This window comes from uncultured Tateyamaria sp. (genome assembly GCF_947488715.1).
Taxonomy (GTDB): Bacteria; Pseudomonadota; Alphaproteobacteria; order Rhodobacterales; family Rhodobacteraceae; genus Tateyamaria.
In genome coordinates this window covers 53,410-110,726 of record NZ_CANLAG010000010.1, presented here as the reverse complement: position 1 = coordinate 110,726, position 57,317 = coordinate 53,410, and the positions used below count along the sequence as shown (strand labels likewise).

The following is a 57,317-nucleotide window of genomic DNA, read 5'->3' as shown; positions in this document are numbered from 1 at the left end:
ACGGCGGCACAGGCAAGGGGGACGCCCCGCTTGGTCTCTTGCTGACACCTGGCATGGGCGGCGCACAGGGCGTGGAAAGCCGCTGGCATCTTGCCCCCGACCACCAAGGGACCCCCGGCGCCTGGACGCTGACCCGACTGCGTGCCCGGACGGCACCGCAACACGCCTGGCACGTGACCCGCGCGCCCCATCAGCCGTTGCCGCGCATCTCCGGATCCATCAAGGCTGCGTGATCGGTTACATGATTTTCAGGCGTGGTGTGTTACCGTCTCACACAACCGATCCAAGGACACGCTCATGTATCGTCGCGACTTTCTCGGGCTCAGCCTCGCCGCTCTGGCGACGCCCACCTTTGCAGCACCCCGCCCCTATACCCTCAGCGGAGCCGGTGCGACCATCACATACACTTTCCAACTGAACGGCGCGCCGGTCAAAGGCACAGTGCCCATCGACACCGCCAACCTCACAATCGACAGCGCAAACCTTGCCGCATCGACGGCCGACGTAACGGCTGACGTGCGCCGCGCACGCACCGGGCTGATCTTTGCCACCGAGGCGCTCAAATCCTCCAGCGTTCTCAATGCCGCCGCCTTTCCACTGGCACGGTTCCAATCAACCCGCATCAAACTGGGACCGGGCGGCCGCCTCTCGGAGGGAGCAGTTGTCGATGGCAAACTTACCCTGCGCGGCGCCACCCGACCCGTGCGCTTCAACGCCTCCCTGTTTCGCCCGCGTGGCACCAAACCCGGCGACTTCAGCACACTGAACGTAAAACTCTCCGGACAGGTCAACCGCCGCGACTTTGGCGCAACCGGCTACGCCGATCTGGTCGACAACACCGTCGCAATCGCCATCACAGCAGAAATCGCCACCACCGCCTGAAAACGACGCACACCCGTCGAATAACTGCTTGGGCTCGGCACACGCATGACGCACAAGGGGTGTGTCATGCGTATGATCATCTCCTTTGCCGCACTGTTCCTCTCGGTTGTCCTGCTGCAGCTCAGCTCCGGCTCGCTTGGCCCTCTGGATGCCCTGTCTGGACTGGCGCTGGACTTTACCCGGCAAGAAATCGGCATGCTTGGCTCTGCGCATTTTCTGGGCTTTTTCATCGGCTGCTGGTGGGCGCCGCGCCTTATGGGCAGTGTCGGACATTCGCGCGCCTTTGCCGCGTTCACGGCCGCAGGCGCCATCGGCCTGATCGCCCACATGATGATCGTTGACGCAGTCGCGTGGGCCGTCATGCGCGTTGCATCCGGCATGTGTGTTGCGGGCTGCTACACCGTGATCGAGGCCTGGTTGCAAGCCAAGGTCACCAACGAAACCCGTGGGCGCACCATGGGCGTGTACCGCGTCATCGACATGGGCGCATCGCTGGCCGCGCAACTGGTGATCGGCGTGTTGGAGCCGGCCAGCTACATCAGCTACAACATCCTCGCTATCGTCTGCTGTGCCGCACTGCTGCCACTGACGCTGACAACGGTCAAACAACCCGACACGCCCAGCTCGCCGCGCTTGCGCCCACGCCTCGCTTTCCAACGCTCGCCCCTTGCCGCCGCTGGCGTACTGGTTGCAGCCCTGTCCAGCGCATCATTCCGAATGGTCGGGCCCATTTATGGTCAAGAAGTCGGCCTGTCCGCACAGCAGATCGCCTGGTTCATGGCCGCTTTCGTCTTTGGAGGCGCAATTGCACAGTACCCCGCAGGCTGGTTGGCGGACAAATTCGACCGCCGCTGGATCCTGATTTGGCTGTCAGTGGCTGCAATGGCGAGTTGCGGCGTCACCGCGATGTCAGGCGGCCTTGGTCCCGCAGGGATCATGCTCACTGCTGGTCTTTTTGGCCTGACGACATTCCCTATCTATTCCGTCGCGGCCGCGCACGCCCATGACTTTGCAGATGAATCAGAGCGGGTCGAACTGTCGGCGGCCCTCATGTTCTATTTTGCCCTCGGCGCCATTGCGGCACCTTTTACGGCATCGGCCCTCATCGACGCCTATGGCCCCCCCGCCCTTTTTGCGATGATTGCCGTTGGCCATGGCATACTGATCGTGTTCGGTATGGCCCGTATGCGCGCGCGCAAATCGCCCGAGCAACGCACGCGCTATATATACACGCCCCGGACATCTTTCCTGATTGGTCGTCTCACAGGGCGCAGCCGGGACAGACGCAACTGACCCATACCAGACGAGGCCTTTTCCCCACCGCGCCGCGCTGTTAAACGAAGCGCAACATGCCAAAGGGCCACCCATGCAGCGTCATCTGATCACATCCGCCATTCCCTATATCAACGGGATCAAGCACCTTGGAAACCTGGTGGGCAGCCAATTGCCTGCCGACCTTTATGCCCGCTACCAAAGGGCGCGCGGCAACGAGGTTCTGTTCCTGTGCGCAACCGACGAACACGGCACCCCGGCCGAGCTCGCCGCCGCAAAGGCCGGAAAACCTGTGGCCGAATACTGCGCCGAGATGCACGCCGTTCAGGCCGAGATTGCCCGTGGGTTCCGCTTGTCTTTCGACCACTTTGGCCGGTCTTCATCGCCACAGAACCATACCCTCACACAGCATTTCGCAGGGCGGCTTGCCGATGCCGGCCTGATCCGCGAAGTGTCGGAACAACAGGTCTATTCCAACGCCGATGGCCGATATCTGCCCGACCGCTACATCGAGGGCATCTGTCCCAACTGTGCCTATGACAAGGCCCGCGGCGATCAATGCGAAAACTGCACGAAACAACTTGATCCAACCGATCTGATCGACCCACGCTCTGCCATTTCTGGATCAACCGACCTCGAAGTCCGCGAGACCAAGCACCTGTATTTGCGCCAATCCGCGCTCAAGGACGACCTTGATGCATGGATCGACAGCAAGAAAGACTGGCCCGTATTGACCACGTCGATTGCCAAAAAGTGGCTACACGATGGAGACGGATTGCAGGACCGAGGCATCACGCGCGATCTCGACTGGGGCATTCCCGTCCGGCGCGGCGCGGCCGAGTGGCCCGGCATGGAAGGCAAGGTCTTTTATGTCTGGTTTGACGCGCCCATCGAGTACATCGCTTGTGCCGGGGAATGGTCCGAGGCCAACGATGGCGCGGATTGGGAACGCTGGTGGCGCACTGACAAAGGTGCGGATGATGTCCGATACACGCAGTTTATGGGCAAGGACAATGTGCCGTTTCACACCTTGAGTTTCCCGGCCACAATTCTTGGCTCGGGCGAGCCTTGGAAAATGGTGGATCACCTCAAGTCGTTCAACTACCTCAACTACGACGGTGGCCAGTTTTCAACGAGCCAGGGCCGCGGGGTCTTTATGGATCAAGCTTTGGAGATTTTGCCCGCTGACTATTGGCGTTGGTGGCTGCTGTCGAACTGCCCGGAGACGTCGGATTCTGAATTTACGTGGGAGTTGTTCCAACAAGGCGTGAACAAAGACCTCGCGGACGTTCTCGGCAACTTCGTAAGCCGGGTGACCAAGTTCTGCCGCTCCAAATTTGGTGAGACCGTGCCGGGTGGCGATGCTTACGGTCCCCGAGAAGAGACCTTGATAGCCGAGCTCGACAGCCGCATTGCGCGGTACGCAGAGTTGATGGAAACCATGGAAGTGCGCAAGTCGGCACAGGAGCTGCGTGCTATTTGGGTCGCCGGGAACGAATACCTTCAAGATGCCGCGCCTTGGGCCACAATCAAAGAGAACGAAGCGCAAGCGGCCATGCAGATCCGTATGGGTTTGAACCTGATCAGGCTCTACGGTATTTTGTCGGCCCCATTCATTCCGGATGCCTCTGAAAAAATACGTCAGGCACTGAACGTGCAATCCGCCAATTGGCCGTCTGACACGGATAGTGCGCTGTCTTCGCTACCTGAGGGGCATATGTTTTCTGTGCCCAACAACCTATTCGCCAAAATCAGCGACGAAGATCGTGAAGAGTGGCAGAAAAGGTTTGCAGGTGTTCGGACCTGATAGTCTTGAAAAGTTGGGATGTAGACGACGCTGGCCAAATGTTTTGGCTGCACGAGCAATTTTCCAGTATTTATCGAGATCAGGAAAGTTTGCGAGCTAATGCACCGTGACTATTTTAAACACACATTAGCATTTCAGAAGCCTGACCTATTGCTGGCGCACTCCAGCTCGACCACATTCGTTTTCAGTCGACGGTTTTTTGTTAGATTGCTGAGTGTAAGGGCTGTTCGTCCAAGCAAGCTGATGACCTCAACTAAGTCTATGTAAATGCACTCCGGCTCTTGGCGTTTCGCAAGGCCTTAAAACTCTTCCCAACCGGCATGCGCATCAGCAGGCTCCAGTTCCTCAGCCAATGCCAAATTACCGGCGGCCACCCTCGTCGCCATCTCCGGCGCTTGCAGCGATTTTTCAGGCATCACCGATACGGTCGCACACCCTAACTTAAATTTGGACACTGCTGCCGCCAAGCCATCCGCTTCTAATGTCAGTGCATGGCTTGCAGCCGTTGTCTCTTCGAACATAGCGGCATTCTGTTGGGTGACGTGATCGAGTTCGTTGACCGCAACATTGATCTCGTTCAGCCCAGCGGCTTGCTGCCGTGCCGAACCGGCGATTTCGGATACGCGCGTGGAAATATCCGCAACAGAATGTACAATTGCGGCCAATGCAGCACCTGTGCGGTCGACCAATTCCACCCCATGTTGCACTTGCTCTGCACTGGTGGATATCAGTGTCTTAATCTCGCGCGCAGCGTCGGAAGATCGCTGTGCAAGTGCGCGCACTTCAGTTGCGACAACCGCAAAGCCACGGCCTGCTTCGCCGGCGCGGGCGGCTTCGACACCTGCGTTCAGAGCCAACAAATTTGTCTGAAAAGCGATGTCATCAATCACAGTCGTGATCTTTGAGATCTCCTCAGAGGATGTTTTGATGCTACTCATCGCCTCGACGGCTTGGCCAGCAATCTCACCGCCCTGCTCCGCGTTTGACTGCGCTTCGGCTGACATTTTACTTGCCGCATCTGCGCCCTCAGCCGCCGAGCCAACTGAAGAGGTCAGTTCGTCCAGTGCCGCGGCCGTTTCCTCCAAAGTTGCGGCCTGTCGTTCCGTTCGACGCGACAGATCGTCAGCCGCAGTCGTAATCTCGGAAGTCTCATTCCGAATGGATTCCGCATTGTGTGAAACTGCACTCATAGCGGTACAAAGAGAGGCGATGGCCATATTGAAATTGCCACGCAGTTCTTCGTATTCCGCCGGAAAACTGTCCTCCAGAGACGTTTCGAGGTCCCCCTCTGCAAGACGCTGCAACGCTCCCGCAAGTTGAGTGACAACTGCTGCCTGCTCCTGCCCGACTCGTTCCTGCGCGTTAACTGTTTCACGCAAATCTCGCTCCGCTTTCGTCACGTCGGAACCAACAAGGACAACTTGCTCCAAGCTTCCATCGTCGTCGAACACAGAGACAAATCCTCCGTCCAGAACAAGCGCCTCTTCTCCGGGCGTTGCCAGATCCAGTTTTCCGTGAATTTGTGCGCCGCCGAGGACTTGGGCAAGAAGATCTTCAGGTAAACTGCGATCGTGTTGTTGCGGCCGCAAGAGCTTGCTCAGTTCAGGCACAGATCCAGAACCGCTGCTGCCGGCAATCGTTTCGATGGCGATGTCGTTCGCAGAGACGCAAACACCTGTAGGATCAAAATCAAGGCGTAGTTGAGTGCGATCGATGCCAGCAATCACTGCAGCGTTACGCTGTGACACTGTGCGGTCGCTCCATTCTACCACCGCGCCGATCGACTGATTGTTCCCATCGAAAACTGAGTTCAGTTGAATGCGAATGTGCCGAGAACCGACACGGAGATTTACCGTGGTTTTCTCCGCGCGCTCAGACCTCCAACGCTCGTTCAATCCCGACAAGCCGGTGAAATCAGAACCAACCCAAGCGCCCACCGTAGCATTGGGCCAAATCTCCGCAAGATCAGGCATCAAGTTGTTCAGCAACGCACTGCATGCCGGATTGGCAAAAGTGACTTTGCCCTTTTCATCGACCAACATCATGGCAGCTGTGCTGCCCTCGAAGGCGGCGCCCTTGAACGCGCTGTCGCGCTGAATTTCAGCGGCTTGCGAGAGGGTCACACGAAATCCATCAAGCCGTTGTGCAATGCGGCCGATCTCATCCTGCCTGTCGATGTGTGGAACTGTGATTTCATATTGGTGTTCGGCAATACGCGACATGGCATCGCCCAACCGGTCCAGTGGTTTTGCCATTGCCAAGCGCAAAAACACGGCAATGCCGATTATGGCGATAATGAAGACCGAGGCACCCAGTGCCAGCGCTTTCATCTCGCTGCGCGCCAAGGCCGCAATGACGTGTTCAGACGTCCAACGTGTCGCCACTACGCCCGCGACGGCGCCGTCGTTTCCAAAAATGACGGGTGTCACAATAGTCAACATATCCGCCGAGACGGCACGTTGGCTGTTTGCTATGGCCTGCTCGATCAAACCTTGCACCAGATCCGATTGCATCTGCACGTCCGCCGTTTCGTACAACACTGTGCCATTTGCAGACGCGACCAGCGTCCCTTCCATGTCGGGTTGGGCAGACTCCATGATAGATTGAGTGATCTGTTGGACCGCAACCTCATTGCCGAACTTGATGGAGGCACCCATTTGGATAGCCAGCAGTTCGGTGACATCGACGGCGCGTGACGAAAGCGCTTCTGCAATCAATGTACGCTTTTCCTGGCGATCAAACAGGGTTTTGGCAGCAACCACAGACAGTGTCATCAACCCGGCAATCAACACCGATTGAACGAGGAGACTGTTGAAGCGAGGCTTGCCTAAAGAAGCCAGATTAAACGCCCGCATTTCCGATACCCTTTGTTTTTCGCAACGGGCCAACCGCCGCGCCACTTTCGTATTCGGAACAGGAGCTACAGCATCTCTGTTACTGCGGGCTTAACTCAAGCGAAGGACTGGAAGCGCTCGCCCGACTGTATGATGACCACCGGTCGCGCTCACGCTCTGTAAGCTGGAAGCGGCGATCGGTCCTGGAGGGAGATCATACTGCGCAACATGACTTCAGAAAGGTGTTGCCGCGTGCTTTGGGCTGCGGGTTGATCATAGAGGTTCTCAACCTCACCGGGGTCGGCCTTCAAATCGTATAGCTCGTTCCAGTCTTCACCTTCCCGCAGAGACATCCGGTATTGATCCGTGATGATCGTGCGCACGCGCTGCGGTCTGTCAAACCCCGTCATGACGCGTTGGCTATCTTCTTCCACGATCACCGCCTCAGGAGGCGGGCTGGAGAGCAAGTCGCGACCTTGAATGCCGTTGTAAGGCTGAATGCCGGCTCGGGCGAGGATGGTCGTCGCAATGTCGATAGAGGACCCAAGGCCAGTATCAACTTTGTTTTGTGCCGGTGCCTTTGGATCGTGCCAAATGAAAGGCACACGGACTATACCCTGGTAGTGCAGCAGGAGTTTCAACATCAGGCCGTGATCGCCCATGTAGTCGCCATGATCAGAGGTAAAGATCACCACGGTGTCTTCGGCCAGGCCAAGCGTTTCCAACTGTTTCAGCACGCGTCCAATGGCGTCGTCGATCATGGTTATCATGCCATATGTCAGTGCAATGATGGCGCGGGCCTCGTCCTCGGTGACGGCAAACGGGTTTTGGTTGTCGCGTGGGTCGGTGCCTTTCTCCATAGCTTCGCGCATGGCTTTGATCGGCGGCAGGTCGCCTTTGCCAAAGGTTGCGGGCAAGGCGATGTCCAATGGGTCATACATGTCCCAATATTTGCCCGGCGGCGTAAACGGGTGATGCGGGTCTGGAAATGACATTTGCAGGAAAAACGGAGCGTCGGTTTTGGCTTGGTCTGCCAGCCAGTCCTCAGAGCGATCCGCGATCCAATTGGTTGAATACAGCGCCTCGGGGACAGCGGTGCGCCAAGCCTGGGGCGCGTCGATGCGATTGTCGGGCAGCGCATTTTCCGGCCCAACCAGATCGTCAAAATCCGCCCTCTGTTCCCGCGCCCAGAGCAAGTAGTCGCCAGACGCCCGGTCTGCGTGATCGGCGGCAATCTCGACATGTTCAAAGCCGTAGAAATCATCATCTATACGTTCAGCAAGGGGGCGGCCCCAGCGGGTGATGTCTTCGAGATCATAGTCCGGCGTGTGCCGGTTGTTCTTTAGGGCGTCGCGCAAGTGTGGGCTTGGGACTGTAAGGCCGTCCGCGGGTTGGAACGTGTTGGATGCAGGCAGGCCGGTAAAGCTTTGCAGGTGTGACTTGCCGATCAATCCGGTGCTGTACCCTGCATCGCGCAGCAGTTCGACAAAGGTGGTATGGTCTTTGGACAACGGGATGCCGTTGTGCCGCGCCCCATGGGCAGAGCACATGCGCCCGGTCATGATTGAGGCGCGGTTTGGCATGCAAATAGGGTTGGCCACATAGAAGCGGTCCCAGCGGGTCCCGTTTGCGGCGATGCCATCGATGTTGGGGGTCTGCACAACCGCGTTGCCATAGCACCCAAGGTGGTCGGCGCGGTGCTGGTCGGTGATGATGAACAGGAAGTTGGGGCGCTTGGTCATGATACAGCTTCCGTGGATGGTTTCAGTCGTTTCGCAGCGCGGATGTCCCACGCGATCAAGGCGATGCCGGTGGCAAGGGCTGGAAGGTGGAACGTCGGGCTTGTCGCGAGCAGGGTGAAGGCTGCAACAAAGCGGAGGGCGACCTCAGGGACGGTCAACTTGCGACGGTCGTAGGCCGACAGCGCAGAAGAGAACAGCCAGATGCAAAAGCATGTTCTGGCCACGATCCAGAGAAACGGTAGCATGCTGAATTCTTCGATAATCAGGATCGTCGGGTAGAAGGCGAACACAAACGGGATGATGAATTTCGCCATACCCAGGCGGAACGACATAAAGGCCGTGATCAGCGGATTGGCCCCTGCAATTGGCGCCGCTGCATAGGCCGCAATCGCCACGGGAGGCGTCAGCGAAGAGGCGACACCGTAGTAAAAGACGAACATATGCGCAGTCAGCATCGACACACCGAGCGCTTGGATCGCCGGTCCCATGACCAAGATGATGATCAGGTACGCGGGCAAGGTCGGCATTCCCATCCCAAGGATGAGTGCGCCCGCCATTGCGACCAGCAGTGCCGAGAACAGGCTTTCGCCCCGTACTGTTGCGATGACATTGGCCAGCTTCAGCCCGAGCCCGGTTGAATCCAGCGACCCCACCAAAATGCCGATGGCTGCGATGGCGATCAGCAAGGTGGCACCAGACTGGGAACCTTTCAAAAACGAGCGCCAGATCCGCATTGGATCCGCTCTGACGGCCGGATTGATGACGGACAATGCCAACAGGACGATGACGGCATAGAACCCGGCCGCCGAGGTCGAAAACCCTGCGACGAGTGATCCGATGATCGTGGCGATAGGACCGATAAAGAGGATCGAATTGATCATGTCCAAGCGGGTGATCTTGTCATCCACCGACAAAGGTTGAACCTCAATCCCCTGACGTCTTGCCTCGACGGTCACGGCAGAGAACAGGCTGAAATAGTAAAAGAGAGCAGGGAACAACGCCGCAACGATGATGTTGAGGTAACCCACACCCGTCAGATCAGCCATTACCAGCGCCGCCGCGCCCATGATCGGCGGCATGATCTGGCCGCCCGAAGATGCTGTTGCCTCTATCCCGGCCGCAAAGGTGGGGGAGAAGCCGCGTTTTTTGATCATCGGGATCGTAAATGTGCCGGTGCCTACGATATTGGCGACCGTCGATCCTGACATGGTCCCAAACATCGAAGAGGCCAGAATGGCCGCATGTGCTGGCCCGCCCCGCGTGCGACGGGTCGCGAGAAAGGCGAACTTTAGCAAGGTGTCGCCCGCGCCAGTGCCTTCGAGCAAGACGCCGAAGACGATAAAGATAAAGACCGTGGACAGCACGATGTTGGTGATCGAACCGAACACACCTTTGTTGGTGTTGTACCAAAGTGCCTCGGCCACTTCTTTCAGTGAAAATCCGGTATGGGCCATGATGCCCGGCAGATCCTGTCCATAGAGCAGGTACAAAACGCCAAAGGCGCCAACCCCGAACAGCCCCCAACCCCAAAGTCTGCGGCAGAGCTCCAGAAACACGACCAGTCCAGCCAATGCGGGCCATGCATCTGCGACGCGCACGTCATAGAGTGCCGTTTCCATCTGCGTCTGAACGAAATGAAACGACCAGATCGCCCAAAGGCCTGCCGCAATCATTGCGACATCCAAAACCAAATGCAGGCTGCCCTGAGCACCGGTCAAAGGACCGCCTGCTTCGCGCTTTGCGCGCGCGGCAGAAACCCCTGCAATCAACGCCAATGCAAACCCGGCCGCCCTGTGCAGCTTTGGATCGATCAAACCCAAGCCAGAGCTGTAAAGGGCAATCGCGCCAAGCAGAAAACAGGCCAGAGCAGATAGAAGCGCAAATAGCCGTGTCGTTCCGCCAGAGGATTTGGTCTCTGCGGTCATTGGTTCAGCACCTTGAGGTCAGTGAAAGGTGGGAAGAGGGCCACAGTTGCAGCCCTCTCATCACGTTGTGCAATTAGGGGCGCAGCGCGTCCGGGATGGCGATGCCAGCCTCGTCGTAGTATTTCGCGGCACCGGGATGCAGTGGTACGTTGACGGAGGTAAAGGCGCTTTCCGCCGTGACTTCTTTCAGGAAGAACGCCGTCGCGTGCACCTCATCCAGGTTCTCCCAGAACGCTTTGGTCGCATTGTAGACCACCTCATCGGAAACGCCGCTGTGCGTCCCCACAAACTGGGTAAAGCCCAGCGCGGTGATTTCGCCACTCGTCAGCTGGCCTTTGTAAACGCCACCGTCGAATTGCAGCATCCCGCGGCCGGGACGACCAAACAGTGCTTGCATGGCCTCGGAACCTACAACCTCCTCCGGGATCGACAGCACACGGAATTCGCCGGACAGGCCGAACTGCTCGATCTTGGAAGAGCCGATTTCGGCAGGGCGCACCATCATGTCGATTTTGTTGTCTGCCAAAGCCGCATAGCCTTCGCCCCAGCTCAAGCGGACAGCATTGTAGTCGGTGCCTGCCTCATAGCCGGTGATGATCTTGATCAGCGCCTCGGAGGTCGCGGATGCGGACCCGGCTGGTGGGCCGGTAAAGATCGTTTTGCCTTTCAGGTCTTCCCAGCTTTCGATGCCGGATCCCGCCAGCGTGACGGGGTGATATGCGCCCGCCTTGAAGCCAAGGATGGAGCGCAGCTCGCCCGCTGCGGCTGGCGCATCTTCGACTTTTTCATACATGCGCTTCTGGCCCTTCATCAGGTTCACCAGCGACGGCACGGTCGAGAAAAAGTCGATCTCTTGGCGTCCACCTTTCAGCATAGATTTGGTCAGGGTCTGGCCCGCGTTGACCTGAATTTCGACGCCCGCTTTGCTGGCCTGATTGGCAAAGGTCACAAACATTGTATGGACTGGGTCCCCGACACCGGCGGTTTCACCCTTGTGTATCTGCGCCGTTGCAACGGCTGGAGCGATGGTGGCGAGCACGACCGCCGCCGCGATTTTTCTGAAGTTGAACATAGAATCCTCCCGTAATTCGCGGCCAGCCTAGCAGAGCAGTTGCATTTGCATTAATTAAACAATTGCCTCATTACATAAAGGATTGCTATGAAACTCGATCCGAAACATCTGGCACAACTCTCGGTCATCGTTGAGGCAGGGTCTTTTCAGACAGCCGCAGATCGTTTGGGCCTGACGCAGCCTGCGCTAAGCCGGAACATGAAGACATTGGAGCAACGGCTTGGGACTGTTCTCTTTAACCGCGATGGACGTAAATCTGTGCCGAATGCACTGGGCCTGCGGTTGTCGCGCAATGGGCAGGCCATTCGGCTGGCCGAAGAACAAGCCAGCGTCTTGGCCGATCAGTCCGCCCAAGGTGCCGTGGGAGAGCTCCGTATCGGCGCACCACCCATCGTTGCGGGCCGGTTTCTCAGCAGTGCCATGGCCAAATTCATTCGGGAAAATCCGAATTGCGTGGTCGAGATGCGCACAGGTTTGGTCCACGAACTGCGCACGATGCTGGAACGTGGTCAGGTGGATTTTGTCCTTGGACCGCAGAGTTTGGCCGAGCCTGCGTCCGGGTTAGAATTCCGGCACCTCATAGATGATCGCGTGGGGATTTTGTGCCGTGCAGAGCACCCCCTTGCCGCAAGAAAAAGGGTAATGGCGCCCGACCTTGAGGCGCAGGTCTGGCTTGCCCATTCGCGTGGTAGCCTGCTTCGTCAGCAAACCGAAGCGGCGATGATGGCATCGGGCATTCGGTCCATGCATATCGTGTGCGAGGCAGACTCGATCCGGTCCGTGCTGGAGATCATCGCCGAAACTGATCTGATTACCACAATGCCCAGAGCCACAACCGCCTCTTACCTCGAAGATAGGTTGGTGTTTCTCGATTTCGACCATCCGCAGTTTCTTAGACCGCTCGGTTCTATCCGGCGCACCGGGTCGCAAATCAATCCAATCGAAGACAAGTTCCTATCGGCCTTTGCGTGAGACCAAAGCGGTCACCTTGCGCGATGACGCTGCTGACTGCATGGCGAGATTGCTCCCGGCGTTGCTTTTCCGCCAAGGTGCGTGTGGTTGATTGCCGCCTCAAGTTGCACACGATGAGTATTTTGCGCTCGCGTGCAACGTGTTGCTTCGTAGACGCTAACGCCGCGCACGCAAATGCGCCAACTCCATCGCGTCTGAGGGACGGCCTTTTTCAAGCGGCACTTTCCAGTGTTTGCAAAGTGCCCAAGACTTGGTCATTTTAAGCGCCATGGAATTTCTGACCGTCAATCACAGCAATTTCTTGATCGCGATGTCCTGCGTTGTCGCTCTTGTTGCGGGGTTCACGGGGCTGTCGTTGACACGGGATCTGTCTGAGAAGCCGGTGTTCCAAAAGAAGGCATCCATAGCGTTGGCTGCGATCGCGTTGGGTGGCGGCATCTGGGCCATGCATTTTGTGGCAATGCTGGGGCTGAAACTGCCAATCCTCTTTTATTACGATGCGGCAATCACGCTTGTGTCTGCGCTGTCTGCTATCCTGCTTGTTGGGGCGGCGCTGATTTTGCTTCACTTCGCAGACCGTACGCCAAAGATCATTTTGACCGCTGGCGGTATTGTCGGGGTTGGTATTCTTGTCATGCACTACATCGGCATGGCTGGACTGGAATTTTGCCGTGCTATCTACACGCCCTTGGGTGTTGTCTTGTCGTCCGCTGTGGCGATTGGGCTGTGCATGCTGGCATTCTGGATTGCCTATGGGCAGCGCACCAATCGCAACATCCTGCTTGGGACGGTTTGCTTTGCAGTCGCGGTCTGCTCTGTGCATTTTCTGGCCATGGCAGGAACAAATTTTATCGCAGAACCGAACACTTCTGACTTTGGCCCGTCCATGAGCAATGAGACGCTGGCGCTCGGCGTTATCTTTTTCAGCTTTGTGATCTTTGGTGCCTGCCTGTGGGTCAGTGTAACCTATCTCGTCGTTCCGGGTGCGCCCCAAAATGCAGACGTCAGCACAGCACCCCAGACACCAGAGAGCTTGCAGATTCCCTGCGAGCGGGACGGCGGAAAGGTGTTCATACGTGCCGAAGACGTCTCCTTTTTGCGTGCGGATGGGCACTACACGCAGGTCTATACCGCTGATGAGCGACTGTTCTGCGTTTGGCCCGTGACAGAGGCTTCGAAGCGCCTTGTGCCATACGGCTTCTTGCAGACACACAGAAGCTATCTCGTGAACCCCAGTCACGTCTCAAAGTTCGAACGGTCCAAAGAGAAGGGTCGGTGCCTCTTTGATGGTGAGAATTTGCCACCCGCACCTGTGAGCCGTTCCAAGTTGAAAGCCATCCAGGATGCTCTGGCGTCGCAGGCCGGTGCAGTTCGTGCATGAGCCGGTGCATTTCGTGCAAAAGACCAGTATTTCATTGATATTCTAGTGCCGCCGCATACAGGCGTATGCAGTCGTTCTCCCCAGCCAGAGTAATCGCTTTTAGGGAGGAGCGCCGATGATTCCAGCGGCATTTGAATATTATCGCCCCAAGGACATGGCCGGTGTCCTTTCCATTCTTGAAGAACACGGAGATGACGCGCGGGTCATGGCGGGTGGGCACAGCCTGATCCCTATGATGAAGCTGCGGATGGCCGATGTGCCCCACTTGATCGACCTGCAAGACGTGGGCGGCATGTCCGACATTGAAATCAGCAGTGACAGTATCCGGATCGGTGCGCTCGTCACGCAGGCAGAGATCATTGATCACGCGGACCTCGCCAAAGTCGCGCCCATTTTGAGAGAGGCCGCACTTCAGATTGCCGATCCTCAGGTGCGTTACATGGGCACCGTGGGTGGCAACGTCGCCAATGGAGATCCCGGAAACGACATGCCTGGCCTGATGCAGTGTCTCGATGCAGTGTTCACTGTCGTTGGTGCCGACGGCGAGCGGGATATCCCTGCAAGGGACTTTTACGAAGCCGCCTACATGACCGCCCGCGAGGACGAAGAAGTGCTGACGGCCGTGACGATACCATTGCCCAATGGCGGGTACGCCTACGAAAAACAAAAGCGCAAAATCGGCGACTACGCGACCGCTGCCGCTGCGGTTCAGATCGTGAAGGACGGGGAGACCTGTTCGTCGGTCGCGATCGCAATGACGAACTTGAGCGATACGCCGATCTATTCCGAAGCGGCTGGCGCGGCTCTTATCGGCACGGCTGTGGATGCTGTGGCCTTGGATGCCGCCGTTGCTGCGATGCTGGGCGACATCGACCCATCCGAGGACAACCGCGGCCCCGTCGCATTCAAGAACCACGTTGCTGGCGTCATTTTGCGCCGCGCCATCGAACGCGCTTGGTCGCGGGCATAGGGAGGCCAACCATGTCAAAGAAACAACACTACGCCATCACTGTGAACGGGAAGGAAGAGGAATTCCTCGCCGAACCCCGCGAACTGCTGATCTACACACTGCGCGAGCGGCTGAACATCACGGGGCCGCACATCGGATGCGAAACGTCCCATTGCGGCGCCTGCACCGTCACCATTGACGGCAAGTCTGTCAAAGCCTGCACGATGTTTGTCGCGCAAGCGAACGGCAAGGACATAACAACCATCGAAGGCATTGGTGGGCCGGACGATCTGCACCCTCTGCAAGAGGCGTTCAAGGAACATCACGGGCTTCAGTGCGGATACTGCACACCTGGCATGATCACCCGTGCGACCAAACTGCTCGAGGAAAACCCCAACCCGACCGAAGAAGACATCCGGTTTGGCATGGCGGGCAATATCTGCCGCTGCACGGGCTACCAGAACATCGTGAAATCCATTCAGGCCGCGGCCGCTGAAATGAATGCAGCCAAGGAGGCCGCGGAATGAAAGACGAAGTCACACGCGAAGAACGGGTTGATAACCTCAAGGGCATGGGCTGCTCGCGCAAGCGCGTTGAAGACGCCCGGTTTACCCAAGGCAAAGGCAACTATGTCGACGACGTAAAGCTCGATGGCATGCTGTTCGGCGATTTTGTCCGCTCACCTTACGCCCATGCGCGGATCAAGAGCATTGATACCGCCGCGGCCCTTGAGGTCCCCGGTGTTCTGGCTGTCCTGACTGCCGCTGATCTTGAACCGTTGGGCCTGCATTGGATGCCGACACTTGCGGGCGACAAACAGATGGTTCTGGCCGATGGCAAAGTGCTGTTCCAAGGGCAAGAGGTCGCCTTTGTCGTCGCCGAAGACCGCTATGCCGCTGCGGATGGCATCGAGCTGGTCGAAGTCGAATACGAAGAGCTGCCTGTGCTGGTCGACCCGTTTGAGGCGCTGAAATCCGATGTCGTCCTGCGTGAGGACACCGTAGACGAAAACGGCAAGGCCACGGACGGCGCCCATGGGCCGCGCAAGCACCCCAATCACATCTTTACCTGGGACGCCGGTGACAAGGAGCCGACAGAGGAGGTGATCGCCAATGCCGACGTCGTGGCCGAAGAATCCATGTACTATCACCGCACGCACCCGTGTCCGCTTGAGACATGTGGTTGCGTGGCATCCATGGACAAGGTGAACGGCAAGCTGACGCTTTGGGGCACGTTCCAGGCACCACACGCCATTCGGACCATCGTTTCGCTTATCTCAGGTTTGGAAGAGCACAATATCCGCGTGATTTCCCCGGACATCGGCGGCGGGTTTGGCAACAAGGTTGGGGCCTATCCCGGCTATGTCTGCTCGGTCGTGGCCTCTATCGTGACGGGCAAGCCGGTCAAATGGATTGAGGACCGGATGGACAATCTGATGACCACCGCCTTTGCCCGCGACTACTGGATGAAGGGCAAAATCAGTGCCACGCCCGAAGGCAAGATCACTGGCCTGCATTGCCATGTGACAGCGGACCACGGCGGCTTTGACGCCTGTGCGGACCCCACCAAATTCCCAGCCGGGTTCATGAACATCTGCACTGGTTCCTATGACATCCCGACCGCGTACCTAGAGGTCGACGGCGTCTATACCAACAAAGCGCCGGGCGGCGTCAGTTACCGTTGTTCGTTCCGGGTGACCGAAGCGGTGTATTTCATCGAACGCATGATCGAGGTTCTGGCGATCAAGTTGGACATGGACGCGGCCGAGCTGCGCCGCATCAACTTCATCAAAAAGGAGCAATTCCCCTACACAGCCGCCCTTGGTTGGGAATACGACTCTGGTGACTACCACACGGCTTGGGACAAGGCGCTCAAGGCCGTCGACTATGACGGGTTGCGCGCCGAACAGGCCCAACGTGTCGAGGACTTCAAGGCCGGCAAGACCCGGAAGTTGATGGGGATTGGTCTGTCGTTCTTTACAGAGATCGTGGGCGCTGGACCGGTCAAGAACTGCGATATCCTCGGCCTCGGGATGTTCGACAGCTGCGAAATCCGCATACACCCGACCGGGTCCGCGATTGCACGGCTTGGCACGATCTCCCAAGGGCAAGGGCACGCGACGACTTTTGCACAAATCCTCGCCTCCGAGATTGGCCTGCCCGCAGACAGCATCACCATCGAAGAAGGGGATACCGACACGGCGCCGTATGGTCTGGGCACCTATGGCTCACGCTCCACGCCCGTGGCCGGGGCGGCGACCGCCATGGCGGGACGCAAGATCCGTGCCAAGGCGCAGATGATCGCGGCCTACCTGCTTGAGGTCCACGACGATGACGTCGAGTTCGACGTCGACCGCTTTGTGGTCAAGGGCGCACCTGAGAAGTTCAAGACGATGAAGGAAATCGCCTTTGCCGCCTACAATCAGGCCATTCCGGGGATTGAACCGGGCTTGGAAGCCGTCAGCTACTACGATCCGCCGAACATGACTTACCCCTTTGGGGCCTATGTTTGCGTGATGGACATTGACGTTGACACTGGTGTCCCGGACATCCGCCGTTTCTATGCGTTGGACGATTGCGGCACACGCATCAACCCGATGATCATCGAAGGTCAGGTGCATGGTGGTTTGACAGAGGCGCTCGCCGTCGCATTAGGGCAAGAGATTGCTTACGACGACATGGGCAACTGCAAGACCGGTACGTTGATGGACTTCTTCCTGCCAACCGCGTGGGAAGTGCCGAACTACGAAACCGACTTCACCGTGACCCCCAGCCCGCATCACCCCATCGGGGCCAAAGGTGTCGGCGAAAGCCCGCATGTTGGCGGTGTGCCTTGCTTCTCGAACGCGGTGCAGGATGCGTTCCGCCCGTTTGGCAACATGCACACCAACATGCCCCATGACCATTGGCGGATCTGGAAAACCGCCAATGATCTGGGCCTGCACGGCTAACGCAATGGTAGGGCGGGGATCATCCCCGCCCGACGGAGCACATGATGACTTGGACTGATCTGAAAACCACGCTCGCGGGCGAAGGCTATGTCGCCTCTGACGATCTGGCAGTTGCCTTGCACCTTGCCCTGTCGCTGGGCCGCCCCTTGTTGTTGGAAGGGGCCGCGGGTGTCGGCAAGACGGAAGTTGCGCGCGCTTTGGCGCATGCGCGCGACACCCGCTTGATCCGCCTGCAGTGCTACGAGGGGTTGGATGCGGCGCAGGCCATCTATGAATGGAACTACCAGCGCCAGCTTTTGACCATCCGCGCCGCCGCCGAACATGGCGAGACAGGCAAAGCCGTAGAGGACCGGATATTTTCCCGTGACTTCCTGCTGGAACGCCCGTTGCTGGCCGCGATTTCCCAAGCGACACCACCGGTTCTGCTGATCGACGAAATTGATCGCGCCGACGAAGAGTTCGAAGCGTACCTGCTTGAAATCCTGTCTGACTTTCAGGTGTCCATCCCCGAACTTGGCACCATCACCGCCACCACACGGCCCATCGTAATCCTGACATCGAACGGCACCCGCGACCTGTCTGACGCGCTGCGCCGTCGCTGTTTATACACCTACGTCGATTATCCCGACCGGGCGACAGAACTGGCCATCCTCAAGGCGCGCAGCCCGGAAGTAGAAGCCCGCCTTGCCGATCAAATCGTGGGCTTTGTCCAAAAGCTGCGCGAAGAGGATTTGGAAAAAGTCCCCGGCATCGCCGAGATGCTGGACTTCGCGGCAGCCCTTATGGGGTTGAGCATCGCGGATCTGACTGCCGACCCGGCGGTGTTGCAATCCACGCTGACGACATTGCTGAAAACCAAAAGCGATCAGGCACAGATCACACCGGAAATTGCCGGACGCATCGCCGGGCGCGCCGCATGAGCCGTGTGACCAAATTCGCAGGCCGCGATCCCGGCCCGTCAGCACGGGTGGCCGGGTTCATCGCGCATCTGCGCGACAACGGATTGCGCCTTGGCGTGGCCGAAGCGGACGTGGCCATGTCTGCATTGGCCGCACTCAACGCTATCCACCCCGATGACAGCCGCCGCGCGTTGCGGGCGGTCTGCACGGGTTGCAAGGAAGAGGCGGCGCGGTTCGACGACCTGTTTGACAGCTATTGGATGGATATGGGCCGCGTGCGCCAAAAGGTGGTGCCGACGCTCAAATCGCCAGCAAGCGATGATGTACATTCCTCGCGCGATGCAAAGGGGCAGGACGCCGGGGCCTCGGGGTCTGTGACGGCGCCGGATGCCGGGGATGGCGATGCAGACAGTGACGGCACGGGCAAGTTGATTGCAACACAGCAGCGCAACCTGAACCGCCGCGATCTGCGTGATCTTGTCCGCCCCGAAGAGATCGCGGCCGCCGAAGAGGTCGCGCGTCGTATCGGAGCAGCCCTGCGCGACACAGGCTCGCGCCGCCGGATCGCGGCGCGCAAGGGCGATCAGCTACATTTCCGCAAGACCATCCGCCACAGCCTTGCCACCGGGGGCGAGCCGCTGCGGCTGGTGCGCAAGAAACGCCCCGACCGGACCCGCAAAATTGTGGCGCTGTGCGATGTGTCGGGGTCGATGAGCGTCTATGCGCAGGTGTTTCTGGCTTTTCTCGCCGGGTTGATGCGCGCGGACACCGCCGCGGATGCCTACCTGTTTCACACCCGCCTTGTGCGCATCACCGAAGCCCTGCGGGACAAGGACGCGATGCGTGCAATCGGGCGCATGTCGCTGATGGCGGACGGGTTTGGGGGCGGATCAAGGATCGGACCGTCCCTGATGCGCTTTGCCGACACTTATGCCAAACGGTTTGTCGATGGGCGCAGCGTGGTGATGATCCTGTCGGATGGGTACGACACCGCTGACCCGTTGATCATCGCTCAGGCGCTGAGCAAGCTGCGCAAACGCGGCTGCAAAGTCATCTGGCTCAACCCGCTGAAAGGCTGGACCGACTATGCGCCGGTTGCCGCCGGGATGGCCGCCGCCCTGCCCCACCTTGATGCGTTCAAGGCGGCAAACACGCTCGCGGATCTGGCGGCACTGGAACAGGAGCTGGCACCGCTATGACCCCGACCGAAGTCTTGTCCACCGATCTGGCCGAAGCCGCGCAGGAATTGCGCGCGCGCGACGAACCCTTTGCCTTTGCCACCATCGTGCGCACAGCAGGCGCCACGGCCGCCAAACCGGGGGCCAAGGCGTTGCTCAGCGCCGATGGCACCATCCTGCAAGGGTGGCTGGGTGGCAGATGCACACGCGGTGCAGTCAAACGTGCCGCCCTTGAGGCGCTGAAGAACGGTGTGCCGCAACTGGTGTCGGTCGCGCCTGAAGACCTGCTGGCAGTAAAGGGCGTGATGCCCGGCGACGAGGTGGATGGCACGCGCTTTGCCCGGAACGGCTGCCCGTCTCGCGGCACAGTGGATATCTTTATCGAACCCTGTATTCCGACGCCTCAACTGGTGGTCATGGGGGCCTCGCCCGTGGCGCAGGCGCTGAGCGCGTTGGCACCACAGTTTCATTGGTCAGTCACAGAGGGGATTGCCGAAGCAAAGCCGCATCCGCAGCAATTTGTGGTCATTGCCACGCAAGGACAGGGCGACCTTGATGCCTTAAAGACCGCACTGGCGACCAATCCCGGTTATGTGGCGTTTGTGGGTAGCCGCAAGAAGTACGCGGCCCTCGCGGACAAGCTGATTGCGGCAGGCGTGGCGCAAACCAAAGTGGATCAGGTGCAGGCCCCGGCAGGACTGGACCTCGGGGCCGTCACACCCGAAGAAATCGCGCTTTCCATACTCGCGCAACTTGTCCAAGAGCGCCGCGCTGCGGTGAAGCAAACCAATGCCTGACGTGGCCGCGATCATTTTGGCCGCCGGGCTGTCGCGCCGCATGGGCAAGCGCAACAAGTTGCTGTTGCCCGTAGGCGGCGTGCCGATGATCCGGCACGTGGTATCCACCTACCTAGCGGTCGTGGACGGGCCTGTCGTCGTGGTCACCGGGCATAAGGCCGATCTGGTCGAGGCGTCACTGGATGGCTGCGACGTTGAAATCGCGCACAACGCCACTTTTGCGGATGGCCAGCAAACCTCCGTCGCCTGCGGGCTGCGTGCTGTGCCGCAGGCTGGTCGGATCCTTATCGGGCTGGGCGATCAACCCACCCTCACAAAACGCGACCTGCAAGACCTGCTCGACGCACAAAAGGCTGCTGAGACGTCGCGCATTTCGATACCTTTACTGAACGAACAGCGCGGCAATCCGATCCTAGTCCCCGGCACGCTGCGCGACCGTTTACTGGCCGACCCGAGATCGCCGGGCTGCAAGACCTTTACCCGTGTGCACCCGGAACATGTTCAGTTCCACGCTTTGCCATCGCCGGGCTTCTACGCGGACATAGACACACCCGACGCCTATCGCGCGCTGACGGCTGACCCATCGGAGGAAGCAGAATGAAGGCGCTCAGGCGATGGACAAAACGTGTGTGCCGCAAGTTGGCACTGACACCCGAACAAGCTGAAAACATCAGATTCCCCTGTTGCTAATCAAAGGACCTACCATGGAACTCTCGGACGAAATCATCATCAACGCACCCAAAGATCGGGTCTACGCAGCTCTCAACGATCCCGAAGTCTTGCAACAGTGCATTCCGGGTTGCGAAGAGCTGATCAAACACTCTGACACCGAACTCGAGGCCAAGGTTGTGCTGAAAGTCGGCCCGGTAAAGGCAAGGTTCAGTGGCGATGTACAACTTGATACGGCAGGTGCGCCTAATGCGTTTTCTCTGACGGGGCAAGGGAATGGCGGAGCGGCAGGGCACGCCAAAGGTGGCGCAGACGTGACGCTGACTGCAGACGGACCGGACACAACAATTCTGCGCTATGAGGCCAAAGCCAATATCGGCGGAAAGCTCGCGCAACTTGGCAGCCGTTTGATCCAGAGCACGGCCAAGAAACTTGCTGGGAAATTCTTCAAGTCCTTTGCGGACGTCGTTAACGAAGATGTTGCCGCCTGATGACCTGACATACGCAGAGCGTGCGGCAGAAATTCTCACAAGGGCGGCGGAGCTTGCACACTGAGGCAGGCTTCTATGCTTGTCGGACGTTGCCGTTAAAGTTAAGATGCTCTGCCAGCAACAGGCCTGCGCTATCTTCCAAAGCGTTTGAGAACACACCACGTCACCGGCTCGTACTTGCGGGGCGTGGTGCCACTATTCGGTCGATGGCCGTCTCGTTGCATCTGCACCAGTTTGTGCCGATGCAGCGCCTGAGGGTAAGTTCTCGCATTTGAAATCTGGGCACCAAACCACCAGAACAAGTCAGTGACGAATAGCAATCATCTGTCTAAATTCCGAATATTCTGGTGCAAGTGAGAGGGGAAACCTCGAACCGAAACCGGCTTCAAGTAGCGCTCGGCGCGGTAGGCCAGATCGGAATGGTGCGGCCGAGACGCACCTCACACTAAAGACATGCGTTGACATACCCAGACACTAACGCACTAATCTAAAACAGAAATCCCCGACGTTTGGGACATAGCGGGACATGTCAGGACAGGACATCCCGCCATCCATTGGGGGATAAATTGGGGGATAGAGTGTCAAATCGGACAGAAAACAAACTCACGCAGGTCGCTATCAAAAACGCCGAACCCGGCAAAATGTTCGATGGCGGGGGGCTCACACTGGTCAAAGAAGAGGGTGGTGGACGGTGGGTGTACCGCTTTTCACACCTCGGGAAGAGGCGAGAAATGGGCCTGGGCTCATGGCCGTCTGTATCGCTGGCCGAGGCGCGAAAGGCGCGGAACCGGTGGCGGGATGTGCTGTCTTCTGGCCGGGATCCAATCGACGTTCGGAAACAAGATAATGCCGACCAGACCGCAGAGCGGGACCGGTTGGATCCGACATTCGAGGATTGGACGTTGAGGGTGTTTGAAGCCCGCAAGGCAACGCTGCGAGGTCAAGGTCGGCGCGGTCGTTGGCTGTCCCCTTTCGAGACCCATCTTTTCCCACAGATGGGCCAACGCCGCTTGTCCGAGCTGAACCCGGATATTCTACACGATGCATTCAAGCCGATCTGGCACACGAAATGGCCAACGGCGGAGAAGGCATATCAGCGAACAAAGATCGTCCTGCAAGAGGGCCAGTTTATGGACCTGCCTTGCGACCCGCTGGACATGGAAAAGGCGAAGCGAATGCTTGGGGCGGTTAACCACGTGACCACCCCCACCCCTTCAACACCCTGGCAGGAGATACCCGACCTTTACCAGCGGCTGCCGGATACCACGGGCGGGGATTGCCTGCGGCTGATGATCCTGACGCTTGTGCGCCTCGATGGCTGCGCGGGCGCACATGAATCCGAGTTCGACGAGGGCTTGTGGACGGTGCCCGCCGAACGCATCAAGGGCCGGGTTGGGAAGGTCACCGATTTCAGGGTGCCACTGTCCACACCAGCTCAGGCGCTGATCAAGGCGAGATCGGAGTTCTTCAATGGGCTCCTATTTCCCGGCCACACAGGCCGTGCCATCGGCTCTCGCGGCCTCGAGGTCATCCTCGACCGCATGGAAGAGCCTGGACGCCCTCACGGGTTCCGGTCGAGCTTCAGGACATGGACACAGGATGTAGACGCCTGCTCATGGGAGGTCGCCGAAACCGTCCTCGGCCACACGGTCGGCAACAAGGTGGAGCGAGCATATGCGCGATCTGACCTACTCGAGCGACGTCGGATCGTCTTGGAGCAGTGGGCGGATCATGTCACCGGCGCGAAGGGCAATGTGGTGAACATCACGCGCTGATCATGCACCTAAAGACGCTCCTTTGTGTCGACCCGACGCCAGGTTAGATCGACGTTCAACCCAAGGTCTGCATCGAGCCCAAACCACAGATGCTGCAAGTTCTTCCAACGTCAGAATTGCAAACGAGAGCGGATCTTTGGTTGGGCGTCTCTCAAAGACCAACAAACATTTGGATTATGATCGCATTCGCCAGATCGACAAAGAAGGCGGACACAAGCGGCAACACGATGAAAGCCAAAGGGGCCGGACCATAGCGTTTGGTGACTGATGACATGTTCGCAATTGCGGTAGGTGTTGCGCCGAGGGTGAAACCGGCAAAGCCTGCACACAACACAGCGCCCTGATAGTTGCGGCCCATCAAGCGGAAAAACACAAACATAATGAAGGCAACGGTCATTACCGCCTGCAGCCCAAGAATAATCAAGATTGGCCCACCCAAATCCGCCAACGTCCACAACTGCAAACTCATAAGCGACATCGCAAGAAAAACGGACAGACAGTAATCTGATATCACGGCAAGGGACTTCGTGCGCGCAGGCCATGTGATCCGGGGAAACAGATATGGGATGCTGTTCGACATGGCGATACCAACCAAAAGGCACGGCACGAAAAGAGGCAGTTCCAACCCTGCTTCAAGAATAGCCTGGTGCAAAAAGTACCCGACAAGGATTGCGACGTGCACCGCCAACATCCCCCGCATCAGACTGACATGATTGATCAAATCGTCCGGGTTTTCTTCATCGTCAAACTCCAGGCCAACAATGGGCGCTTCTTCTTGGTCGCTTTGCAAGTTGTTGCGATCGATCAGGCGCTTTGCGATCGGACCACCCAGAACGGCAGCCATGATCAGACCCAAAGTGGCAGCCGCAATGCCCATTTCAGGTGCTGCTCCAAAGCCGCTCAATTCCTCAATTTGCGGCCCCCAGGCAATGGCGGTGCCATGACCACCAATAAGTGAGGCCGACCCCACCAGAACGGATGTGGCAGCCGGAAGTCCAAAGATAGTTACAGCCAGGCCAACCAAATTCTGCAAGACCATGAAAAGCAAAGTCAAGACGAGCAATAATACCAGCAACCGTCCGCCGTGAAACAAGTCAGCGATCCGCGCGTTCAAACCAATGGTCGCAAAAAACACGACCAGAAGATAGTCGCGGACTTCCAGGTCAAATGTGATTTGTGTGCCGGTGAAGGCGAAAAACGCCCACGTTAGTAGCGCAACAGTAAGGCCACCGGAGACAGGCTCGGGAATGTTGTAGTCACCTAGAAAGGAAACCTTGCGGGTGAGGAACACGCCTAGGAAGAAAACAATGAACCCGAGCGTGACAGATACGAAGGCGGGCACGATGATATCCGTCATCGTGCCAAGCCTTTGTCCGAACGCGCGAGGTCAAGCAGGCGCATCTGCCTCGCTCTGTTTTACATTGAAGAAGATCGAATAAAGCGTTGGCACGATGATGAGCGTTAGGATCGTCGCGAAGCTGAGACCGCAAATGATGACGACCGCGAGGGACGCAAAGAACGGGTCCCACAGAAGCGGCACGACCCCAAGTACTGTGGTCAAGACCCCCAGCGACACTGGCCGCACCCGGCTGACGGCGGCATCGACCACCGCAGACATGCGCGCTTTGCCCGCTTCGATCTGACTGTCTGTTTCGTCAATTAGAACGATAGCGTTTTTGATCAGCATGCCGGTCAAGGACAGAACACCAAGGATTGCCATAAACTCCAGCGGTGTCTGCGTCCCAGCAAGGCCGTAGATCACACCAATCAGGGCCAAGGGCACAACGAGCCAGATGATGATGGTCTGACGCCACGCGTTGAACAGGAACAGCACGACAAAGAACATCGCACCAAAACCAATTGGCATGGTTGATGCAAGGCCAGCATTCGCCTCCGCGCTGTTGCCGAACTCTCCCTTCCATTCAAAACTGTAGCCCGGCGGCAAATCGATGGCTTCGATGGGGTCTTTCACCGCGTCGAACAAGTCCCCGGACAGAACGCCAGGCGCATTGTCTGACTGCGCCGTAATGGTCAGCGCACGGTCAACGCGCCGCAGGTTTCCAGCCTCGAACACAATGTCAAATCGGTCGACAACCTGACTGATGGGAATGTAGCCGCCTGTGGCAGCGCTAAAAACCTGGATATCACGCAACTCGGCCACGTCGTTTCGCGCGGATTCCACCGGGCGCATTATGACATTGCGCAGCTCATCGCCCTCTCGGTAGACGCCCAGTGTGGTGCCGGTGAGATGGCCATAGATCGCGTTGGAGATCTCGCCTTGGGTGAGGCCAAGCCTGCGCGCATTCTCTGTGTCAATGACAGGCCGGACAACTTGCAACTGTTCGCGCCAATCCTCCTTTACCGCAACCGCGCCTGCGTCCGACATAACTGTTTTGGCTTGGCCTGCCAGGTCGCGAAGCACGGCTGCGTCGGGGCCGACAAAGCGTGCCTCGACCTTGGAACCACCGCCTGGCCCAAGAACGAACTTCCACACCTTGGCATTGGAATCCGGATACGCCTCATCAATGTGCGTCTGCAGCGTTGCGCGTAGTCCCTCAATGACGGAGAAGTCCTCCACATCCACCAGCACTTGGCCGTAAGCCGCGTTGTTGTTTTCGGATTCGTAGATCAGCATGAAACGCAGATGCCCGCCGCCAACAACGGTGTTGGTTCCTGTGACGCCTTCAAGCCCGCGTGCAAATTCGGCGATTTCCAGAATATCGCTTTCCGTACGAGTGATGTCCGTGCCCTGCGGTAGGAAATAATCAATTACAAACTGCGCCCGTGTGGAGGATGGGAAAAACCCCGCAGGCACAGCGCTGAACATCGCTATGGCCGACGCAAACAAGGCGACGACCAACCCAACCGTCAGCCACCGCACCCTGATGGCAAAAGCAAGCAAACGGCGGTAGCCGCGCAACATGACATTCTCTGGCTTGTCGCCAATGTCTTTACCCGCCTTGAGTAAAACGGTGCAGTAATACGGTGTCAGCCAAATCGCGATCAGCCACGAAAACAAGAGTGCAATGGCAATGGTCCAGAACAGGCTGCCCGCATATTCACCGGTGTTGTCTGGTGAAAATCCGATGGGCGAAAAGGCCAAGATACCAACCACTGTGCCGCCAAGAAGCGGCCACATCGTTTGTTTGACAACTGCGCGCGACGCCTCCGATGCGTCCTCGCCCCGCTGCACCCGGACCAGCGTGCCTTCGACCACCACGATGGCATTGTCGACCAACATCCCCAGCGCGATGATCAATGCCCCGAGCGAGATACGCTGCATATCGAGGCCATAAAGGTACATCCCAAAAAGTGTTCCTGCGACCGTAACAAGCAGGATGCCCCCCATCAGAATGCCAGAGCGCAAGCCCATGAAAACCAGCAATGTGCCAACAACGATTGCCAAAGCCACCGCCACGTTGACGACGAAATCGTCAACGGATGCTTTTACGCTTGCGCCTTGATCAGAAATGGGCAGCACGTTGATGCCGATGGGCCGCTCGCTCTCAAGTTCGGCAATGCGGGCATCCACAGCCGCCGCCATGTTCACGACGTTGCCGCCCAAGGTGTTTGATATGCCGAGGCCGATGGCTTGTTGTCCGTCACGGTAAAGTAAGGACGACGCTGGCTCTTTCAGCCCGCGATAGATCGTTGCGATATCGCCCAGTCGGAACGACGTCCCCGTTTGAGCGTTCGTGATCAACAAAGCCTCAATGGCATCAATGGATCCCACCGCACTTTCTGGACGCACCAACAGGCGGGCCGACCCTGCCAACACGGACCCTGCGGGCGTCACAAGGTTCTGTCCTTCCAGCAATTGCTGGATCTGTGACGGTGCAAGGCCCAATTCAGTCAGGCTGGCCGGTGAGTACTCGACATAAATGACTTCTTCCTGCACCCCGTTCAACACGATCTTTGAAACACCTTCAACGGTCACCAACTCACGCTGAAGGTCTTTGGCGTATTCGTAGAGGTCCGAGATCGAAAACCCTTCGCCAACAATCGCGTAGTACTGCGCATAGACGTCTCCGAAATCGTCGAAGACCTGACTTGCCAGCGCATTTGGTGGCAGTTGGGCTTGCGAATCCAAAATCTTTGAGCGCATTTCAGAGAATTTCTGTTTCAACTCCGGATGATCCGGGGTCGAAGCGATCGTGAATTCGACCGTTACGGTGCTGATGCCCGGTGATGACACCGAACGCACTTCTTTGACACCTTGAAGTTGCTGCAGCGCATTCTCAACGACTTCGGTAACCTCCTCGACCACCTCTTCTGCCGATGCGCCGGGATATGGGGTCACAATTTGAGCCTGGCGTATGACGAACTCAGGGTCCTCAAAACGGGGCAAAACGGTGTAGGCAAAGTAGCCCGCAACCAAGATCAGAAATGTCGCGACATATGAGATCAGCCGCTTTTCAAGAGCGAAACGAGCGAGATCCATTGCCTTAGTTCCCAACCTGACGGATGGGGCGAACGGTCGTCCCGTCGATGATTTCGCTCACACCTGCAGCGACAACAACGTCACCCTCAGACAGGCCATCCGTCACGACGACATTTGCACCTTTTGCCTCGCCAAGTTTTACGGCTTGTTCCGAGACCATTCCGTCATCATCCACAAGCCAGACAAAGGGGTCCCCGTTTGGTTTTGCAGCAATAGCGGACAACGGGGCGAACACCTGAGCGTCTGCGCCCGCCGTTGACGAAACCACATTGGCAACCATGCCGGGCAGGATCACTGCGCCTTCTGGCACTTCGACGGCCACCCGCCCACGGTAGGTTTGCGTGGCACTATCCGCCTGAACCGAGAATTCGACAACATCGGCTGGAAATTCCCGCCCGGGCAGCGCGTCAAAAAACGCCGTGTTTGCAATTGCGTCTGGACCGTTGCGGGTCAGTTGGGTGATGTCAGGCCCCGGAATGTCGAAAGCAAGATGAACTACATCGAGTCCCTGCAATAGGACGATGCTCTGACCTGCCTGAACATTCGAAAAGTTCTCAATGTCACGCCGCGCAACGATCCCATCGAACGGGGCCACAAGCGTCGTATCTGATAGAGCGTCTTGTGCCACCTTGATCTGTGCATCGATCCCGCGAATGGCTGCCTCGGAAGCTGCGATGTCTTCTGGTCGTCCTCCTGCTTGGCCAATCCGCAATTGCTCTTGCTGCGACAGCAGATTTGCGTCGGCAACACGAGACTCTGCTTGCGCCGCCTCTAGTTGGGCCCGCGTCGCGACGCCGCGTTCAAGCAGCGTCGCAGCGCGGGTTAAAGCCTCTCGCGCTTGGTCCGCCTGTGCCTGCGCAGACTCAACAGCTGCTTCCAGCGCAATGATTTCTTCTGGACGGGCCCCGGCTTTCAAAGCCTCCAGTTGGGCTGCGGCTTGATCCCGTTGGCTTTGCAAAGCAGCAAGCTGATTTTCGTAATCGCGCCGGTCTATTTGCGCGATGACATCGCCCGCCTGAACGTTGCTTGCTGCACGGACAGGGAGATCAATGACCTGACCAGAGACTTTGAAGGACAATTCAATTTCGCGCGAAGGTAACACAGACGCCGGATACCGCCGCGAAATCGTGGTCTCACTTGCGGTAATATCAGCCACTTTCGCCGGTCGAATGACTTGGTCCTGTGCAACGCTCGCCGTTGCGCAAACCAAAGACATGAACGCAAAACCCACCACACTGCGTATCGACCTCATAGACTCTGCCCCCTGAATTGGATCAACCTACGGTAACACTGCAAGAATTCATGGAAATTTGAAAGCGAACGCGTGAGCAACCTTCAACAAATTCTCTTAGGCTCTGGCCTTCTTGCCTCCAGCGCTGTCATCCATGTTCTCGCGGTCGCGCTGAGCCTGCCACTTTTCAAATCTGTAGCTGGCTCTGTGCCAGATGACAGACATCCCCTTCGCCGGGTCATCGTATTCCTGCTGCTGACGCTGGGCGTCATCCTCGCAGCGCATACCGTCCAAATCTGGACCTGGGCCGCGGTGTTTATGCTGATTTCCGATCTTCCAGATTTCGGGACAAGTTTTTATTTCACCACAGTCACTTACACGACACTTGGATACGGCGACATCGTTTTGGGCGAAGGGGCACGCATCGTCGCTACGTTTTGCGCAATCACCGGCTTGCTGACATTCGGGATCAGCACCGCGTTTTTGATCGGCGTTTTGTCAAAGGTTCTACCCGACAGATTTAGCGAACACTGAAGTGGTCAGGCCAATGGCAGCAGTCAAGACACAGCAGTCATCCAAAATAGAAGCCCGAACGGCAGCAAGGTCCGCACAGCCGCCGTTGATCACGGCTCCTTTTTGTTCTCGCGACGGTATGGAGTCCCGTTCGGAAAAGAGCCATCGGGCAAGTTTTCTGCATCGATCGCTTAGTGTGCGGACCCCTGTTGCGACAAAAGCTGACGCAGCAAACGGTTGTTCTCGACGAGCTGGGCCTCGAGCTTGCCCAGCGCACCGCTCATGGCTTTGAAGTCCTGCCCCTGCATGGCAGTGGTGGTTTCAACGGCGCGTAAACGGTCATCGAAACCGGAAACATCCTCTTCCATGTCCCCGATTTGGACCTCGAGGCGCTCTATCGTTCCTAACGCCACGGTGGCGCCAACCACGACTGTGCCGACAAGAATGCCGATGTGAATGAGGTTTCCGAGGCTTACGCGGGTATCGAAGATTGGTTTTGTCATGGCTACTCTTCAGCTTGGATGTACCCGTTTTGAGGGAGTGCGTCGGCAAAACCCTCTGGCGGTTCCCTCACTCGGGCCGGGTCGCTTGAACCAACGTCACATAGGCGCCCACGGAAACCTCGTGGTTGGCCGTCTCGACCAACCAGGTGCCAGAACAAGCCGAGCTGAACCCGATCGGCTCGATCTTACCCTCGGCCACAATGCTCGGATCGCCCGGCATCTCGAGCTCGAAGGCCTCCTGCATCCGTCCTGATCGACGGGCCTCCGCACTGGCCGCGGCCGCGGCCTCGGCCTCTGATCGAAAGCGTTGGCGCAGCCGCCGGATGGGCTCGCCCTCGCCGACCTGGACCTCGATGTCGGCCCCCTGCCCCAGATCCCGGTAGGTCGCAATCACGGAGCCCGTAGCTTCGCCTTGGCTACGACGCATCGCCCAGCGCGAAACATCCGTCTCAAGGACCCGAACTGTCGGTGTGGCTTCACCAGACGCCTTGATCCCGTCGGCCTTTTTGCCGACGAACAGTGTACCGCCCGCGGGCTTGGCAACCAGGTCATGCGTCACGGCGATCCGCGTGAGCATGGCCAAGTCACTCTCGTCGATCTGATCGATATGCCCCGGAACGATTGAGGCGGCAGCGTCCGTGATCGCCGGTTCCAATCCGTTGTCGCCTGCAACTGTTTTTACGATCTGTTCGAGCGTAAGGCCCTCGTCCCACGACCGCGTTTTTTGCTGGTGGATTGGGGCATACCCGCTCTCAGTGCTGCCTTGCGACTTTGCACGGCATGACACGCTGATCTGGCGCGGCGGCGAGCTCTCTTCGACCTCGTCAGCGATGTACACGCCCATGTGCTTGAACTCGCCGAGATACCCGAGTTCGATCTCAACCTCTGCGCCCGGCTCGGGCATCGCAAACCGCTGGATGGCTGAGGCATTGGCGAAGGTCAGCTCGGCTGTGTCGGACATGAGCCCAGCGGTGTCGGTCACACGTACAGAGGTGAGCTGCGAGAACAGGAAGCCTGAGACGAGTTGGCCGTCAATCCGCACGCGCACAAGCGGTCGGAAGTCCGTCACCCCCATAGCTGCTCTGTCTCCGCAGGCTGTGCCTCGCTCAGGTCGGGCAACAGGATCCGCACACCCGGCTCGAGCACGACGCCCAGCCCCGCCAGGCCGGGATTTGCGGCCAGAACGGCATCGACCTTGCCGCCATTGGTGTCGCCGTAGTGTGCGGCGATCACTTGGTCGAGCATGTCGCCTTCAGAAGAAACGTAGAAGAGATCGGAGCCCGCCGTCATACTTCGCCATCCTCATTGTGAACTCTTGTTTGTAGGGCACGCCCTGCGCGGCCATGATCTCTTGGCCTTCGCTGATCGCCTCGACCACCCATAGGCCCAGAACCTTGCCGATCCCGGAGACCAGTGGCAGGGGAAGGCCAAGGCTCGCTTGAGTACGCATCTTGTCGACCTGCTTCAGGCCACCCCGGAAATGGGGGTAGATCACGCCCTCGAGCTCGATCGTGTCGGGGCCGAGGCCGGTAAACTGCAAGGCGTCGTTGGTGCCGATCCTGGCCTGCCGTGCCCAGCGGTATTCCGTCGAGCGGTTCAGGCGCTGGTAGGCGGCATCGTCGATCGAGAACTGGAAAAACCCAAGCTGCATCATCACCTCGGCCATGACTACCTCCCGTAAGGTCCAGTTGTAGGCGTGCGATCGAAGAGGCCGTTGTTTGCGGCTTGGCGGCTCTTGCGCTCGATCAGCCGGATGACTTCTGCGGCAGAGGCGCCGGGTGCATTGATCGTGTAGGTGATGTGCTGTGTCACCGGAGCGGCGGTGGTCGCCGCGGGCGCCTGAGCTGACGCAGGAGCGATCAGTGCATCCACACGCGATGCCATTGCTGCAGCGGCCCTTTGCTGCCGTGCAGGCGCGCTGTTTCGGGCTGACATGAGCCGGGAGGCACGATCCATCACGGCGCCCGCGCTTCGCGGAATCGTATTAGAGCGCTGCATCAGCGAACCGACTCGATCGGCGTATCCGGCGAGCTGTCGCAGGGCGCGGTTGTTCGCGACGTAGCCGGAACGGTTCTCGAACTTGAGCTCTGGCCCCAACTCTCCGGTGAGATGCCAACCAGGGTGGAACGGTCCGCCCAGCGCGTTTGCCTGCGGGCGCACCATGGCGCTACCGCCCCGCGGGCCAAGAGCTGAGTTGCTCGATGGAGCGACAGCGCCCCCCGCCCGGAACCGATCAACCACTGTCCCAACGGCAGCACCGCCTTTGTCGACGATCCACTTCAAAGCGTCGATCACGGGCTTGACCAGCTCATAGAGGCGCGTGAACCCGTCCCCGATCGAGGTCAAGATCGGCATGAGCGCTTCGGATGTTGCGGACCAAGCACGCGCGATTCCGTCGGCTCCTCTCTTGAGGCCGTCGATCAGGGGCTTGCCCGCGTTGTTCCAAAGCCAGACCAGCTTGTCCCCGAACCACTGAAGGATAGGCTCGACCACAGGCTTTACTTTTTCCCAATTGGCGATGATCAGGGTCGCACCGACCGCGATTGCAGTGAGCACAGCCCCAATGGGGTTCGCCGCGATGGCCACGCCGATAGCCTTGATTGCACCAGCGACGAACGGGCCAGCTCCTGCGAGCGCCCACATGGCCGTTCCAAGTCTTCCAACTGACAGAGCGAACGCTCCGACCTTTCTGACGGTGTTCGCGACCAGGACGGTCCCGATGATCTTGCCGAAGTTTTCCCAGCCCCCGACCAATTCCGCGACCTGCGACGTCACGGAGCCCACGTTCCGCGCGATGGAGCCCATGCCCTCGACGACAGACCCGATGATGGGCAAAGCGCGCTCGACACCATCCGCGAAAGCCTCCGCCCAAGCCGCGACGTCTTTGCGGTTACCGATCAGAGCGTCACCAATGCGCTTCATTGACTTGGTCACAACCGGCATGAGCTCGGCGCCGACCGTGTTCTTCAGCCCCTTCAACGTGAGCTGGGTGTCGAGAAGCGTGTCCTGAAACACCTCCGCATCCCGAGCGGCCTCTTCGGAGAGCACGTAACCGGTACGCCGCGCATCTTCGCGGAGCTGCTGCAGCCCGCGCGAGCCATCGCGGAGCATGTTCAACATCCCAATACCAGACCGCCCAAACACATCGTTGGCGATCGCGGCCTTTTCGGCTTGGGTTTCGACTGACTGCAAACGATCAGCACTGACCGCCAACGCCTCCTCGGGCAGCATCGTTGCGAGATCCTCGGCAGACAGCCCTAAGGCGTCGAGAGCGTCCTTCTGCGCGCCAGTGCCCTCGAGCGCGAGGCCGATATTCTTGGTCATCTTCTCGAGGGCAGTGTCAAACTGTGAAGTCGCAACACCAGACCGCTCTGCGGCATACCGAAGCTCTTGCAGCTCCTCGATGCCGATGCCCAGCTTGTCCGCTGTCTTGGCGACGTCGTCGCCGAGCTGAGCGGTGGATGATGCAACTCCGAAGATGGCACCACCGGCCAATGTTGCGCCAATGGCAAGGCGGCGGGAATTGCGCCCAATGTCAGACACCATGGACCCGAAGGACGCGCCCACACGCCGCGACGCGGCGGCGGCGCGATTGTAGCGCTCCTGAGCGCGCTGCAGATCACGCAGAGTACGCTCGAGCTTCTCATACTCGCGATCGAGGTGCTCCACCGATTGGCCTTGGCGGCGCAGAATGTGACGCTGTCGGTCGAGCTCTTTCTGGCGGCGCTCGACCTCCTTGATCGACTTTCCGACCTCGCTCAGCCCGGTTTTGAGAAAGCCGACGTTGCGCTTCACCGATGCCTCGAGCACAGACCCGATCGTGATGGTGGCGTTAAGGCGTTGGTTCTTGGTGCTCATGAGCGTTCTTTCGAGGGCTTGGGCAACCCTTCGACCCACCAGATGAAACGACTGACCGGCATGGCCATGATCTCAGACGCTGACCACCCGGTGTGCCGGGCCAGGCCCAAGGCCAGAACCCGGACTTGCGCGCTGGTCAGTCGGATTGGAAAAAAGCGAGTGCCACCGCGCAGCGGTTGTACTGCTTCATCTTCAGGCCTTGGATGGCGTCGGGGGATTGCTCGGTCAGATTTGCGATCAGAGCGATCTCGGCGTCGCCTTTGTTGCGGTGTTTCTTTTCCTGCGCGAGCTGGTCCATCACCGACGGCTCGCGCATGCGCAACTCACTGACCTCGGTACCGTCAATCTCCGGTTTGCGCTTCATGTCCTTGAAGCTGACCGTCACGGACCCGTCGTCCTCCTCGGTCAGCCACTCTGGCAGTGTCCCCTCGCTCATGATGCCTCCTTACAAGCCGATGTTGGCGCGGTGCTCGGCGAGCTGGTCGACGCCGTCGATGATCCGCACCATGTTGATGACGTCGATCTCATGCAGCGTGCGCGCGCCGTGAACCTCGCGGTAGTACGTGAGGGTTTGGGTGATCGTCAGCGACGGCTTGTTGCCGGAACCCCATGTCCCGCGTGCGACCGAGATGATCTTGCCCTGCATCTGGTGGGCGACGGCGGTAGTGGTGCCGTCGGGGCTCTCCAACGAACCGCGGGCCGTGAGCTGCACCGACGAGCCGTCTTTGATGCCCCACAAGGCAAGAATGTCGGCATCGTAGGAGGTCAGGACATAGGAGGTGGTCATCTTCTCCTGGCCCATGTCGATGTCGATCGGAGCATCCATGCCCCCGCCGCGGAACTCCTCGGTCGAAACGACCAGGTCGGGAGGGTTGTACTCCTCGAGCTTGCCCGCGTAACCGCGGCCATCCGCGATCAGATTGAGATACTTGAGAATGTCCTCGGCAGCCATCAGGTAAACACCTCCTGGATATAGTCGTTCACAAGGTGCGAACGGAATGTGATGTGCTCGGCGGGGTAGACAGGCGTGAAGTCGAAGTTGAAATAGACCTTGCCAAGCTGGATGTTCGCCGCGGAGTTGAGGTCTGGATCAGCCCAGCATTTGCCGCCGAGAATTGCGCCCAGCGCGACCAGGTCGCGGAGATAGGCGTTCACGCCCTCCTGGACGTCCTGCACATAGGTGCGCGTGATGCCGCGATCGACGGCCCAGAGGTGTGCTCGGAGGAGCGAGTCGTTGATGATATCGGCGGTGCGGCGGACGCTCAGGAACACCCACTTGGTGTCGTCTGTGAGCGAGCGGTTGCCCCAAGTGCGATAACCGTTTTGGCGGATGGTTGTGCCGACTTTTTGCTCGTTGAGCAGGTTGGCTCGGGAGTTTGCGTCACCCAGCTTGAAATCGACCGGACGAGTTGTCCCCACAATGCCGTTGATGGTCTGGTTCGACAGCGATGCCCAGAAACCGATATTGTTGTCGACCTTGGCTTGTACCCCCGCAAGACGCGCCGACGGTGGACGGTCAAGGATGTCCGAACCAGACAGGACTTTGTGCCATGGGTCGCTCAGATAGATGCGGTCAGATCCGAAGTCACCGGCAAAGGCAATTGCGTCCGCATCTGTGGTGTTGGGGCCATCAGCGAAGTGGACTGCGCGTAGCCGTTCGCAGATCCCCTGCATCTCTGCGACAACCGGGTTGGCGTTGCCCGCCGGGCGTTCATGAGTGAAACCGGGAGCGATTGTGATCCGAGGGGCGAACCCCAATACGCTCTCGGCCCCGAGGAGGGCGTGTGCCCCCTCAAACTGACCTGTGCCAGCGTGAGCACCGCCAATGACGTTGGCAAGCTGTTGAGTTGTGTCGGCGTCCTCTTCGACGCGGACAACAACCGTTGCCGCACCAATCTGATCAAAGATCCCGTCCATCGCTCCAGGGAGCGTGCCGCGACCGTTGCTGGCCATGTCAAGCCGAGCCGCGTGGCTCCGCGAACCGGCAACCATCACTGGTGTGTTGAGCGGGAAAGCGTCGGCATCTGCATCAGGTGCAGTGCCGACAATACCGACGACAGATGATTTGACCGTCTGGATCGGACGGGGACCTGCATCGATCTCAAGGACCTCGACGCCGTGTAGGAAAGCCATATGGACCTCGCTTGCGGATGTTGCTCTTTGAACAAACATCCCACCCGCGCCCGTCCACTTCCTCTGGCGGTTCCCCCAAAAGAAAAGCCCACCGAATTGGTGGGCTTCCTTGACACGAAATTGGCTGACTTAGAGCGTAGCCAGAGGCGCGTAGAGCACCTGCGGGGCATCCGCGATGGGCGTGTTTGCCGCCACGCCCTCAAACCACAGACCGGCCATCTCGTCAGGCGCGGGCGTGTCATCGAGGACGAAGGTGGCAACGCCATCACCGCCAAAGAGCGCAAGATCGGCCCCCGCCTCGACGGTGAAACGGCAGTCGTTGAACGTCACGGCCACGTTGAGCTGGGTGCCAATCATATTCTTTTGCTGAACATGCGGCGAACGCGGCGACGAGACAAATTCGAGTTCACGGAATTGCATCGAGCTCAAGGACGGAATGAATGTGAAGCGCGGCCCAAAGATGCTGTTGTCGTTAATCTGCGGCGCAAAGGTGACGCGGTGACGTGTGCCATTTTGTGACCGCATGATCACATGCCCAACCTTGAACGCGATTTGCTCGGTGATGTGGACCGGCCCCATAAGCTCGATCTGCAACAGGCCACCATCGACACTGCGGTCCACCGCCTCCTGGATGGTTTGCAGCGGTGCGGCCAGATCGCCGGTCACAGAAGCGTCATTGCCGTTGGCCGGGTCCACCCAGAACCGGCGCTTGGTCGAGGACAACGCACCGATGATCGCGGCCACGGCTGCATCGATCTCACCGATCTTGCCATTGTAGCCATTGGCAGCGGCCCAGAGGGCAGTTGTTGCTTCGGATAGAGTTGTTTCAGTCATGGGGAATGCTCCTCAAAAAGCGCTCAGACCGGCGCGGATAGCTTCGGATTGCAGGAATTGCTGGTGGGCCAGCTCGGCCAGCATGCGTGTGGTCGCCATGCGGAAATTCTCGGTTTCGTCGTCTGGGGCGCTGACGATCAGCAATCCCTCGGCGGTGCGGCTGAACCCGAGCACGTGATCGATCAGATAATCGACCACACCGACCTGGCGCGGCTCGACATCGAGGCCCGCCCAGATGGTGACCAGGTTGCCATCGACATCATAGGCCCCGATCTCGCGGACATAGGCTTGCTGCATGGTGGCCGGGAACGACACTTTGACACGCCATGAGTTGGCATCCACCTGGCTTTGCAGCTCGATAGGCGCGCGTGCGATCTCGTTGACCAGCGCGGTTTGATCATAGCTCGGATCGTAAGCCAGGCCATTGGCATCCCCGATGGCGATGTGCGTGATCTCGACTTGCGCGCCCGACCCGGTTGCCAGGGCCAACAGTCGCTCGCCGGTGTCGGTAATGAGTGTCTCAGGCATCGAATGCTCCTATGCCGCGATGGTGAATTGCTGGTGTTGTGCCCAATCCGGGAAACCGAGATCGGGTTGCGAAATGCTTTGATGGCGCAGCTCAACGGCGCGCAAGTTAGACCGTTGACCATGTGCCGATCCCAAGCCCGAACCGGCGGGAAAGCGTGTGTGATTGCCACACGCCACCGACACCGCCAGATCACCCACAGGCCAGCGGGTCAGGTCGAAGGCCACGCGGTTGCCATCGACCACCAGGTTGATCGGATCGATCTCTCCGATGTCATCGGCCAGCGACAGGCCAAGGTTGTCCACCTGCCCCACGCGCACCGCATCGATGGTCACGTCGTGCGAGTAGGTCAACGTGACGGACGCTCCGTCGCGCGCACCATCGAGGATGCGCACCTGGGGATCGTGGCCGTGGATCATGTCGAGGATGGTGTAGCCAAGCTTTTCGCCCAACAGCCGGTGGCTTGGGCTGATGTAGTGGACGCTGGGGAAGTCACCGACCTCTGCCCAATATTGCGGGGCCGCGACCGTGTAATTGGCGGGATCAGCGGCGAACTCTTGCGACCCGATGGTGACCGGCGAGACGGTGTTGTTTTCGCGGTGCGGTGCGCCTACCTGGCACAGAACCAATGGGATGCGTGTGGTCTGGCCGACACTTGCCGCCAGCTCATCAACCGCCGCGCGCAGGATGGCGCAATTCGCCAGCCAGAGCGCCTTGGGGTCCTCATAGTCGCTTTCGTTGCCGTTGTAGACGAAACTGACAATCTCCAGCTCCAGGCCCAACGCATCGGCCTCGGCCTTGGCCTTGGCGACGGCCAGTTGCATGTTCATCCACGGCACCGACACAACGCCGTTGCGGTCGATCACCAGGCGCGCAAAGTCCGTTGACCCGTGCCCCCCGGAATAGACGACCATCGGCGCGGTCTGGTCATACCCGGACGGTCCCATGAGCACCTCGGCGCAGCCCATCGCGATGCTTTCGCGGGCGGTGACCGAGGGCCCGCCTTCGGTGGCGGGGATGAATGCGCCCAGCCGTGCGGGATCGATAAGTGTGTCCCGCGAGGTCGGGCCAGAGCCGCCCTGGTGCGGTCGCACGCCGCCCGAGAAAGACCACAGATGCTCGGGATACGGTGGGTTCACCGTGATAACATACGGATCAATTTCGATCCCAATGCCCGAGGTTGCGCCGACCGAATTGGACTGCCCATGCCAAAGGCCCATCAGCAGCTTGCCGACCGCGTTCATGGGCGGGTGCCAGACGGTGCGCCGTTTGGCTTCTTGGACCATGCGGGACACTGCGCGCTCACGCGCTCCAGCGCGCACGTGCATCCGCGCCTCAGTCACATGGACACGCGGCTTGGCCTCTTGGGTCATCTGGTCAACACTCCGATCTCGAAGCCCTCCACGGGCGTGCATCCATGCCTTGAAACGCTCACCGACCCGCACCGTGTAGTGCGACCGAACGGGCTTCACGTAGTCGATGTGGCGGCGCAGGGCGTCGATCTGTTCGGGCGTGACCGGCCAGCCAAAATCCACCAGGTCATCGGCGTAGGCATCGACCGAAAAGGTGTGTGGGTCGCCACCCGCCTGAAACCATTCGATGACCTCGGCCCAAAACCCGAGGTCAGACAGCGCGTCCTCAACCGCACCTTTGGTCCCCTTGCGGCGGTGGATCGAGATGGCGTTGCGCACAACCTGGCGCTTGGTCGCCTCGGGCCAATCGTGCTCCCACAGGTCAATCGAGAACGCCCAGGCCATCCAGGGCAAAAGATCGAGCGGGCACGTGTCCACGTTCCACAGGTGCGCAAGCGGCTGTTGCATGCCCGCCTTGGGCTCGGCCATGACGGTTTCGACGGCACGGACCTGCGGCGTCGAAGAGGACGGCAGAATGGTCGGAACGTCAGCCATCATGCACCCCCGATCGTGATCGAGATGTCGGTGCAGAAGGCGGCGGCGTCCTGGTCGACCGCCACCGTCTGCGCGGGCGAGGTGATGATCACATCAAGAACACCCTCGCGATAAAGGGCGGCATACAACCCTGCGATGGTGACGCTGCGGCCCATACCGTGGCTATCATTGGCGTAAGCCTGTACCGCCGACAGCGACGCCTGGCGGACGAGCTCCGCGTCGGGACCGTCCTCGAGCAAAAGCTCGGCATCGATCGAGTACTCTTCGACCGTGGCCGCTTCGACGAACACGCGATCGGTGAGCGGACGCCGCGGTTGGGTGTTGTCGTCAACCAAAGCCAAGAGCGCGGGATCCGGCACGCCGGTCCCGGTGGTCGATAGCACCACAATCCGCACCTCGCCCGGGGTCGCAGTCTCGAGGACAATCACGTCCTTGACCTCGGTCGACGCGCTTAGCGCCCAGAAGGTGTAAGAGCCGATAGAGCCCGCGGTTGTGAACCCCTCCGGCGCAAGCTGCACACGGCTCCGCAGCCGAGCATCGTCCTCGAGCACTTCGGGGACCGGTGGGATCGCGCTCGGGTCCGCCTCTTGCACGACCTGACGCTCCACACCGTAGAAGGCGGCGAGATGATCGAGGACCGGCCCGGCAGCAAAGGCGAGCAGATTGCCGGATCCTGCATCCTGCACCGCCGCCCGCAGGAGGAGCTCACGATAGGCGTCCTCTTGCAGGAGCTGCACCAGCGGCTCGCTCTCGTACTCGAGCACGGGAGCCAGATCAGGCGCCAGCTCGACAAGCCGATCCTTACGCGCCTGAAACAGCGCCTCGAAGTCCGGCTGCTCGATGATGATCGGCGCCGGGAGGCGATCGAGGTTGATGGCAGAGAACGCGCTCATGTGACCTCAATCCCTTCGATCAGGATATCGCGGCCCTCGGGCAAGTAACGCCCACTCAAGTCGATGGTGACCCGACCCGGCTCATGGCTGCGAAGCGCGACCTCCTCGACCTCGATCCGAGGCTCCCAAATCATCAAAGCCTCGACCGTGGCCGAGATGATGGCCAGGCGCGTGGCAGATGAATACGGCGCGTCGATCAGCTCGAAGAGGCGAGAACCATATTCGCGCCGCATCACCCGCGACCCGATCGGGGTTGTCAGGATGTCGCGGATCGACTGACGGAGGTGGTCGATGCCGCCGAGTTTCCGTCCATTGGTTGCGCTGAGCCCATTCATGCAGCCAGTTTTAGGAAGGTGCGCGCGGCAATCCTCTGGCGGTTCCCCTCAAGGAGAGCTTGTTGCTCTCACGAAGGCCTGGCACCCAGCGGCGGCAAAGACGTGGAAGCTCAGTGAGCGAAGTAAGCGGACTTTGCAAAGTCTGCTTTGCACAGCATCGACGCCTTAGATCGCAGCAGCTATCAAAGAGTTTAACTCTGAGTGTCCGTTCCAGGCTGTCTTCATTGTACGCTTCTCAGCGTTAGTAAAGAATTGCGCTCCATACAGTATAGCAGCACGGACATAAGGGTCTTCATTCGAATACGTTGCCCGTACCTCGCGGCGCTCCCGAGCGCTGCCAAATTTGCAAGTAAAAATCGCGGCGAGTGCTCTTGTATGCCTTCCAACAGAACGGTTGCGATACCATGTCATGACTTGTGCAACTGTTTCAGAAGCAACATTTTGACACGTTAATACACCTGCCATGTAGTACATTCTTTGATAGTCGAGATAAAAGCCGTTCCGAACAATGAGAGCTTCAATCCTCTCTTGGACGTCCGGATTTGTTCGAGCAAAATGGTTTAGATATGAAAAATAGTGCCGAATTAAATGAGGCCGCTGCTCTAAACCTTGGAATGCTCTTTCGACCCCAAAATCGTCTCCTGATGCCCTTAGGTAGGGCAGCGAAAACCGGTCAATTTTTTCGGCCAACTCTTCGTCGGGATAATCGTACGCGATCAAGGCTCTGACTGCCAGCAGTTCGGTGTCCAAACCTTCGTTGATAGCTTCTTCATAGTCGTCTGAGTTTATCCAGTCACCCTGAAAGCCATATGCTCCCTCTTCGATCAAATCTCGCGTCGTTTCAACTTCGCCGCGCGCGGCTTGAAACATGGTGTCGACTTCTCGTTGCTCAAATAGCAACTCACTTGAGCGGCATATTCGCGTCTTTGTCGCGTTGAGTGTCAAACCAACACTGCGAAGACTCTCAATAAAATCAACAAGAAACGAGCGTGCACCCAATTCATTGTCGAACCCGATGTATATGTCATCAACGTAGCGGGCCGAGGGGTGTTCAAAAAGTGCACAATGCGCATCGGCGTCGGTCAAGTAGAAGTTGCCAAGCACATCAGACGGGAAAATACCTTGAACAATGCCTTGTGAGCTCTTCTCGCGAAAAGCTAGCAAAAGTTTTTCAAGTAGCCGAACGCACTCGGTCCGACACGAAGCACCTTCCAAAGCATTAATAAGGTTATGTTGCGGCAGCGTTTCAAAGTAGTTCGCGACATCGCACTGTAAAATAACTGGCTTTTCGTTGCATATTTCTTCGACACGTCGCTGAAATGCGGACCATCCGCTATAAGATGGCTCGAACAATCGATCAGCTTGATCAGATGGGACATGACTGAACGATCTGGATCTGTCGAACTGTTGCTCAACGGGTGTTAGCATATCTTGTATCAATGCTTGATAGATCAATCGATCTTTCGGCAACAAAATTGAACCCGGTCTAGTAAGAAGACCAGGTTTGGGGACGCTTATAGAGATTGGAAGCTGCGGTTCGTAATGACCCGACGCTAAATCCGCGGCGACCTGAGCAATCAAATCATCCGATTTTTCACGAAATATAAGGTCAAAATGCGGTGCCAAAATAAAGTCACTGCGCGCATCCACAAGCACGTTGCTACTTGCGGTGTGCCAATCGATTTCGCGTGATACGCTACTACTGAGCCCGGGCATGGGTTACCTACTCATCACAATTGAACATGCAGTACACCAGTAAGTAGCAACGCGTAAATCTTCAATCCCTTATGCGTAGGTCCGCTTCGGGCTGCGCACCGACCTTGGCGCGCTGTGCGGCCAAAGCTAACACCGAACCCAGGCTCACCGATGCTGACGGACGCACCAATGACTGCATTGGATTGTGAGATCAAAAAAGTTTGCCAACAGAGCCCGCCGTGAATGCCGCTATCAGATCAACGTCGGAACGACTACCGCCACCGCCGAACGCGAATGAGTAGCCTTGGCGACCAAGGTTTGTGATCTCTGGAATCAGTTCGTCTGCTGATCTCACTACGTGACCCGCACCAGTGCCGACGAGGCGGATGTTCTCATAGAGATCATCGCAAGCCATCCCGTCGGCGAATTGCGCGATCTCCATCGGTATACTTCCAATCTCGGCCAGGAAGCCGGGTGACGGCAGGCTGATGCGCACGTTTGCCGTACCGATGATCGGCCCCTTTGACGAGTTGATCGAAACGAAGGCGCGAAGGTCGTCGTCCGGCGACCGCACGATTAGTCTGTGAATACTCAAGTGCGGCAGGTCGTCGTCGGCCAAACCGTTTTGTTTCAAAGCGCGTGTCAGTTTGCCGTTTGCGTTTCCGACGAAATCGAACTCGCTGTCGAAAATGCTCTTGGCGTCGTCCTTGATGAAACCGCTTAGTATGAATGGTTCGCTCGGGGCGAGGTGCCCGTCGACTTTCATCTGTTGGAAAATGCGCGCATGAAACACCAGCTCTACCAAGTAGCGCGTTAACGTCATTGCGTTGATTTCGCGCACTTCTTGAAACCCATAGATGCGCAACAGCGGTAGATCCGCCTGATTGCAAATCGAATTCTTCTTCTCGTCATTGGACTTGCTATGTCCTGGCCCATCAAATTCGATGGCGACGACCGCTTGTTGGCTCTCGTCGATCAGGACAAAATCGAAATGGGACTGCAACGAGTACGTGCCTAGCTCGCGTCGATCTAGCATGTCGATATCTACAATGTCTGCGACACGCACCTTTTCATGCAGTTCAGCACCGTGACGCCCTATCACCGCGCGGATTTGCTTTTGAACCCGATCTTCACTGTAGTTTCTGAATTTGCGCAACATTGCTTATCTCTAGCACGGGAGCGCCCTTTGCCGACACTCCTATTGTCTTTCGAAACGGCGGCTCCGTCCCGCGCTGAGGCCCTCAAACCGACCCAGACTAATGTCTCCTTTGGGCTGGGAGCGACTTTACGTCGGATCACCGGTCCTATCGGGACCGGCGGTGACGTCCTTATGAGTATGGGTGTCACCCACATCGGTGCCGTTGTGGTTCAACGAACCCGTTTTCACGTCCATGGCCGGACCAGAGACGGTCACACCCGCGCCGTCGATAGTCAGCGTCGTGCCATTGCTCGACAGAACAATCTCGCCGCCTGTGATCGAGATCGAGCTGTCACCAACTATGACAAGGTGCTCTCCCGCGGACGCCGAGGGGGCAGGATTCGGGCCGCTGAATATCGCCCCGAGTATGACCGCATCTCTCGTCTGACCGGAGGGAGAGAGGCATAAGACCTGCTCGCCTTCAGACGGCGGCGCCCAGACCGCGATCGAGCTCGCCCGCTCCGTCAACCATGGCAACCAAGCACTGGTCGCGTCTGCACCGAAGTTGACCCGCGCCCGAGCGCTAGCAGCGTCCACAGCTACGACATCCGCAATCATCACCATCTGCGCGATTGCGCGCAGCGATTCCGAGCTGGTAAAATCAGACATCGCCCGCGATCTCCTCATACTCCGGCTCGTTTTCGGGGCCGATGTCGGGCGACCAGGACGCCAGGACCTGATGTGGCGTGACACCCTCGTCGACAAAGTAGCTTTCACCAATGTCGGCGGAGTGAACCCATTCGACGCGCCAGATATCAAAGGTTTCGGCCAGCGGGGCGAAGTCGTCAGGATCCACGGCAATGACCTTGGCCGCACCCCATGCCACGCCAAGGCGGCTGTTGTGCAAGAACGCGGCAAGCGCGCCCGCGGCCTTGACCACCTCGCGGCGCACTCTTGGCGTCCGGTGCCCCATCACAATCCGAGCTTCCAAGTGGACCAGGCAAGGGAACTGTCCGGTGTGCGGGTCCATATCAGGATCCGGCTCGAGCTCGGAGATTTGCACCAGAATGGCAGGGACCGGCAGTCCTTTGCGCTTCTCGTCCTCCGCCTCAACCGCCTTGAACGTGCCGAACTCGGCTGCAATGGCTGCGACGACAGTTTCGAGCGCAGCGCCCAAGTCGATCGGATCACCCATCACCCACTCCCAGAATTGTCCTCGCGCGGATCTCGGCGAGGAAGTGTTTCAGGTAAATCGAGTCGAGGTCGACGAACACCTCGTCCTCGAGGTAGATCATCATCCGGTCGGCCACCGGCAGACTTGCCTCCCCGATCTGCCACCGTTTCGCCCCGTAGCGGACCATCACGCGACGCTTGCCACCGATCTTCGCGAAGAACGCGCCGTGGATCATGGTTTCGCCCACCTTCACCCCGCCCGCGGCTTTGCTGGCACGGCCCTTGAAGGCAGACACCGGCAGATCGTTTGCGCCGTACCAGAGCTTCAGGGCGTTGCGGCCTTTGCCGACCCGGTACTCTTTGATCCGACGGCGCAGTGCGGTGGCGTTGCGCAACCCCAGCTCGGATTGCAGGCCCTTGGAGGAGATGCGGCGAATAGTGCCGGCGGTTCGTTTGAGCGCGCGCCCTCGGCTCAAGTCGACCTGCCTCGGGGTGGCCGCGTATTCATCCGCGATCTTGCCGAGCTGATCATCGTCAATGTCAAACGCCAGCATCGTAGGTCACATTCGGTTCGGCGAGGATCAGGGTCGCGAGCCCGGTGCCGTCAAGCTCGGGCTCCTGCATCACGTCGTAGGCGGTGCCATCAATGGTAGCGGTGTCCTTGTACCGCACGTCCACGACCGCAGCAGCTGGGCATGTGAATCGAGGCGTCGGGTGGTCCATGTTGTAGTCACCGAGGGACGCGACCTCATTCGGATCGTCGAAAATGCCGAGGACCTCTGCCACCTCCTCTGCCCCACGAGTGATGACCGCAGTGGTCGCAAACTCGTCTGGACTGAAGAAGGCGGAGAGGTCCTCCCACCCGGGCTTGGGCATGGCGTTACTCTTGCTTGGCCTCTTCGGCCTTTTGGATGGCCTCGAGAAGATCGGCCTTGTTCAAAGCGTCCGCGCCTTCAATATTCAGGCCCTGTGCAACGGCCTTCAATTCGGCAGCGGTCATTTTGCCGATCGGCTTTTCGTCCTCGTCGATGGTGAAAACCACGGCACGGCCACGGTGCAAAAGGTTCTTCGCCAGTGGCTCGTCGAGGGTGACCGTCTTGTTGGGCCCGATGATTTTACCACCGATCGAGACAGCCGAAGTGATTTTGAGGGTGATCTGTTTCGCCATGTGATGCGCTCCCAGAAAGTGGCTTTGAAGAGGCGACCCGAGCCGCCTCCGATGCGATGTTTTATGCGGCGTCGCGACCGACGCAGAAGCTCTCGACGTTGTTGACCGAAATATCGACGTCCTGGTGCAAGATCACACGGCGGGTCCCCGAGCGGCCTTTCGTATAGGGGTCGATCAGGATATCGAGCGCACCCCACATGCCGACGTTTGCATCGGCAAAGTTGCCGTAGAAGACATCGCCCAGAGCGATCTGGTTGGTGATCTCGGCGTTGGTGCCATTGACGGTGTTGCCCGCTTCCCAAATCGGCATGCCGTTGGTGCCTGCAAACTTTTGTGTCGATTTGCAGTGGCCGCGGAAACGGCTGTTGCCGACATAAGCCATGGAATCCACGTCCGCGTTGTCGGCAGAGACCTCTGTTTCCATGCCGACGAGCTCGAGATATGTGGGTTGCAACGCCCCGAATTCGACTGCGTTGATACCCGCCTGGTTATTGATCCCAAGCGGCATGTTTGCACCACCTGTCCCGTAGAACCCGGCGTAATCGATGCCAAGGCCGAGATCCCGTGCAAGGCTGGCACGGAACCGCGCTTCAACATCGAGCGAGGTTTGCATCGCCATGCGACGCGTGACTTCGCCAAAGACACCAATGGTTTTGGGCGACATCGAAACCAGACGCCCCTCGTAACCACCTTCGTCCACATCCTCGTCTTCGCCGACCCAGAACGTGTTGCCGCCGCTCGCTTGCCCGGGGATATCCAGGTTGCCGATCAGGCCGCCCATCGGTGTTGCCATCTGAAGGAAAACAGAACGGTTGCGAAGCAGCTCGATGAAGCTCTGCGTCATCAAGGTAGTATCGACGAAGAACCCGCCAGTGTTGCCGGGAGCGAGGCCGTCTGTGGATGTGTTCAAAGCACGGGTCAGCACATCAACTGGCACCATCATGCCCTGAGCAGTGCGCCCCATGGATTGCTCAGCGGCGCGCGACGCTTCGAATTCAAATGCTGCGGCCTCCTGGGCAGAACGGTCGGTCGGGTTCAGCATCGCATTTGCACAGCGCAAAAAGCTGAACTGGCCAACTTCAGCGTCCGTCAAGCCGATTTGGCCGGGGTTGTCGTCGAGCGGCTGATTGCCGCCCCGGTCGGCGCGATCATTGTTGGACACATGGTCGAGAAGGGAACGCGTGAACTCGTCGACGGACGTGTTGCTGCGGATCGCCTCGGCAGCCAGTTGCTGCGCCGAGTATTGCTCGCCCAGCTCGAGCAGGTCAGCCGTGCGCTGTTGCTCGGCTTGGGTGCCCTCCTGTACCAGCGCGCGTGTCGCCTCGGCGCTTTCAATGACCTCGAGCACCTCGAGGACATTGCCGTTTTCGTCCACGCGGGCGCGCACCAGAGCGCCATTGTGCCGGAGAATGCGTTCCATGTTGCGCGTTCCTTCTGTTTCGGTAGCTGTTGTTTCGTCGCCAGTATTGGCGGGTACGGGCGGCGCTTCCTCTGGCGGTTCCCCAGCCCCGCGACCAACACCGACAGTGGCGTCCGCAGGAACGCTCACGAGCGAGATTTCGTAAGGCTCCCACTCGGTGATCGTGACCTTGTCGCGCTCGCCCTCGCGCTCCTCTGTCTTGATGGCGCGCACGAAGTACCCGACCGAGATGTGACGGATCACACCATCGACGATGTCATTCCAGATTTCCTCGGCTCGCGCGGAGCGGCCAAACCGCAGCGTCGCGCGCCCGCGCCGATCACCACCGATCGAGGCGGCTTCGACGACACCGATCTGCACGTCTGTGTCGTGGTTCCACAGGACTGCCGCGCCGTTTTGCAACCGCGTCTCGAGCATGGCGCCGGGCGAGTGGTCGAGGACCTCGTCGCCAAACCAGCGCGGCACCGGCTCTTCGGAGCTGAACGCCACCTGGACCGTGCGCGCCTCTTCATCGATGTTGCGCACCGCCGCTTGGCGGCGCAGAGGGGCACCGCCCCGATTGGCATTGATCTGCTCGACGGTGATCGAACGGGTCAGTGGCGCATCGACCAGAGCCGCCACCAGGGCGCTATTTTTTATCATCGTCATCGGATGTTTCCTCGCTTTCAGTGGGTGCCGCAGGTGCTGCGGTTGCTACCTCCGGTTGCGTGCCGAGCAGTGCGGCCATGATGAATTCATCCGGCACACCCTCCTCCTGCATGGATTTGATGTCGGCAGCGAACGTCCGCCACGTGGTGGTCGGGTCGCCACCGCGGCGACGGATGATCTCGGATGGTGCAGTCAGGAGGTTGTTCTTGGACGCAATCTCCGCCTGCACATCCTTGGTCGGATCGACCCATGCCCAGCGACGGCCCTGCCAGTGCACATTCTCGTGGCGGGCCAGATTTTCCGGCCGCAGGCGGATGCCGCCATGTGCGACCAGGCCACGCAACAGGGACTGAGCAAGCGCGGCACGGTAGACGCGATCGATCAGCATCTCGATCAACCACTCTTGAAGGTCCATCCAGTGATCGCGCTCGTCGAGCACGCCCTGTCGGATCGAGCTGAAGTTGACGCCCTCGAGATCGTTGGCGAAGCTGACATATGCGACGCCCATCCCGGCCCCAGCTCCGCGCAGCATGGCCTTGTGGAACGGCCCAAATTCGCCGGATGGATATTGCGTCTTGAACTCTTTCATCCGGGCGCCTTGCGGAAGCTCCTGAAACACGCCGCCCTCGGCCTCGATGTAGAGCTCCTCGTCCTCGAACTCGTCGTCCGCCTCGGGGCCGTACCCGTCTTCCCATTCGAAGAAGCCGCCGACGGAGGCGCCCGTGCGCGCGCTGGTCAAAGCTGCCTTCTCGAATCCGCCCAGCATGTGCAGGCGCCATAGGGACGTTGCCGCCCACGGCAGGCCGCGGCGCTGCCCCTCGATATCCTCGAGAAAACCGTGGATGATTTCATCCGCCGGGACACGGTCGAGGCTGGTTCCGTTGAACGTGTAGCCGGTCGCGGCAGGATCCCCGCGCAGGAAGAAATAGGCGAGCGCCCTGCCCTCGCGGCTGAACTCAATCCCCTGTTTGATAAACCGACCGTCGGGCAGCCGATCGACATTGTAATCGACAGGGCATCGCTGCGGATCGAGCGTCTGAAGGGCATAGCCCATCGGACCGGCGGCACGCCCGACAATCTCGCGGATCATGAACTCGCCATCTTTGGCGGCGGTGCGCACCGCGGACTTGCACTGCATGCGGAAACTGCGACGCCCGCGCACATCGCAATTCTCGGCGCGTTGCCATTTCTTCCACCATGCCTCGAGCGCCTCATTGGCCGGGCGATCGAGCTCGCCATTCTGCAACCGGGTCTGCGCCTGCAAGGCAAAGCCGCGATGGCCGACAATGTTTTGCTGACACAGGCGCAGGAAGTTGCGGAGATAGTCGTTCTTCTGCGACTCCTCGCGGGACCGCGCCACCAAGACACGCTGGTGCCGGTCGATCACTTGGTCAGCCGTGAGCGGTGTCGTGGTCCAGTTGGCGGTGAGGCGATCGCTGATGGCAGCATCAAAGGACCGCGTCGCCGCATGGCCTCGCATCGAGGCCGAATGACGCCGTACCTTCGGGATGGAGCTCTCTCGCTCGACGATCTCGACGGTCGGCTCGACACGAACAGCGTCGGCGCCCCGCTTGGTTTTTCCAAGGCCAAACATCAGGTACCGAACCTCACCTTGACCTGACGGCGCACCAGCCGCTTGCCGCGACCGCCAGCGTTGAACTCGGCAACCTCTTTCCGGTACGCGGTACGCAGCGACATGAGGTCAGCGATCGGGGTCCGCACCAACGTGCGACCGTTGATGGTGTAGCTTTGCTGGTCCAGAGACGCGCGCCCCTCGAGCACCGCCTCGATCGCGGACAACGTCCGTTCCGCATGACCGCGGGGATCATGGCCGTCTGCGACACTCACAAGATCAGGCACAACCGTCGTTTGCCCGGCCTCGATCTCGTGGACGTCGTCACCCGAGGCCGCGCGGATCGACACGGCATAGAAGCCGGGTTGCCAGCCGCTGGTGTTCGCCGCCGTCGCGGAAAGGACGTGCGCGGTACCGGACGCCGTCGCATCAAGGTCAATGGACTGCGGGCCGCGCAGAACCGCCGATACTTGCCACTCAGAGGCAGGATAGTCTGCGGCGATCAACTCGCATTTGAGGCTTAAACCCGCAGTGACGCGATCTGGAAAATCTTTGAGCATCCGCCCTACTTTTTCTTTCGACTAGTGACATGATGCGATGATGCTTTATTGCCTTCCTCTGGCGGTTCCCCTTCTACTATCGTGTGGTGTTAGTAAGACTGGAGGGAATTGAATTGCGACGACCAGGACCAAGGAAAAACTCAATAAAGCCTCCTTTGGGTTGGCAAAAACAGTTTATTGACAAATGTGCATTGGAGCAGAGAGGGCGTGTTTGGCCAGTTCTTCGCGTAGATTGGCAAACATTTCGCAATGGTTCACGGGAGGAAAAGCGCTTTTTCCTTCCGACAGCGATTTATCGAAATGGTACGCTGGCGATTGAAATCGCAAATGTTGATCAGATTGACTATGGGCGCGATCAAACCCTGCGACCGTCTTGTTTGCGGCGACTGCGCTTTTTTGAAGACTTTGCCTGGCCACTGGCGGGATTGGATCAAGCCTATTTACCTAGGCTGCTCAAGCACAGCGATTTAATCGGACTAAAAATAGACTTGTCAGCAAAAGATATTGCCCGTTTCAAGTTATCTAAGACTGGACGACCCGCCTATCACCCCACTAGCTACCGGCGCCAGAAAACGTCGGCAAAGGTTCGATCACGACCTTTGGGAAGGAGAATAGGCTAGAACCTCCTTTTAAGTTTGCGCGTGCGGGAATGCGATCGTCGCCGCCTAGTTTTGCGTGGCTTCGCCTCCTCTTCCTCTGGCGGTTCCCCAGCCTCGCTGGCGGCGGTCTCGTCTGCCGGTCGTAAGCGCTTCAACCGCAGAGGTATGTTGGCATCGATGATCTTGAGTGCCGCATACGCATAGACCCGACAGTCCAGGGCCTCGTTTCGGTCGCGGGTTTTCTTCCACTCCCGGATAGGAAATCCGCGAACAAATCTGGTCACAAGGCGCTCGGCTGTGAGCTGATTGAACCACTCAGGATCGCGGTCGATCGGGAGATTGCAATAACCAGGACCTGGCTTCTCCTGGTTGAACCGGCGTTGCACCACCAGCTTCGCGTCATTGACCCCGAGCGTGAACAGCGTCACCGGACGTCCTTTGCGTCCAGAGCGTGACTTTGACGGCGCCGAAGCGATGGGTTTGTCCCAGCCCTTGCCGCCCTTGATCGCGAATATGTTGCGCCGCTGTTTCCCGCGGAGCTGCTCATAGGCGGCTTGGGTGAGGCCACCAGACCCGCCGGTATCAACGCATGTTGCCGCGATCTTCAGGCGAGCACCGGACTCGTGCTCCCACGTTTGGTCGAGATATTCAAAGAGTTGGTCCCACACCTCAGGCTTCAATGGGTCGCCCCAAAACACCTGGTGATCGAGGCTCCAACTCTCCTCGCCCAAACCCCAACCCACGCGCTCGACTTCGAGACGGTCCTCCTGCATGTCGACACCGCAGGTTTGCAGGGCCACCCCCATAGGTATCTTTTCTGGCATGGGCGCTGCCCGGGCGATTAATTGATCAACCTCCAGCGTCTCAGCATCTTCCTCCCACGCCTCCGCTAGCGACACATTGACGAACGCCTGAAGATCACCCTTGGCCTTCTTGTCGAGGAAAGACTGGACCACATCCTTCAGGCCGACAAAGCAGGAGTAGAGCTCGCTCAAATGATAGGAGGCATGGCCTCGGAACGGCTTACTGGCTTTCCAACCCTGCCCTTGCGCTTCGGCATTTTTGATCGCTTCGACGCGGTTATCGTCATCCCAAACGCAGCCGTTCGCACGGCATTCATAGTACGCAGTTTCTGGCAGGTGGGTGCCGTCGCTGGCCTTGTGCCATTTGACATTCGACCACTCGAGGGTCTGCGCTTCGTCGCAATGCGGACAACACACATGGTACTTACGCTGGTCGCCATCCTCATAAGCTGCATCAATGTGCGACGAACCCTTGAACGTCGGCGTCGAGATTTCGAGGAGGCAGACCTGGTCCGCCATGAACTTCAAATACGATCTGGCGCGCTGCCAGAGAAGCGAGACCGGGTGGCCCTCCGCCGTGCGATCGTATCCGTCGGTTTCGTCGCAAACGACGAAGGGCGCAGAGATCCCGCGCATGGTTTTCGGAGACCCCGACCAGGCGAAAATCAGATCACCGCCGGGGTAGGACTTCATCTTCGTGTTGTTGACGCCCTTCCGGCCCCTTGGCTTAGCGATCCGCTCCTGAAGCGCGGGTGACGCGTCGACCAGCGGATTGAATTTGGTGTTCAACCACTTCTGCAGGTCGCCCTCCGAGGCCTGCATCATGATTTGGTTCATGGGGTCGTGAACGATCTTGTAGGCCTGCGCGCATAGAGCAAGCTGCGTTTTCCCGACTTGGGCGCCCCACTTGAGCGTGATCCTCTGACACTCCGGATTCACGGTCATGTCCAGCGGCTCGCGCTGGTACGGCGCATTGTCGAACCGGATCGGGCCAGAGATGGCAGCGCCGACCGGGATGCGGACACCGTGTTCGCTTTCCGCCCATTGCGAAGGCGTCAGGTCGGGCGGAGGTGCCAGCGCGGCAAACGCCGCGGTCGCAACCATGAAGGCGGCTTTTCCGAACGGCCAGGACATCAACAGTCTTCCACGAGATCAGCCGGGTTGGTCGACGCCAATGCCTCCAAAGCCACCGCGATCTCTTCTTTGGCAATTGACTTGATCGCCGCCTCTTTTCGTTCCGCCTTGGAACGGGCGGCGATCCGCGTCGGCACGTTGTTCAGAAGTTTTGTTTTCACTTCCGACATGACCAGCTCGAGCGCGCTTTTCAATTCATCTGCTTCGACCAGGTCGCCACGCATCTTAGCAGCCTGCATTTCGGCGATGTTCGCCTCGGCGTGCGTTTTCCGTGCGCGTTCCTTTTCGAGGCTGAGCTTGTCAGGATCGTCTTTGTTCGAACTGCGCCCATCAACGTATGCAATGTAGGCCTGCACGGCTGAATTCTGCTCGTATTTGCCGTGGGCGAGCTTTGGAATGACACCCTCCGCCACCAGTTGGCTAATTCGTCGCGGGGTAAGACCAACGAGTTGAGCCAGCGTATCTCTGGATATGGGATCGGTCACTTACCCCTTCCGTCAGTCCATTTGGCAAAAGGAAAAGGAAACGTCCTCGCCGCGCGATCCCACAAGTATTTTTTTGCGACGTCTCACACCCACTACGCATCCCCCCCGGGAAAGGACCCGCTTTCTGAGCTCTCAGATCGGCGCGAGGCGCTGGCCGCGCTGTGCAGATCACAAAGCTCGGTCGAATAGATGCCCGCCGCACATCCTCTCGCTACGGTGTCATCAATCCGGTCTTGGTCCGTGATGGTCAGCCCTTGTGCGCCTGGCAGTTTGGTGCCGATGGCGCGATCAACGCCGCTCACATTCGCCGGTTGCAAACCGGAACACGCCGCCGACATCGATACAACGCTCAAGAGCATCGCTTGCCTGATCTGCCGCATTTCCTGCCTCCTCATTTTGGATGGTGATTTCGGCCTCGATGCTGTCTTGCCCGAGGCCGTAGATGCGCGCTGCGGAGGCTAGAAGACCTGCGACAACCAGCGACGCGATGATGCGCCGAGGTGTCACGTCAAACCGGCCAGGCAAAGCTCGGTTTCCTCGCTGCGCCGATTGACTAAGCCCCGAATGACACGCCCGCCCGCCTTGTTGAACCAGCCCAACGCTTGGCATGCGCCTGCGATGTGCAGATCGTTAAGCCGCCGCACCGCCGTGCTTTTGGCGGTGCCATGCACCCCGACGTTGTAGGCTAGGCTGGTGAATGCTACGTCGCGCCCCAACGGCATGCGCCGCTCCAGCGTGTCGGCGGTGAATGCTGGTCGCAGTCGGTCCCGATAGTCGATGATTTCGCGGGCCAGCATCTCATCACATTCCGCCTTGGTGTAGCTGTCGCCCAGCTTCACGCCCTTGGTTTCGCCATAGCAGACGGTGGGCACTCCTACGATGTCTAGGTACGCGTCCAAGCGCAGCCCTTCCCATCGGCCAATGAAGGGGACCGCCGATGCAAGAAAGCGCGTGTCATAGTCTGCCATCGGGTCGCGCGGCGCGTTGGTGTCGGAAGCCAGGTCAACGGTGCTGGCGACTGGCGGCAGGGCGGTGTCAGCCGTAAATGGGCGGGTGAAGTCCGGGCTAAACATAACCGCCACGGCCAAGGTCACGGCAATGATGCCCACGGCCCAGAGCGATTGCGCTTTTGTGTGATCGACGTCGTGGGCGGTGTCGATGCCTTGGTCGCTTAGCCGCCCCCAAACGCCATAGATGAGCAAAGCGATGCCTGCCAGCCACCAGACGCGGGGGTTGGTGTCGATCTGCAAGGTGCCGTAAATCAGCTCAGGCAATACCAGGCAAATCAGGCTGGCGTAGAAAGCCCACATGCTATGTGAGCGGGCCGCAATGGCCTTAGCGTTTCGGACAAGTTTCATTTAGACCTCCATTAGGTTGGTTGATTGCCCTTCGGCGATGATGTCTTTGACGTGGTACTCAGACAGCTCGTAGACGTCCGCGATCTCCTCGAGCGGGACGCCATCTCCGGCGGCGCGGACGATCTGCCGATTGCGGTGTGCCTTCTCCATTGCGTCCAGCCGCGACGGCTGAAGGATCATGCCCGAGAAGGCGTAAGCGAGCTTTGAGGCATCGTGCCAGCCGAGCATCTCGACCAACTTGTGATCCGCTGGCAGATGCTTGGGGATGTAGATGCAAGCCCGCCATGGCCGAGATCCCGACTGCGGGAGTTGGCGCACAAAGTCGATCGCCTTCTCGCGGCCAATCACTTCGGCGATCTCGGCCACGGATTCCGGCAGTTTGGGGTCGGGCTTAGGCGGCATCAGGTGGTCACCACTGTGATGCCCTGAGCCGCCAACACCGCGCGCTTGAACTTGAAAACCTCGGTTTCGTGACCTTTGCGATCCTCGACCACCATCGTGCCCAGCGCGTGATCAACGTATATGAAGTCGGCGACGTAGACCCGCTGTTGCTTGCCGCTGTCGGTCATGATGGGACCATCGCGCCCAATGAGCCCAATCTTGACCTGACGGCGCAGGCCGGAGATTTCACCGGCCACCTGCAACAGGCTGAGCTCTTGCCAGCGAGCAGCCTCCGCCTTGCTGTCGAAAGTCATACCGTCGAACTCGACGCGCTGGGCGCCCCGCTCCCGAGGGAGCTTCTTCGGCCCAAATTGTTGGGCAAGAAAGGCCGCAGCTGTCATGCGTTCGGTCATTCGCAGCCCTCACGGGTGCGGAGTTGCTGACCGGCGAATTTCAGAGCGCGCGAGAAATCGCGGGCGATGGGATCGGTCGCGGCCAAACCGATCTGAACCTGATAAGCGCCTTGGACCTCGTCGAGGCTGTTGAAGCGCTTGCGGTGTATAGCCCCCGTGAGAGAGTCGGGCTTGGGCGCGTGAACGACGCAATCGCCTGCGGCGAGGTCAACGGTAACTAGGACAGCGCCAAAGCGGGTGCCATGGGTGGCGGGATCAGCGTGAAGCGAGCTCATACGTGGATCCCCGCGGCTTCGCATTCCTCGGCTGTGACAAGCGAATGAGCCATCAGCTCACGGGCGGCGAACGCGGAGACCTGAGACACAACCCAGGGCTTTCGTTCGCGGATTGCCTTCGCTCTGGCTTCACGGATGTCCTGCTCGGTCGCGGTGGCCCCTGCGTTCTGAGGATGGCTTTCCCACCGCCGGTCGCGGACCCAATTCTCGGAATAGGCGACGTAGCGGGCGGCGTTGCCTTTCTGCTCGATCGCATAGCACCGGGCGCCCCACAGAATGTCCTCGGGGTCGGTCCCAGCCTCGATGGCGAGACGCAGGAGGTCGGCGGTCTCACCCTGATTTCCGATGCGCGGGTACAGCTCAACAAAGCGTTCGTAGAAACCATCAAAATCGAAATCATGCGCGCCAGCGCAATCTTCCTTTACAGGTTCCATTACAGGTTCCTCTCCAGTGGGCTGGAGTTTGCTCCCCTCAAAACTGGAGTTAGCTCGGTCCAAAACTGGAGTTTGCCTCGGGGCTGCCTCCAGTGGGCCGGAGTTTGGGCAAACTCCATTTTCTGGAGTTTGCTTTGCCATCTCTGCTTGGTCGCAACCGAGGATGTAGTAGGTGCGACGTTGAGATGAGCCGGGCACGGTCGAGCGTTTCCGTCGGATTAGACCATCACATTCCATGGTCGCGAGGGCATTGTTCAGGGCACCGTTTGATAAGCCCGTTTTCCGCATCAGCGTCTCTTGAGATGGGAAACATGCGATCAAGGGATCGCGCTCATCATTGTGGTGGTCGCAGAGATGAAACAGGATGCGAAAGGCACCGGCTTTGACGGCATCAGGCGGCAACAGAGCCAACCAAGCGTTTGCTTTGTGGCTCATGCCACCGCCCCCACTCGCCCTGTGTCCGAATTTGGCACACGGCACGCTTCAGAAAATGCCCAAAGCTGCTCGGCGACGCTCTTGCCCCAATCGGCTCGGAACGAACCGTCAATCGGATCGATCAGGCAAAGCGTGCGCCAATGGACTTCCTCAAAGCTCTGCGGCTCGCGTTCAAAAGCCGAGCGCTCGAGCTGCGCCATGACCGCAATCAGGGCCGTGTGCAGCGCCTCGGACGCCTCGTCACTGGCATCGCCCAGGACGATTTTCAACGCGGTATCCATTCGGCGTCGGCAATCTGCCAATTGCTGGAAAGTTGCGCGATCGAAGATGCCGGTCAGATCAAAGCTCTGATCGACATAGTCCCATACGCCGTCGCTGTCGGTCGGTGGCGGCAAAGGCGAGCCAGTCATAGCTCACCGCCCCGCGACGCCCCTCGTCGCTGATACATGCTCGTGCTCCAATAGGTTTGAAGGTGCCTAGAAGCGGGCTCTTGCGGCCCGTTGGTGCGGTCGTTGCCGCGAAATCTTGTCGTTCGGTCTGTGGCTTGGGAGGAAACGATTCCAACCCCATCACGCATGGCGGTGACGCACACCCATACTCACAGGAGGATGGGGAACCGCCAGAGGAACGCCTAAGCGAATCCCCACAACCTGTTCCGCACTGAAACTGCGAGATGTTGTTGCGCAGCGGGGCCGTCCCAATCTCCCCGCCGCGCATATTCATCCCGCCCAAATAGGAGAAACGCAGGATGAATGACCTGTCCGAGCTGCCGCTCGCCGTAGAAACCGTCGAGCAAACCCCAACGCACATGGTGATTGTGATACTGGTTCTGTTGATTGTGTTGGCCCGCACTCTT

At 59.0% G+C, this 57,317-nt stretch carries 55 protein-coding genes (1 of these 55 running past the window's edge); 16 read left to right on the top strand and 39 right to left on the bottom strand.

The features are described 5' to 3' along the window. The 4 genes from Q0936_RS18535 to metG form a co-directional block, all read left to right on the top strand. A protein-coding gene (locus Q0936_RS18535; protein ID WP_299295630.1) for a hypothetical protein crosses the window boundary here: on the top strand, positions 1-233 show its 3' portion. Its footprint begins 397 nt before the window's first position; 233 of the gene's 630 nt are visible here — the last part of the coding sequence; its start codon lies beyond the left edge, outside the window; its stop codon occupies positions 231-233. 64 nt (positions 234-297) lie between these two features. Continuing rightward, on the top strand, positions 298-882 hold the full coding sequence (locus Q0936_RS18530) for a YceI family protein (RefSeq protein ID WP_299295628.1): 585 nt from the start codon (positions 298-300) through the stop codon (positions 880-882). Positions 883-948: 66 nt separating this feature from the next. After that, on the top strand, positions 949-2,175 hold the full coding sequence (locus tag Q0936_RS18525) for an MFS transporter (RefSeq protein WP_299295625.1): 1,227 nt from the start codon (positions 949-951) through the stop codon (positions 2,173-2,175). A gap of 73 nt (positions 2,176-2,248) precedes the next feature. Further along, on the top strand, positions 2,249-3,961 hold the full coding sequence (gene metG / locus Q0936_RS18520; RefSeq protein WP_299295623.1) for a methionine--tRNA ligase: 1,713 nt from the start codon (positions 2,249-2,251) through the stop codon (positions 3,959-3,961). A gap of 299 nt (positions 3,962-4,260) precedes the next feature. Here the strand turns inward: metG and Q0936_RS18515 are convergent, their stop codons facing one another. From Q0936_RS18515 to Q0936_RS18500, 4 genes are all read right to left on the bottom strand, one after another. Beyond that, entirely contained in the window at positions 4,261-6,816 is a 2,556-nt protein-coding gene (locus Q0936_RS18515) for a methyl-accepting chemotaxis protein (RefSeq protein ID WP_299295621.1), read from the bottom strand. A gap of 149 nt (positions 6,817-6,965) precedes the next feature. Next, positions 6,966-8,537 carry a sulfatase-like hydrolase/transferase gene (locus tag Q0936_RS18510; RefSeq protein ID WP_299295618.1) on the bottom strand — a complete coding sequence of 524 codons (1,572 nt, stop codon included), beginning with the start codon at positions 8,535-8,537 and terminating at the stop codon, positions 6,966-6,968. Then, entirely contained in the window at positions 8,534-10,462 is a 1,929-nt protein-coding gene (locus Q0936_RS18505; protein ID WP_299378343.1) for a TRAP transporter fused permease subunit, read from the bottom strand. The genes Q0936_RS18510 and Q0936_RS18505 overlap by 4 nt, the downstream gene beginning before the upstream one ends. Before the next feature lie 73 nt (positions 10,463-10,535). Then, positions 10,536-11,534: a TAXI family TRAP transporter solute-binding subunit gene (locus Q0936_RS18500; RefSeq protein WP_299298162.1), complete on the bottom strand. Its 999-nt coding sequence runs from the start codon at positions 11,532-11,534 to the stop codon at positions 10,536-10,538. A gap of 87 nt (positions 11,535-11,621) precedes the next feature. On the opposite strand from Q0936_RS18500, the gene Q0936_RS18495 reads away from it, so the two are divergent. The 11 genes from Q0936_RS18495 (at position 11,622) to Q0936_RS18445 (ending at position 23,595) form a co-directional block, all read left to right on the top strand. Continuing rightward, positions 11,622-12,506 carry a LysR family transcriptional regulator gene (locus tag Q0936_RS18495; protein ID WP_299298160.1) on the top strand — a complete coding sequence of 295 codons (885 nt, stop codon included), beginning with the start codon at positions 11,622-11,624 and terminating at the stop codon, positions 12,504-12,506. Between the two features lie 268 nt (positions 12,507-12,774). Then, complete coding sequence (locus tag Q0936_RS18490) at positions 12,775-13,887, top strand: MHYT domain-containing protein (protein WP_299298158.1); 1,113 nt, start codon at positions 12,775-12,777, stop codon at positions 13,885-13,887. Positions 13,888-14,002: 115 nt separating this feature from the next. Continuing rightward, positions 14,003-14,857: a xanthine dehydrogenase family protein subunit M gene (locus Q0936_RS18485; protein WP_299298156.1), complete on the top strand. Its 855-nt coding sequence runs from the start codon at positions 14,003-14,005 to the stop codon at positions 14,855-14,857. Between the two features lie 11 nt (positions 14,858-14,868). Further along, positions 14,869-15,363, top strand: coding sequence for a (2Fe-2S)-binding protein (locus tag Q0936_RS18480; protein WP_299146280.1), 495 nt, complete (start codon positions 14,869-14,871; stop codon positions 15,361-15,363). Beyond that, a complete protein-coding gene (locus Q0936_RS18475; RefSeq protein ID WP_299298154.1) occupies positions 15,360-17,786 on the top strand; it encodes an aerobic carbon-monoxide dehydrogenase large subunit in 2,427 nt (808 codons plus the stop codon). The genes Q0936_RS18480 and Q0936_RS18475 overlap by 4 nt, the downstream gene beginning before the upstream one ends. Positions 17,787-17,830: 44 nt before the next feature. Beyond that, positions 17,831-18,706 carry a MoxR family ATPase gene (locus Q0936_RS18470; RefSeq protein WP_299298167.1) on the top strand — a complete coding sequence of 292 codons (876 nt, stop codon included), beginning with the start codon at positions 17,831-17,833 and terminating at the stop codon, positions 18,704-18,706. Then, positions 18,703-19,884 (top strand): VWA domain-containing protein, encoded by a 1,182-nt coding sequence (locus Q0936_RS18465; protein WP_299298152.1) that lies wholly within the window; start codon positions 18,703-18,705, stop codon positions 19,882-19,884. The genes Q0936_RS18470 and Q0936_RS18465 overlap by 4 nt, the downstream gene beginning before the upstream one ends. Then, positions 19,881-20,660 (top strand): XdhC family protein, encoded by a 780-nt coding sequence (locus tag Q0936_RS18460; protein WP_299298150.1) that lies wholly within the window; start codon positions 19,881-19,883, stop codon positions 20,658-20,660. Before Q0936_RS18465 ends, Q0936_RS18460 begins: the two co-directional genes overlap by 4 nt. After that, positions 20,653-21,261, top strand: coding sequence for a nucleotidyltransferase family protein (locus Q0936_RS18455; protein ID WP_299298148.1), 609 nt, complete (start codon positions 20,653-20,655; stop codon positions 21,259-21,261). The genes Q0936_RS18460 and Q0936_RS18455 overlap by 8 nt, the downstream gene beginning before the upstream one ends. Before the next feature lie 103 nt (positions 21,262-21,364). Beyond that, positions 21,365-21,820: a CoxG family protein gene (locus Q0936_RS18450; protein WP_299298146.1), complete on the top strand. Its 456-nt coding sequence runs from the start codon at positions 21,365-21,367 to the stop codon at positions 21,818-21,820. A 578-nt stretch (positions 21,821-22,398) separates the two neighbouring features. Next, on the top strand, positions 22,399-23,595 hold the full coding sequence (locus Q0936_RS18445) for a site-specific integrase (protein WP_299298143.1): 1,197 nt from the start codon (positions 22,399-22,401) through the stop codon (positions 23,593-23,595). Positions 23,596-23,746: 151 nt separating this feature from the next. Here Q0936_RS18445 and gltS read toward each other — a convergent pair whose 3' ends face one another. The 3 genes from gltS to Q0936_RS18430 are packed head-to-tail and all read right to left on the bottom strand — an operon-like array spanning position 23,747 to position 29,288. Continuing rightward, a complete protein-coding gene (gene gltS, locus Q0936_RS18440; protein WP_299298141.1) occupies positions 23,747-24,952 on the bottom strand; it encodes a sodium/glutamate symporter in 1,206 nt (401 codons plus the stop codon). Between the two features lie 30 nt (positions 24,953-24,982). Beyond that, complete coding sequence (locus Q0936_RS18435) at positions 24,983-28,036, bottom strand: efflux RND transporter permease subunit (protein ID WP_299298139.1); 3,054 nt, start codon at positions 28,034-28,036, stop codon at positions 24,983-24,985. A gap of 4 nt (positions 28,037-28,040) precedes the next feature. Beyond that, entirely contained in the window at positions 28,041-29,288 is a 1,248-nt protein-coding gene (locus Q0936_RS18430) for an efflux RND transporter periplasmic adaptor subunit (RefSeq protein WP_299298137.1), read from the bottom strand. 72 nt (positions 29,289-29,360) lie between these two features. Between Q0936_RS18430 and Q0936_RS18425 the strand changes: the two genes are divergently transcribed. Continuing rightward, positions 29,361-29,801, top strand: a complete 441-nt coding sequence (locus Q0936_RS18425; RefSeq protein WP_299298135.1) for an ion channel — start codon at positions 29,361-29,363, stop codon at positions 29,799-29,801. A 170-nt stretch (positions 29,802-29,971) separates the two neighbouring features. On the opposite strand, the gene Q0936_RS18420 is transcribed toward Q0936_RS18425, so the two are convergent. From Q0936_RS18420 to Q0936_RS18265, 32 genes are all read right to left on the bottom strand, one after another. Continuing rightward, entirely contained in the window at positions 29,972-30,283 is a 312-nt protein-coding gene (locus Q0936_RS18420) for a hypothetical protein (RefSeq protein WP_299298133.1), read from the bottom strand. Between the two features lie 67 nt (positions 30,284-30,350). Continuing rightward, positions 30,351-31,358, bottom strand: coding sequence for a contractile injection system protein, VgrG/Pvc8 family (locus tag Q0936_RS18415; RefSeq protein ID WP_299298131.1), 1,008 nt, complete (start codon positions 31,356-31,358; stop codon positions 30,351-30,353). Next, positions 31,349-31,528, bottom strand: coding sequence for a tail protein X (locus Q0936_RS18410; protein ID WP_299298129.1), 180 nt, complete (start codon positions 31,526-31,528; stop codon positions 31,349-31,351). Before Q0936_RS18410 ends, Q0936_RS18415 begins: the two co-directional genes overlap by 10 nt. Before the next feature lie 7 nt (positions 31,529-31,535). Next, positions 31,536-31,949, bottom strand: a complete 414-nt coding sequence (locus tag Q0936_RS18405) for a phage tail protein (RefSeq protein WP_299298127.1) — start codon at positions 31,947-31,949, stop codon at positions 31,536-31,538. Positions 31,950-31,951: 2 nt separating this feature from the next. Then, positions 31,952-34,141, bottom strand: coding sequence for a hypothetical protein (locus Q0936_RS18400; RefSeq protein WP_299298125.1), 2,190 nt, complete (start codon positions 34,139-34,141; stop codon positions 31,952-31,954). Positions 34,142-34,277: 136 nt separating this feature from the next. After that, positions 34,278-34,577 carry a phage tail assembly protein gene (locus Q0936_RS18395; RefSeq protein ID WP_299298123.1) on the bottom strand — a complete coding sequence of 100 codons (300 nt, stop codon included), beginning with the start codon at positions 34,575-34,577 and terminating at the stop codon, positions 34,278-34,280. A gap of 9 nt (positions 34,578-34,586) precedes the next feature. Continuing rightward, complete coding sequence (locus Q0936_RS18390; protein ID WP_299298121.1) at positions 34,587-35,093, bottom strand: phage major tail tube protein; 507 nt, start codon at positions 35,091-35,093, stop codon at positions 34,587-34,589. Then, on the bottom strand, positions 35,093-36,274 hold the full coding sequence (locus Q0936_RS18385; protein ID WP_299378339.1) for a phage tail sheath C-terminal domain-containing protein: 1,182 nt from the start codon (positions 36,272-36,274) through the stop codon (positions 35,093-35,095). Before Q0936_RS18385 ends, Q0936_RS18390 begins: the two co-directional genes overlap by 1 nt. A gap of 129 nt (positions 36,275-36,403) precedes the next feature. After that, complete coding sequence (locus Q0936_RS18380; RefSeq protein WP_299297440.1) at positions 36,404-37,108, bottom strand: hypothetical protein; 705 nt, start codon at positions 37,106-37,108, stop codon at positions 36,404-36,406. Between the two features lie 12 nt (positions 37,109-37,120). After that, on the bottom strand, positions 37,121-37,636 hold the full coding sequence (locus tag Q0936_RS18375; RefSeq protein WP_299144143.1) for a phage tail protein: 516 nt from the start codon (positions 37,634-37,636) through the stop codon (positions 37,121-37,123). Positions 37,637-37,645: 9 nt separating this feature from the next. After that, positions 37,646-39,544 carry a phage tail protein I gene (locus Q0936_RS18370; RefSeq protein WP_299297441.1) on the bottom strand — a complete coding sequence of 633 codons (1,899 nt, stop codon included), beginning with the start codon at positions 39,542-39,544 and terminating at the stop codon, positions 37,646-37,648. Next, on the bottom strand, positions 39,541-40,434 hold the full coding sequence (locus Q0936_RS18365) for a baseplate J/gp47 family protein (RefSeq protein WP_299297443.1): 894 nt from the start codon (positions 40,432-40,434) through the stop codon (positions 39,541-39,543). The genes Q0936_RS18370 and Q0936_RS18365 overlap by 4 nt, the downstream gene beginning before the upstream one ends. Beyond that, positions 40,431-40,769 (bottom strand): GPW/gp25 family protein, encoded by a 339-nt coding sequence (locus tag Q0936_RS18360; protein ID WP_299297444.1) that lies wholly within the window; start codon positions 40,767-40,769, stop codon positions 40,431-40,433. Before Q0936_RS18360 ends, Q0936_RS18365 begins: the two co-directional genes overlap by 4 nt. Before the next feature lie 165 nt (positions 40,770-40,934). Further along, a complete protein-coding gene (locus Q0936_RS18355) occupies positions 40,935-42,485 on the bottom strand; it encodes a reverse transcriptase domain-containing protein (RefSeq protein WP_299297445.1) in 1,551 nt (516 codons plus the stop codon). A gap of 190 nt (positions 42,486-42,675) precedes the next feature. Beyond that, positions 42,676-43,623 (bottom strand): DUF2726 domain-containing protein, encoded by a 948-nt coding sequence (locus Q0936_RS18350; RefSeq protein ID WP_299297446.1) that lies wholly within the window; start codon positions 43,621-43,623, stop codon positions 42,676-42,678. A 126-nt stretch (positions 43,624-43,749) separates the two neighbouring features. Continuing rightward, a complete protein-coding gene (locus Q0936_RS18345) occupies positions 43,750-44,271 on the bottom strand; it encodes a phage baseplate assembly protein V (protein WP_299297447.1) in 522 nt (173 codons plus the stop codon). Next, the gene (locus Q0936_RS18340; protein ID WP_299297448.1) at positions 44,264-44,797 is read right to left on the bottom strand and encodes a hypothetical protein; all 534 of its coding nucleotides are present in this window, start codon (positions 44,795-44,797) and stop codon (positions 44,264-44,266) included. The genes Q0936_RS18345 and Q0936_RS18340 overlap by 8 nt, the downstream gene beginning before the upstream one ends. Beyond that, positions 44,790-45,329, bottom strand: a complete 540-nt coding sequence (locus tag Q0936_RS18335) for a phage tail protein (RefSeq protein WP_299297449.1) — start codon at positions 45,327-45,329, stop codon at positions 44,790-44,792. The genes Q0936_RS18340 and Q0936_RS18335 overlap by 8 nt, the downstream gene beginning before the upstream one ends. Then, positions 45,316-45,651: a head-tail joining protein gene (locus Q0936_RS18330; RefSeq protein ID WP_299297450.1), complete on the bottom strand. Its 336-nt coding sequence runs from the start codon at positions 45,649-45,651 to the stop codon at positions 45,316-45,318. The genes Q0936_RS18335 and Q0936_RS18330 overlap by 14 nt, the downstream gene beginning before the upstream one ends. A 4-nt stretch (positions 45,652-45,655) precedes the next feature. Beyond that, positions 45,656-45,943 (bottom strand): Rho termination factor N-terminal domain-containing protein, encoded by a 288-nt coding sequence (locus Q0936_RS18325; protein WP_299297452.1) that lies wholly within the window; start codon positions 45,941-45,943, stop codon positions 45,656-45,658. A gap of 61 nt (positions 45,944-46,004) precedes the next feature. Continuing rightward, the gene (locus Q0936_RS18320; protein ID WP_299297454.1) at positions 46,005-48,011 is read right to left on the bottom strand and encodes a phage major capsid protein; all 2,007 of its coding nucleotides are present in this window, start codon (positions 48,009-48,011) and stop codon (positions 46,005-46,007) included. Further along, the gene (locus Q0936_RS18315; RefSeq protein ID WP_299297455.1) at positions 47,992-49,605 is read right to left on the bottom strand and encodes a phage portal protein; all 1,614 of its coding nucleotides are present in this window, start codon (positions 49,603-49,605) and stop codon (positions 47,992-47,994) included. Before Q0936_RS18315 ends, Q0936_RS18320 begins: the two co-directional genes overlap by 20 nt. Further along, entirely contained in the window at positions 49,605-50,144 is a 540-nt protein-coding gene (locus Q0936_RS18310) for a hypothetical protein (protein ID WP_299297456.1), read from the bottom strand. Before Q0936_RS18310 ends, Q0936_RS18315 begins: the two co-directional genes overlap by 1 nt. 616 nt (positions 50,145-50,760) lie before the next feature. Then, complete coding sequence (locus Q0936_RS18305) at positions 50,761-52,680, bottom strand: phage terminase large subunit family protein (RefSeq protein ID WP_299297458.1); 1,920 nt, start codon at positions 52,678-52,680, stop codon at positions 50,761-50,763. Next, positions 52,680-53,165 carry a hypothetical protein gene (locus Q0936_RS18300; RefSeq protein WP_299297459.1) on the bottom strand — a complete coding sequence of 162 codons (486 nt, stop codon included), beginning with the start codon at positions 53,163-53,165 and terminating at the stop codon, positions 52,680-52,682. The genes Q0936_RS18305 and Q0936_RS18300 overlap by 1 nt, the downstream gene beginning before the upstream one ends. Before the next feature lie 92 nt (positions 53,166-53,257). Then, positions 53,258-53,545, bottom strand: a complete 288-nt coding sequence (locus Q0936_RS18295; protein ID WP_299297460.1) for a hypothetical protein — start codon at positions 53,543-53,545, stop codon at positions 53,258-53,260. Positions 53,546-53,668: 123 nt separating this feature from the next. Beyond that, entirely contained in the window at positions 53,669-54,523 is an 855-nt protein-coding gene (locus tag Q0936_RS18290; protein ID WP_299297462.1) for a lysozyme, read from the bottom strand. After that, a complete protein-coding gene (locus tag Q0936_RS18285; protein WP_299297463.1) occupies positions 54,524-54,925 on the bottom strand; it encodes a hypothetical protein in 402 nt (133 codons plus the stop codon). It lies immediately after the preceding gene. Continuing rightward, positions 54,925-55,317 carry a DUF1064 domain-containing protein gene (locus Q0936_RS18280; RefSeq protein ID WP_299297464.1) on the bottom strand — a complete coding sequence of 131 codons (393 nt, stop codon included), beginning with the start codon at positions 55,315-55,317 and terminating at the stop codon, positions 54,925-54,927. Before Q0936_RS18280 ends, Q0936_RS18285 begins: the two co-directional genes overlap by 1 nt. Continuing rightward, a complete protein-coding gene (locus Q0936_RS18275) occupies positions 55,314-55,592 on the bottom strand; it encodes a hypothetical protein (RefSeq protein WP_299297465.1) in 279 nt (92 codons plus the stop codon). Before Q0936_RS18275 ends, Q0936_RS18280 begins: the two co-directional genes overlap by 4 nt. Then, positions 55,589-56,461 carry a hypothetical protein gene (locus tag Q0936_RS18270; protein WP_299297466.1) on the bottom strand — a complete coding sequence of 291 codons (873 nt, stop codon included), beginning with the start codon at positions 56,459-56,461 and terminating at the stop codon, positions 55,589-55,591. Before Q0936_RS18270 ends, Q0936_RS18275 begins: the two co-directional genes overlap by 4 nt. After that, positions 56,458-56,871, bottom strand: coding sequence for a hypothetical protein (locus Q0936_RS18265; protein ID WP_299297467.1), 414 nt, complete (start codon positions 56,869-56,871; stop codon positions 56,458-56,460). Before Q0936_RS18265 ends, Q0936_RS18270 begins: the two co-directional genes overlap by 4 nt. Between the last annotated feature and the right edge of the window lie 446 nt (positions 56,872-57,317).

Excerpts from the sequence above, each read along its gene's own strand:
- Q0936_RS18530 (WP_299295628.1), top strand. The coding sequence starts at position 298 with ATGTATCGTCGCGACTTTCTCGGGCTCAGCCTCGCCGCTCTGGCGACG.
- Q0936_RS18525 (WP_299295625.1), top strand. The coding sequence starts at position 949 with ATGCGTATGATCATCTCCTTTGCCGCACTGTTCCTCTCGGTTGTCCTG.
- metG (WP_299295623.1), top strand. The coding sequence starts at position 2,249 with ATGCAGCGTCATCTGATCACATCCGCCATTCCCTATATCAACGGGATC.
- Q0936_RS18515 (WP_299295621.1), bottom strand. The coding sequence starts at position 6,816 with ATGCGGGCGTTTAATCTGGCTTCTTTAGGCAAGCCTCGCTTCAACAGT.
- Q0936_RS18510 (WP_299295618.1), bottom strand. The coding sequence starts at position 8,537 with ATGACCAAGCGCCCCAACTTCCTGTTCATCATCACCGACCAGCACCGC.
- Q0936_RS18505 (WP_299378343.1), bottom strand. The coding sequence starts at position 10,462 with ATGACCGCAGAGACCAAATCCTCTGGCGGAACGACACGGCTATTTGCG.
- Q0936_RS18500 (WP_299298162.1), bottom strand. The coding sequence starts at position 11,534 with ATGTTCAACTTCAGAAAAATCGCGGCGGCGGTCGTGCTCGCCACCATC.
- Q0936_RS18495 (WP_299298160.1), top strand. The coding sequence starts at position 11,622 with ATGAAACTCGATCCGAAACATCTGGCACAACTCTCGGTCATCGTTGAG.
- Q0936_RS18490 (WP_299298158.1), top strand. The coding sequence starts at position 12,775 with ATGGAATTTCTGACCGTCAATCACAGCAATTTCTTGATCGCGATGTCC.
- Q0936_RS18485 (WP_299298156.1), top strand. The coding sequence starts at position 14,003 with ATGATTCCAGCGGCATTTGAATATTATCGCCCCAAGGACATGGCCGGT.
- Q0936_RS18480 (WP_299146280.1), top strand. The coding sequence starts at position 14,869 with ATGTCAAAGAAACAACACTACGCCATCACTGTGAACGGGAAGGAAGAG.
- Q0936_RS18475 (WP_299298154.1), top strand. The coding sequence starts at position 15,360 with ATGAAAGACGAAGTCACACGCGAAGAACGGGTTGATAACCTCAAGGGC.
- Q0936_RS18470 (WP_299298167.1), top strand. The coding sequence starts at position 17,831 with ATGACTTGGACTGATCTGAAAACCACGCTCGCGGGCGAAGGCTATGTC.
- Q0936_RS18465 (WP_299298152.1), top strand. The coding sequence starts at position 18,703 with ATGAGCCGTGTGACCAAATTCGCAGGCCGCGATCCCGGCCCGTCAGCA.
- Q0936_RS18460 (WP_299298150.1), top strand. The coding sequence starts at position 19,881 with ATGACCCCGACCGAAGTCTTGTCCACCGATCTGGCCGAAGCCGCGCAG.
- Q0936_RS18455 (WP_299298148.1), top strand. The coding sequence starts at position 20,653 with ATGCCTGACGTGGCCGCGATCATTTTGGCCGCCGGGCTGTCGCGCCGC.
- Q0936_RS18450 (WP_299298146.1), top strand. The coding sequence starts at position 21,365 with ATGGAACTCTCGGACGAAATCATCATCAACGCACCCAAAGATCGGGTC.
- gltS (WP_299298141.1), bottom strand. The coding sequence starts at position 24,952 with ATGACGGATATCATCGTGCCCGCCTTCGTATCTGTCACGCTCGGGTTC.
- Q0936_RS18435 (WP_299298139.1), bottom strand. The coding sequence starts at position 28,036 with ATGGATCTCGCTCGTTTCGCTCTTGAAAAGCGGCTGATCTCATATGTC.
- Q0936_RS18430 (WP_299298137.1), bottom strand. The coding sequence starts at position 29,288 with ATGAGGTCGATACGCAGTGTGGTGGGTTTTGCGTTCATGTCTTTGGTT.
- Q0936_RS18420 (WP_299298133.1), bottom strand. The coding sequence starts at position 30,283 with ATGACAAAACCAATCTTCGATACCCGCGTAAGCCTCGGAAACCTCATT.
- Q0936_RS18415 (WP_299298131.1), bottom strand. The coding sequence starts at position 31,358 with ATGGGGGTGACGGACTTCCGACCGCTTGTGCGCGTGCGGATTGACGGC.
- Q0936_RS18410 (WP_299298129.1), bottom strand. The coding sequence starts at position 31,528 with ATGCTCGACCAAGTGATCGCCGCACACTACGGCGACACCAATGGCGGC.
- Q0936_RS18405 (WP_299298127.1), bottom strand. The coding sequence starts at position 31,949 with ATGGCCGAGGTGATGATGCAGCTTGGGTTTTTCCAGTTCTCGATCGAC.
- Q0936_RS18400 (WP_299298125.1), bottom strand. The coding sequence starts at position 34,141 with ATGAGCACCAAGAACCAACGCCTTAACGCCACCATCACGATCGGGTCT.
- Q0936_RS18395 (WP_299298123.1), bottom strand. The coding sequence starts at position 34,577 with ATGAGCGAGGGGACACTGCCAGAGTGGCTGACCGAGGAGGACGACGGG.
- Q0936_RS18390 (WP_299298121.1), bottom strand. The coding sequence starts at position 35,093 with ATGGCTGCCGAGGACATTCTCAAGTATCTCAATCTGATCGCGGATGGC.
- Q0936_RS18385 (WP_299378339.1), bottom strand. The coding sequence starts at position 36,274 with ATGGCTTTCCTACACGGCGTCGAGGTCCTTGAGATCGATGCAGGTCCC.
- Q0936_RS18380 (WP_299297440.1), bottom strand. The coding sequence starts at position 37,108 with ATGACTGAAACAACTCTATCCGAAGCAACAACTGCCCTCTGGGCCGCT.
- Q0936_RS18375 (WP_299144143.1), bottom strand. The coding sequence starts at position 37,636 with ATGCCTGAGACACTCATTACCGACACCGGCGAGCGACTGTTGGCCCTG.
- Q0936_RS18370 (WP_299297441.1), bottom strand. The coding sequence starts at position 39,544 with ATGATGGCTGACGTTCCGACCATTCTGCCGTCCTCTTCGACGCCGCAG.
- Q0936_RS18365 (WP_299297443.1), bottom strand. The coding sequence starts at position 40,434 with ATGAGCGCGTTCTCTGCCATCAACCTCGATCGCCTCCCGGCGCCGATC.
- Q0936_RS18360 (WP_299297444.1), bottom strand. The coding sequence starts at position 40,769 with ATGAATGGGCTCAGCGCAACCAATGGACGGAAACTCGGCGGCATCGAC.
- Q0936_RS18355 (WP_299297445.1), bottom strand. The coding sequence starts at position 42,485 with ATGCCCGGGCTCAGTAGTAGCGTATCACGCGAAATCGATTGGCACACC.
- Q0936_RS18350 (WP_299297446.1), bottom strand. The coding sequence starts at position 43,623 with ATGTTGCGCAAATTCAGAAACTACAGTGAAGATCGGGTTCAAAAGCAA.
- Q0936_RS18345 (WP_299297447.1), bottom strand. The coding sequence starts at position 44,271 with ATGTCTGATTTTACCAGCTCGGAATCGCTGCGCGCAATCGCGCAGATG.
- Q0936_RS18340 (WP_299297448.1), bottom strand. The coding sequence starts at position 44,797 with ATGGGTGATCCGATCGACTTGGGCGCTGCGCTCGAAACTGTCGTCGCA.
- Q0936_RS18335 (WP_299297449.1), bottom strand. The coding sequence starts at position 45,329 with ATGCTGGCGTTTGACATTGACGATGATCAGCTCGGCAAGATCGCGGAT.
- Q0936_RS18330 (WP_299297450.1), bottom strand. The coding sequence starts at position 45,651 with ATGCCCAAGCCCGGGTGGGAGGACCTCTCCGCCTTCTTCAGTCCAGAC.
- Q0936_RS18325 (WP_299297452.1), bottom strand. The coding sequence starts at position 45,943 with ATGGCGAAACAGATCACCCTCAAAATCACTTCGGCTGTCTCGATCGGT.
- Q0936_RS18320 (WP_299297454.1), bottom strand. The coding sequence starts at position 48,011 with ATGACGATGATAAAAAATAGCGCCCTGGTGGCGGCTCTGGTCGATGCG.
- Q0936_RS18315 (WP_299297455.1), bottom strand. The coding sequence starts at position 49,605 with ATGTTTGGCCTTGGAAAAACCAAGCGGGGCGCCGACGCTGTTCGTGTC.
- Q0936_RS18310 (WP_299297456.1), bottom strand. The coding sequence starts at position 50,144 with ATGCTCAAAGATTTTCCAGATCGCGTCACTGCGGGTTTAAGCCTCAAA.
- Q0936_RS18305 (WP_299297458.1), bottom strand. The coding sequence starts at position 52,680 with ATGTCCTGGCCGTTCGGAAAAGCCGCCTTCATGGTTGCGACCGCGGCG.
- Q0936_RS18295 (WP_299297460.1), bottom strand. The coding sequence starts at position 53,545 with ATGCGGCAGATCAGGCAAGCGATGCTCTTGAGCGTTGTATCGATGTCG.
- Q0936_RS18290 (WP_299297462.1), bottom strand. The coding sequence starts at position 54,523 with ATGAAACTTGTCCGAAACGCTAAGGCCATTGCGGCCCGCTCACATAGC.
- Q0936_RS18285 (WP_299297463.1), bottom strand. The coding sequence starts at position 54,925 with ATGCCGCCTAAGCCCGACCCCAAACTGCCGGAATCCGTGGCCGAGATC.
- Q0936_RS18280 (WP_299297464.1), bottom strand. The coding sequence starts at position 55,317 with ATGACCGAACGCATGACAGCTGCGGCCTTTCTTGCCCAACAATTTGGG.
- Q0936_RS18275 (WP_299297465.1), bottom strand. The coding sequence starts at position 55,592 with ATGAGCTCGCTTCACGCTGATCCCGCCACCCATGGCACCCGCTTTGGC.
- Q0936_RS18270 (WP_299297466.1), bottom strand. The coding sequence starts at position 56,461 with ATGAGCCACAAAGCAAACGCTTGGTTGGCTCTGTTGCCGCCTGATGCC.
- Q0936_RS18265 (WP_299297467.1), bottom strand. The coding sequence starts at position 56,871 with ATGACTGGCTCGCCTTTGCCGCCACCGACCGACAGCGACGGCGTATGG.